46 protein-coding genes (1 of these 46 only partly in view) are annotated in these 57,671 nt (G+C 72.5%); 24 read left to right on the top strand and 22 right to left on the bottom strand.

Annotated features, from left to right (window positions below; all coding sequences use genetic code 11):
* From IEZ11_RS35235 to IEZ11_RS35220, 4 genes are all read left to right on the top strand, one after another.
* Positions 1 to 322, top strand: the 3' portion of a protein-coding gene (locus tag IEZ11_RS35235; protein ID WP_189267032.1) for a glycosyl hydrolase family 28 protein. 1,208 nt of this gene lie to the left of the window's left edge; the window shows 322 of its 1,530 coding nt (coding positions 1,209–1,530); the start codon falls outside the window, past its left edge; it ends in the stop codon at positions 320 to 322.
* Positions 319 to 3,711: an alginate lyase family protein gene (locus tag IEZ11_RS35230; RefSeq protein WP_189267031.1), complete on the top strand. Its 3,393-nt coding sequence runs from the start codon at positions 319 to 321 to the stop codon at positions 3,709 to 3,711. The genes IEZ11_RS35235 and IEZ11_RS35230 overlap by 4 nt, the downstream gene beginning before the upstream one ends.
* A 29-nt stretch (positions 3,712 to 3,740) precedes the next feature.
* Positions 3,741 to 4,979: an alginate lyase family protein gene (locus IEZ11_RS35225; protein ID WP_189267030.1), complete on the top strand. Its 1,239-nt coding sequence runs from the start codon at positions 3,741 to 3,743 to the stop codon at positions 4,977 to 4,979.
* Between the two features lie 108 nt (positions 4,980 to 5,087).
* A complete protein-coding gene (locus IEZ11_RS35220) occupies positions 5,088 to 6,644 on the top strand; it encodes a carboxylesterase/lipase family protein (RefSeq protein ID WP_189267029.1) in 1,557 nt (518 codons plus the stop codon).
* On the opposite strand, the gene IEZ11_RS35215 is transcribed toward IEZ11_RS35220, so the two are convergent.
* The 3 genes from IEZ11_RS35215 to IEZ11_RS35205 all read right to left on the bottom strand — a co-directional run bounded on the left by IEZ11_RS35215 (position 6,618) and on the right by IEZ11_RS35205 (position 10,992).
* Positions 6,618 to 7,676 (bottom strand): LacI family DNA-binding transcriptional regulator, encoded by a 1,059-nt coding sequence (locus IEZ11_RS35215; protein ID WP_189267028.1) that lies wholly within the window; start codon positions 7,674 to 7,676, stop codon positions 6,618 to 6,620. The genes IEZ11_RS35220 and IEZ11_RS35215 overlap by 27 nt on opposite strands.
* A gap of 155 nt (positions 7,677 to 7,831) precedes the next feature.
* Positions 7,832 to 8,749: a homocysteine S-methyltransferase gene (gene mmuM / locus IEZ11_RS35210; protein WP_189267027.1), complete on the bottom strand. Its 918-nt coding sequence runs from the start codon at positions 8,747 to 8,749 to the stop codon at positions 7,832 to 7,834.
* Positions 8,750 to 8,898: 149 nt separating this feature from the next.
* Positions 8,899 to 10,992 (bottom strand): autotransporter, encoded by a 2,094-nt coding sequence (locus IEZ11_RS35205; protein ID WP_189267026.1) that lies wholly within the window; start codon positions 10,990 to 10,992, stop codon positions 8,899 to 8,901.
* Positions 10,993 to 11,208: 216 nt separating this feature from the next.
* Between IEZ11_RS35205 and IEZ11_RS35200 the strand changes: the two genes are divergently transcribed.
* Positions 11,209 to 12,618 (top strand): RICIN domain-containing protein, encoded by a 1,410-nt coding sequence (locus tag IEZ11_RS35200; RefSeq protein ID WP_189267025.1) that lies wholly within the window; start codon positions 11,209 to 11,211, stop codon positions 12,616 to 12,618.
* A gap of 18 nt (positions 12,619 to 12,636) precedes the next feature.
* Here IEZ11_RS35200 and IEZ11_RS35195 read toward each other — a convergent pair whose 3' ends face one another.
* A complete protein-coding gene (locus IEZ11_RS35195; RefSeq protein WP_189267024.1) occupies positions 12,637 to 14,316 on the bottom strand; it encodes a rhamnogalacturonan lyase B N-terminal domain-containing protein in 1,680 nt (559 codons plus the stop codon).
* 188 nt (positions 14,317 to 14,504) lie between these two features.
* On the opposite strand from IEZ11_RS35195, the gene IEZ11_RS35190 reads away from it, so the two are divergent.
* Positions 14,505 to 15,563 carry a rhamnogalacturonan acetylesterase gene (locus tag IEZ11_RS35190; protein ID WP_189267023.1) on the top strand — a complete coding sequence of 353 codons (1,059 nt, stop codon included), beginning with the start codon at positions 14,505 to 14,507 and terminating at the stop codon, positions 15,561 to 15,563.
* Positions 15,564 to 15,632: 69 nt separating this feature from the next.
* Positions 15,633 to 17,330: a DUF2264 domain-containing protein gene (locus IEZ11_RS35185; RefSeq protein WP_189267022.1), complete on the top strand. Its 1,698-nt coding sequence runs from the start codon at positions 15,633 to 15,635 to the stop codon at positions 17,328 to 17,330.
* An 83-nt stretch (positions 17,331 to 17,413) separates the two neighbouring features.
* Here IEZ11_RS35185 and IEZ11_RS35180 read toward each other — a convergent pair whose 3' ends face one another.
* From IEZ11_RS35180 to IEZ11_RS35170, 3 genes are read right to left on the bottom strand one after another with little or no spacing between them, the layout of a single operon-like run.
* Positions 17,414 to 18,796, bottom strand: coding sequence for a hypothetical protein (locus tag IEZ11_RS35180; protein WP_189267021.1), 1,383 nt, complete (start codon positions 18,794 to 18,796; stop codon positions 17,414 to 17,416).
* 36 nt (positions 18,797 to 18,832) lie between these two features.
* Complete coding sequence (locus IEZ11_RS35175; RefSeq protein ID WP_189267020.1) at positions 18,833 to 19,519, bottom strand: alpha/beta fold hydrolase; 687 nt, start codon at positions 19,517 to 19,519, stop codon at positions 18,833 to 18,835.
* Positions 19,512 to 20,102, bottom strand: coding sequence for a TetR/AcrR family transcriptional regulator (locus IEZ11_RS35170; RefSeq protein WP_189267019.1), 591 nt, complete (start codon positions 20,100 to 20,102; stop codon positions 19,512 to 19,514). Before IEZ11_RS35170 ends, IEZ11_RS35175 begins: the two co-directional genes overlap by 8 nt.
* A gap of 127 nt (positions 20,103 to 20,229) precedes the next feature.
* Between IEZ11_RS35170 and IEZ11_RS35165 the strand changes: the two genes are divergently transcribed.
* Entirely contained in the window at positions 20,230 to 21,489 is a 1,260-nt protein-coding gene (locus IEZ11_RS35165; RefSeq protein WP_189267018.1) for an MFS transporter, read from the top strand.
* Positions 21,490 to 21,823: 334 nt separating this feature from the next.
* Here the strand turns inward: IEZ11_RS35165 and IEZ11_RS35160 are convergent, their stop codons facing one another.
* From IEZ11_RS35160 to IEZ11_RS35140, 5 genes are all read right to left on the bottom strand, one after another.
* Entirely contained in the window at positions 21,824 to 22,624 is an 801-nt protein-coding gene (locus tag IEZ11_RS35160) for an ABC transporter permease (RefSeq protein WP_189267017.1), read from the bottom strand.
* Between the two features lie 5 nt (positions 22,625 to 22,629).
* Positions 22,630 to 23,436, bottom strand: a complete 807-nt coding sequence (locus IEZ11_RS35155) for an ABC transporter permease (protein ID WP_189267016.1) — start codon at positions 23,434 to 23,436, stop codon at positions 22,630 to 22,632.
* Positions 23,436 to 24,443 carry an ABC transporter ATP-binding protein gene (locus IEZ11_RS35150; protein WP_189267015.1) on the bottom strand — a complete coding sequence of 336 codons (1,008 nt, stop codon included), beginning with the start codon at positions 24,441 to 24,443 and terminating at the stop codon, positions 23,436 to 23,438. Before IEZ11_RS35150 ends, IEZ11_RS35155 begins: the two co-directional genes overlap by 1 nt.
* Before the next feature lie 139 nt (positions 24,444 to 24,582).
* Positions 24,583 to 25,818 (bottom strand): ROK family transcriptional regulator, encoded by a 1,236-nt coding sequence (locus tag IEZ11_RS35145; protein WP_189267014.1) that lies wholly within the window; start codon positions 25,816 to 25,818, stop codon positions 24,583 to 24,585.
* Between the two features lie 59 nt (positions 25,819 to 25,877).
* Positions 25,878 to 27,140, bottom strand: a complete 1,263-nt coding sequence (locus tag IEZ11_RS35140) for an FAD-binding protein (protein WP_189267013.1) — start codon at positions 27,138 to 27,140, stop codon at positions 25,878 to 25,880.
* Between the two features lie 114 nt (positions 27,141 to 27,254).
* Here IEZ11_RS35140 and IEZ11_RS35135 point away from each other — a divergent pair, with 114 nt between their 5' ends.
* The 5 genes from IEZ11_RS35135 to IEZ11_RS35115 all read left to right on the top strand — a co-directional run bounded on the left by IEZ11_RS35135 (position 27,255) and on the right by IEZ11_RS35115 (position 33,544).
* On the top strand, positions 27,255 to 28,262 hold the full coding sequence (locus IEZ11_RS35135) for a hydroxyacid dehydrogenase (protein ID WP_189267012.1): 1,008 nt from the start codon (positions 27,255 to 27,257) through the stop codon (positions 28,260 to 28,262).
* Positions 28,263 to 28,333: 71 nt separating this feature from the next.
* The gene (locus IEZ11_RS35130) at positions 28,334 to 29,401 is read left to right on the top strand and encodes a LacI family DNA-binding transcriptional regulator (protein ID WP_229713545.1); all 1,068 of its coding nucleotides are present in this window, start codon (positions 28,334 to 28,336) and stop codon (positions 29,399 to 29,401) included.
* A gap of 256 nt (positions 29,402 to 29,657) precedes the next feature.
* Complete coding sequence (locus IEZ11_RS35125; protein WP_189267010.1) at positions 29,658 to 30,332, top strand: pyridoxamine 5'-phosphate oxidase family protein; 675 nt, start codon at positions 29,658 to 29,660, stop codon at positions 30,330 to 30,332.
* Positions 30,333 to 30,390: 58 nt separating this feature from the next.
* On the top strand, positions 30,391 to 31,719 hold the full coding sequence (locus IEZ11_RS35120; protein WP_189267009.1) for a radical SAM protein: 1,329 nt from the start codon (positions 30,391 to 30,393) through the stop codon (positions 31,717 to 31,719).
* A 319-nt stretch (positions 31,720 to 32,038) separates the two neighbouring features.
* Entirely contained in the window at positions 32,039 to 33,544 is a 1,506-nt protein-coding gene (locus tag IEZ11_RS35115) for a cellulose-binding domain-containing protein (RefSeq protein WP_189267008.1), read from the top strand.
* An 85-nt stretch (positions 33,545 to 33,629) separates the two neighbouring features.
* Here the strand turns inward: IEZ11_RS35115 and IEZ11_RS35110 are convergent, their stop codons facing one another.
* From IEZ11_RS35110 to IEZ11_RS35100, 3 genes are read right to left on the bottom strand one after another with little or no spacing between them, the layout of a single operon-like run.
* Positions 33,630 to 34,634: an ABC transporter substrate-binding protein gene (locus IEZ11_RS35110; protein ID WP_189267007.1), complete on the bottom strand. Its 1,005-nt coding sequence runs from the start codon at positions 34,632 to 34,634 to the stop codon at positions 33,630 to 33,632.
* 50 nt (positions 34,635 to 34,684) lie between these two features.
* On the bottom strand, positions 34,685 to 35,722 hold the full coding sequence (locus IEZ11_RS35105) for an ABC transporter permease (RefSeq protein ID WP_189267006.1): 1,038 nt from the start codon (positions 35,720 to 35,722) through the stop codon (positions 34,685 to 34,687).
* Entirely contained in the window at positions 35,719 to 36,543 is an 825-nt protein-coding gene (locus IEZ11_RS35100) for an ATP-binding cassette domain-containing protein (RefSeq protein WP_189267005.1), read from the bottom strand. Before IEZ11_RS35100 ends, IEZ11_RS35105 begins: the two co-directional genes overlap by 4 nt.
* Before the next feature lie 201 nt (positions 36,544 to 36,744).
* Here IEZ11_RS35100 and IEZ11_RS35095 point away from each other — a divergent pair, with 201 nt between their 5' ends.
* Positions 36,745 to 37,755, top strand: coding sequence for a LacI family DNA-binding transcriptional regulator (locus IEZ11_RS35095; protein WP_308426557.1), 1,011 nt, complete (start codon positions 36,745 to 36,747; stop codon positions 37,753 to 37,755).
* 171 nt (positions 37,756 to 37,926) lie between these two features.
* On the opposite strand, the gene IEZ11_RS35090 is transcribed toward IEZ11_RS35095, so the two are convergent.
* The 3 genes from IEZ11_RS35090 to IEZ11_RS35080 form a co-directional block, all read right to left on the bottom strand.
* Entirely contained in the window at positions 37,927 to 39,675 is a 1,749-nt protein-coding gene (locus IEZ11_RS35090; protein WP_189267004.1) for a DEAD/DEAH box helicase, read from the bottom strand.
* Between the two features lie 88 nt (positions 39,676 to 39,763).
* Positions 39,764 to 40,042 carry a cold-shock protein gene (locus IEZ11_RS35085; protein ID WP_505996771.1) on the bottom strand — a complete coding sequence of 93 codons (279 nt, stop codon included), beginning with the start codon at positions 40,040 to 40,042 and terminating at the stop codon, positions 39,764 to 39,766.
* 105 nt (positions 40,043 to 40,147) lie between these two features.
* Positions 40,148 to 41,470, bottom strand: coding sequence for an acyltransferase family protein (locus tag IEZ11_RS35080; RefSeq protein WP_189267003.1), 1,323 nt, complete (start codon positions 41,468 to 41,470; stop codon positions 40,148 to 40,150).
* A 363-nt stretch (positions 41,471 to 41,833) separates the two neighbouring features.
* Between IEZ11_RS35080 and rsgA the strand changes: the two genes are divergently transcribed.
* From rsgA to IEZ11_RS35060, 4 genes are all read left to right on the top strand, one after another.
* Complete coding sequence (gene rsgA, locus IEZ11_RS35075; RefSeq protein ID WP_189267002.1) at positions 41,834 to 42,928, top strand: ribosome small subunit-dependent GTPase A; 1,095 nt, start codon at positions 41,834 to 41,836, stop codon at positions 42,926 to 42,928.
* Between the two features lie 124 nt (positions 42,929 to 43,052).
* Positions 43,053 to 44,462: a DNA-3-methyladenine glycosylase 2 family protein gene (locus IEZ11_RS35070; protein ID WP_189267067.1), complete on the top strand. Its 1,410-nt coding sequence runs from the start codon at positions 43,053 to 43,055 to the stop codon at positions 44,460 to 44,462.
* Positions 44,459 to 44,947 carry a methylated-DNA--[protein]-cysteine S-methyltransferase gene (locus tag IEZ11_RS35065; RefSeq protein ID WP_189267001.1) on the top strand — a complete coding sequence of 163 codons (489 nt, stop codon included), beginning with the start codon at positions 44,459 to 44,461 and terminating at the stop codon, positions 44,945 to 44,947. Before IEZ11_RS35070 ends, IEZ11_RS35065 begins: the two co-directional genes overlap by 4 nt.
* Before the next feature lie 223 nt (positions 44,948 to 45,170).
* On the top strand, positions 45,171 to 46,352 hold the full coding sequence (locus tag IEZ11_RS35060) for an SGNH/GDSL hydrolase family protein (RefSeq protein ID WP_189267000.1): 1,182 nt from the start codon (positions 45,171 to 45,173) through the stop codon (positions 46,350 to 46,352).
* Positions 46,353 to 46,356: 4 nt separating this feature from the next.
* On the opposite strand, the gene IEZ11_RS35055 is transcribed toward IEZ11_RS35060, so the two are convergent.
* A complete protein-coding gene (locus IEZ11_RS35055) occupies positions 46,357 to 46,845 on the bottom strand; it encodes a DUF456 domain-containing protein (RefSeq protein ID WP_189266999.1) in 489 nt (162 codons plus the stop codon).
* Positions 46,846 to 47,262: 417 nt separating this feature from the next.
* Between IEZ11_RS35055 and IEZ11_RS35050 the strand changes: the two genes are divergently transcribed.
* The gene (locus tag IEZ11_RS35050; protein ID WP_189266998.1) at positions 47,263 to 49,005 is read left to right on the top strand and encodes a protein phosphatase 2C domain-containing protein; all 1,743 of its coding nucleotides are present in this window, start codon (positions 47,263 to 47,265) and stop codon (positions 49,003 to 49,005) included.
* A 78-nt stretch (positions 49,006 to 49,083) separates the two neighbouring features.
* Positions 49,084 to 50,826, top strand: a complete 1,743-nt coding sequence (locus tag IEZ11_RS35045) for a pyruvate dehydrogenase (protein ID WP_189266997.1) — start codon at positions 49,084 to 49,086, stop codon at positions 50,824 to 50,826.
* 1 nt (position 50,827) lies between these two features.
* On the opposite strand, the gene IEZ11_RS35040 is transcribed toward IEZ11_RS35045, so the two are convergent.
* On the bottom strand, positions 50,828 to 52,180 hold the full coding sequence (locus tag IEZ11_RS35040; RefSeq protein ID WP_229713544.1) for a helix-turn-helix domain-containing protein: 1,353 nt from the start codon (positions 52,178 to 52,180) through the stop codon (positions 50,828 to 50,830).
* A gap of 177 nt (positions 52,181 to 52,357) precedes the next feature.
* On the opposite strand from IEZ11_RS35040, the gene IEZ11_RS35035 reads away from it, so the two are divergent.
* The 3 genes from IEZ11_RS35035 (at position 52,358) to IEZ11_RS35025 (ending at position 54,273) form a co-directional block, all read left to right on the top strand.
* Positions 52,358 to 52,978: a hypothetical protein gene (locus IEZ11_RS35035; RefSeq protein WP_189266995.1), complete on the top strand. Its 621-nt coding sequence runs from the start codon at positions 52,358 to 52,360 to the stop codon at positions 52,976 to 52,978.
* 77 nt (positions 52,979 to 53,055) lie between these two features.
* Positions 53,056 to 53,517: a hypothetical protein gene (locus IEZ11_RS35030; RefSeq protein WP_189266994.1), complete on the top strand. Its 462-nt coding sequence runs from the start codon at positions 53,056 to 53,058 to the stop codon at positions 53,515 to 53,517.
* A 306-nt stretch (positions 53,518 to 53,823) separates the two neighbouring features.
* Positions 53,824 to 54,273 (top strand): ATP-binding protein, encoded by a 450-nt coding sequence (locus IEZ11_RS35025; RefSeq protein ID WP_229713543.1) that lies wholly within the window; start codon positions 53,824 to 53,826, stop codon positions 54,271 to 54,273.
* A gap of 80 nt (positions 54,274 to 54,353) precedes the next feature.
* Here the strand turns inward: IEZ11_RS35025 and IEZ11_RS35020 are convergent, their stop codons facing one another.
* Positions 54,354 to 55,388 carry a DUF2637 domain-containing protein gene (locus IEZ11_RS35020; protein ID WP_189266992.1) on the bottom strand — a complete coding sequence of 345 codons (1,035 nt, stop codon included), beginning with the start codon at positions 55,386 to 55,388 and terminating at the stop codon, positions 54,354 to 54,356.
* Positions 55,389 to 55,716: 328 nt separating this feature from the next.
* On the bottom strand, positions 55,717 to 56,541 hold the full coding sequence (locus tag IEZ11_RS35015) for a (2Fe-2S)-binding protein (RefSeq protein WP_189266991.1): 825 nt from the start codon (positions 56,539 to 56,541) through the stop codon (positions 55,717 to 55,719).
* 166 nt (positions 56,542 to 56,707) lie between these two features.
* On the opposite strand from IEZ11_RS35015, the gene IEZ11_RS35010 reads away from it, so the two are divergent.
* Positions 56,708 to 57,475: a GntR family transcriptional regulator gene (locus tag IEZ11_RS35010; RefSeq protein WP_189266990.1), complete on the top strand. Its 768-nt coding sequence runs from the start codon at positions 56,708 to 56,710 to the stop codon at positions 57,473 to 57,475.
* The last annotated feature ends 196 nt before the right edge of the window (positions 57,476 to 57,671 follow it).

The following is a 57,671-nucleotide window of genomic DNA, read 5'->3' as shown; positions in this document are numbered from 1 at the left end:
CCAGGTCATCTACATGAAGGTCATGTACAACACGAAGTACAACACCTCGGTCGGCCGCGGCATCGAGAACGTCTACGTCAAGAACCTCACCTACACGGGCACCCATGCGGGCCCGTCGCTCCTCCTCGGCTACGACGCCGAACACGCCATCACCGACGTCACCTTCGAGAACCTGGTGATCAACGGCGTCGTCATCGCCGACTCCATGAAGAAGCCGAGCTGGTACTACACCACGGACGAGATCCAGTGGTTCTCCAACGAGCACGTCACCAACCTGAAGTTCCTCACCACTGCCGAGGCCGAGGCGGCCGCGGCGTCATGACGATCCCCGCACAGAACTCCGCTGGAACCCTTCAGGGCGCGGTCGAACCGGAGTCGAGTACACCGGGTCCGCTGAGCCGCCGGGGATTCCTCGGCGGTACCGCGGCCCTGCTGCTGGCTACGGGGGCGAGCGGGCTGCTCGTGCCCGGCCGGGCGGCGGCCGAGGAACAGGACCAGGGCGCAGTGGCCTTCTCCCACCCCGGCCTGCTGCACTCCGCCGACGACCTCGACCGGATGAAGGCCGCGGTCGCCGCCCAGCAGTCCCCCGTCTACGACGGCTACTTGGCACTCGCGGCCCACGCCCGTTCCGCCAGCACCTACACCGTCCAGAACACGGGCCAGATCACCACCTGGGGCCGCGGCCCGGCCAACTACCAGAGCCAGGCGGTCGCCGACTCGGCCGCCGCCTACCAGAACGCCCTGATCTGGGCCGTCACCGGCGACACCGCACACGCCGACAAGGCCCGCGACATCCTCGACGCCTGGTCCGCCTCCCTCACCGCGGTCACCGGGGCCGACGGCCCGCTCGGCGCCGGTCTCCAGGCCTTCAAGTTCGTCAACGCGGCCGAACTCCTGCGCCACACCGGCTACGACGGCTGGAGCGAGGCCGGCATCGCGCGCTGCGAGGAGTCCTTCCTGCGCGTCTGGTATCCGGCCCTCTCCTGCTACACGCTCTACGCCAACGGCAACTGGGACCTGACGTCCCTCCAGTCCCTGCTGGCCATCGGCGTGTTCTGCGAGGAACCCACGCTCTTCCAGGACGCGTTGCGTTTCGCCGCGGCCGGTGCGGGCAACGGCAGCGTCCCGCACCGCATCGTCACCGACGCGGGCCAGGGCCAGGAGAGCGGCCGGGACCAGGGCCACGAACAGCTCGCGGTCGGCCTGCTCGCCGACGCCGCGCAGGTCGCCTGGAACCAGGGCGTCGACCTCTGGGGCTTCGACGGCAACCGCATCCTCGCCAACGTCGAGTACGCGGCCCGCTACAACCTCGGCGGCGACGTCCCCTTCGTCCCCCGCATCGACCGCACCGGCAAGTACATCAAGCTGACCGTCTCGGCCACCTCGCGGGGCACCCTGCCGCCGATCTACGAGATGGCGTACGCCCACTACGCGGGCGTGCGCGGCCTCGACGCCCCGTACACGAAGAACGCCGTCTTCCGTGGCAGCGGCGGCGCCCGGGTCGTCGAGGGCAGCAACGACGACCTGCCGAGCTGGGGCACCTTCGCCTACGCCGGTGCGACGGCGACCGCGCCGACCGTGCCGTCGCCTCCGGCCGGCGTCACGGCGGTGGGGGAGGACCGGTCCGTCAGCCTGACCTGGCTTCCGTCGACCTGGGCCGACTCGTACACGGTCCTGCGGTCGGGCACCCCGGACGGCCGGTACGAGGAGATCGCCTCCGGGGTCGGACAGCCGACGTACACCGACCGGGGCGTGCGGGCCGGACGGACGTACTACTACACCGTCACCGCCGCCAACCCGCTCGGCGAAAGCGGGAGTTCGACCTGGGCGGCGGCCTCCGCCGGACTCCCCGGGCCCTGGGCGACCCAGGACGTCGGGGACGTGAGGATCCCCGGCTCCGCGGCCTTCGACGGCGAGCGCTTCGTCCTGGAGGCGAGCGGCACCGACGACACCTGTCGCCTCGTCCACCTTCCGCTGCGCGGCGACGGCACGGTCACCGCACGGATCGTGTGGCCGCTCAGCTCGCAGTACTCCAAGATCGGCGTCACGGTCCGGGCCTCCCTCGACGCGGCCGCGGCACACGCCTCGATGCTGGTCCAGGGGCTGCCGCTGCACACCTGGAGCGGGGTGTGGACGGTACGGCCGACGGCCGGTGCGGAGGTCTCCGCGACCGGCAGCACGCCGGTGCCGCCCACCCAGCAGCAGGCGATCACCGTGAACGCGGCCTTCCCGCTCTCCGACCTCGGCGCGCTGCCCGAGTCGGCGACCCCGCTGCAGGCGCCCTGGGTCGAGGGCGCGGGCGACGGCTACCGGCTGCGGGCGCCCTACTGGGTACGTGTGACCCGCAAGGGCACGCGCTGCACGGGCGCCATCTCGCCCGACGGCGTCCACTGGACCGAAGTCGGCTCCACGGCGGTCGAGTTGGGACGCACCGGGTACGCAGGCCTGGTGCTCACCTCCGGTCTGGGCGTCGACGAGGACTACGCCGGGACCGGCACCGGTGCCTTCGACAACGTCACCGTGGTCTCCGCGTCCGGCGCGGTGTGGTGCGTGCCGCGTCCCGTCCGCACCGCCACCGACCTGCGGGCCGGCACCGGTGCCGACGCCGTCGAGCTGGCCTGGAGCGACCCGGACCTGTCCGCCCGCTACACGGTGCTGCGCGCGCCCCGGGCCGACGGACCGTACCGGACCCTCGCCACCGGCGTCGGCCCGGTCGGCTTCGGCACCCGCGTCCGGTACACCGACCCGACCGGGACGCCGGGAACGACGTACCACTACACGGTCGTGAAGACCAACGCCGGTGGCCACGGGCCGCATTCGGTGCCCGCGCAGGCTGCGATGCCCACCCCGGCGGCACCCCGACTGACCTCCGCCTCCGCCGCGTTCGCCAACCAGGGCGACGATTTCCGGCGACTGCTGCGGGCCTCGCACGAGCCCGTGCTGTTCACGGCGGACGGGCTGCCCGGCGGGCTGCGGATCGACCGGCGCACCGGTCTGATCTCCGGAACCCCCACCGGAACGGGCGAGTTCACCGTCACGACCACCGCGGCCAACGCCTCCGGGACCGCGACCGGCACCCTCGCGCTCACGGTCGGCACGGCGCCACCGGGTCCGTGGACCTACGGGGACCTCGGCGACACCGTGCTCGACGACCGCGCCTTCGGGACGCTCGGCGTGGTCGCCGTCACCACGCAGGGCAGCACGTCGTACCACGACGGCACCTTCACCGTGCGGGGCGCGGGCCTCGACCTGAACGCCAACAGCCAGGGGATGACCGGCCAGTTCGTACGACAGCAGGTCACCGGGGACTGCGAGCTCACCGCCCGCCTCGTCTCCCGCTCCGGAGCCACCGCCGACCGGGTCGGCCTGCTGATGACGAAGTCGCTGTCGCCGTTCGACCAGGCGGCCGGCTTGATCGTCACCGGCGGCGGCACCGCCCAGCTCATGCTGCGGCCGACCGTCGCCGGTGCCTCCGCCTTCACCGGCACCACCGCCGTCCAACTGCCCCTGCTGCTGCGGCTGAGGCGCACCGGGACCGCCTTCGCCGCCGCCGTCTCCGCCGATGCCGGTGTCACCTGGACCACGCTCGCCACGGGCGCGATCCCCGCCTTCGGCGACGCCCCCTACCACGTGGGCCTCGTGGTGTGCTCGCGCGCCCCGCAGGCCCTCGGCACCGCGCAGTTCGAAGAGGTGAGCGTCGCACTCACCTGAGCTCCCCCCACCGAAGGAGAACCATCGCGATGAGCCGCCGCGAACAACCCCGGCCGGACACCGGCGGACCGAGCCGCCGCACGGTCCTGAAGTCCGCCACCGCACTCGCCGTCGCCGCCTCGGTCACCGCCCCCCGGGTGGCCGACGCGGCACCTTCGGCCTTCACCCACCCCGGCATGCTGCACAACGCCGGAGACATCAACCGGGCCAGGGTGCGGGTCGCCGCCGGCACCGATCCCTGGCTGTCCGGCTGGAACAGGCTGACCGCCAACTCCCACTCCCAGTCGACCTGGACCGACCGGGCCACCGCCACGATCGTCCGCGGCGGCACCGGGCAGAACTACAGCCTGCTCTACGGCGACCTCGCCGCCGCCTACCAGAACGCCCTGCGCTGGCAGGTCGGCGGCACCGAGGCCAACGCCGAGTGCGCCGCGAACATCCTCAACGCCTGGTCCACGACACTGACCACGGTCACCGGCGACGCCGACCGGTTTCTCGCGGCCGGCCTCTACGGCTGGCAGTTCGCCAACGCCTGCGAGTTGCTGCGCGACTACGACGGCTTCGACCTCGCCGCCGCCCAGGAACTGCTGGCGAACGTCTTCTACCCGCTCAACAACAGCTTCCTGACCAACCACAACGACGCCTGCATCACCAACTACTGGGCCAACTGGGACCTGTGCAACATGGCCTCGGTCCTGGCCATCGGGATCCTCAACGAGGACGCCGCCAAGTACGACCAGGCCGTCACCTACTTCAAGTCGGGCGCCGGCAACGGCTCCATCGGCAACGCGGTGCCCTACCTGTACACCGACTCCGACGGCTACGCGCTGGGCCAGTGGCAGGAGTCCGGCCGCGACCAGGGCCACACCGTGATGGGCATGGGGCAGATGGGCGCGGTCTGCGAGATGGCCTGGAACCAGGGCGACGACCTGTACTCCTACGACAGCCGGCGGTTCATGAAGGCCGCCCAGTACGTCGCCAAGTACAACATCGGCGACGACGTCCCCTTCACCACCTACACCTGGGGCACCGGGCAGAGCTGCGCCCAGTCGTCCCAGACCGCGATCTCGGCCTCCTCCCGCGGCCAGATCCGCCCGGTCTGGGCGATGCTCCACTTCCACTACAACCGGCGCCTCGGCCTCGACGACAAGTACATCTCCGCCATGTACTACGACCTGGTCGCCCCCGAGGGCGGCGGAGGTGACTACGGCTCCGACAGCGGCGGCTACGACCAGCTCGGCTTCGGCACCCTGATGTACGCCAAGTAGCCGCGCGTAGCCACCCGACCGCCGTGTGTGCCGGAATACCCGGAGCGGATGTGATGCTCTTGTCGTACCGGCGTACTGGTACCCGCGGCGGGAGGAGCTGGTGGGCGGATGACGGCAGACCGGAGGGACCCGGCGGGGCCCGTGGCCGGCACCCCGTACGGGGCGGTGCGCGGCAGATGGGAGCACGGGGTCGCGGTGTTCCGGGGAATCCCCTACGCCGCCCCGCCCTTCGGGGAGCACCGGTTCCGTCCGCCCGTGCCGCCCGAGCCCTGGGACGGCGTCCGGGACGCGGGCGCCTTCGGGCCGACGGCGCCCAAACCGCCGTACTCGGAGGCGTTCGCGCAGTACCTGTCCGACCCGGTGGTCCCCGGCGACGACTGCCTCAACCTCAACGTGTGGACCCCGGAGCCGGGCCCCGGCGCCCGCCTCCCGGTCCTCGTCTGGCTGCACGGCGGCGCCCTGACCAGAGGATCCTCCGCCGTACCGGTGTACGACGGGCATGCGTTCGCCCGTGACGGGGTCGTCTTCGTGTCGGCGAACTACCGGCTGGGCGTGGAGGGCTACGGACTGTTTCCCGACACCCCTCCCAACCCCGGCCTGCGCGACCAACTCGCCGCCCTGCGCTGGGTCCACGACACCGTCGCGGCCTTCGGCGGCGACCCGGCCCGCGTCACCCTGTGCGGCCAGTCCGCGGGCGCCATCAGCGCCGGCGCCCTGCTCGCCGCACCCCAGGCCCAGGGCCTGATCCACCGGGCCGTGCTGCAGAGCGGTCCGCCCGAGGCCGCGGAACGGGACAAGGTACGGCGCATGGTCCGCCGGATGGCCAGCCGCCTCAGGATCCCCGCCACCGCCCAGGCCTTCGCCGAGGTGGACCGCGGGCTGCTGCTGCGCACCCAGGCCGAGGTGGGCCGGCTCAGCAGCCCCGTCCTCGGCGGCCCCGCCTTCGGGATCGTCGTCGACGGCGATCTCGTCCCCCGCGAGCCGCTCCAGGCCCTCCTCGACGGCGAGGCGGCCATCGGCGTCGACCTCCTGATGGGCTGGACCCGCGACGAGTACCGGCTCTGGCTGGTCCCCGGCGGCCTGGTCGACCACATCGACCGGCTCGGCCCGGTCGCCCTCGCCGGTGCCATGGCCCGCTGCCACGTCGGCCACGAGGTGCCGCGCGGCTACCGTGCCCTGCACCCCGAGGCCGGCCCCGCCGAGATCGTCGGCCAGATGGTCACCGACCACCTGCTCCGCCGCCCGCTGCGCCGGCTGGCCGAGGCCCGCCCCGGTTCCTCCTACCTCTACGAGTTCGCCTGGCCCTCCCGCCGCCCCGGCCTCGGTGCCTGCCACGCCCTGGAACTGGGCTTCGTCTTCGACACCGGGCAGACGCCCGACTCGGCCCGGCTGGCCGGCGAGGGCCCCCCGCAGGACCTCGCCGACACCCTGCACGGCGCCTGGGTCCGCTTCGTCACGACCGGCGACCCCGGCTGGCAGCCGTGGGACGACACCCGCCCGGTCCGGGTCCTCGGCGACGGCGAGCCGCGCACCGTGTCCGGCCTGCGGGACGAGGAGTTCGCCCTCTGGACCCCCGGCGGGCCGCCGCACCCCGAGCGAACGGCCGAACTGGCCCTGGCGGTACGCCGGCTGCGCCGCTCAGTGGCCGCCGTACGCCGCCACTGAGTCCCGTACGACCACATGCGTGCCGAGGAGCAGGTGCTCGTCGGCCGACTCCCCGCCGTGCCCGAGCGCGGTCCGTACGGCGAGCCGCCCCAGCTCCTCGTAGGGCACGTGCACGGTGGTCAGGGCCGGGCGCAGATCGCGGGCGAACGGTATGTCGTCGTACCCGGCCAGTGACACGTCGCCCGGCACCGCCAGGCCGGCCTCGTGCAGCGCGGTCAGCGCCCCCGCCGCCACCATGTCGGTGGCGGCGATCACCGCGCTGAACTCCAGCCCCCGGGCGAGCGCCTGCCGCATCAGCCGGTGCCCGGAGTCCCGGGTGAAGTCGCCGTGCAGCAGCAGCGCGGGGTCGGGCTCGACACCCCTGGCCCGGTGGGCGGCCAGATATCCCCGCTGCCGCCCCATCGCCGTCGTGTGGTCCGGCTTCCCGCCGAGGAACAGCACCCGCCGGTGCCCCTGTGCGAGGACGTGGGCGACCAGGGCGTAGGCGCCGCCCTCGTTGTCGTACTCGATGACGGTCACCGGCGCGCCGGGCCCGAGCGGCGGCCGCCCGCACAGCACGAGCCGCGACCCGGCAGCGGCGAGCGAGTCGGCGACCCGGCGGGTCCGCTCCCGGTACTCGGGCGTGTCCGCCGCGCCGCCGACCAGAATCACGGCGGCGGCCCGCTGGGCGCGCATCATCTCGATGAACTCCAGCTCCCGCCGCACATCGCCGTCGGTGCTGCACACCAGCGACAGATGCCCGAGCCGCGCCGCCTCCCGCTCCACGCCGTACGCCATGTGTGCGAAGGACGGCCCGGTGATGTCCTCCAGCACGAAGGCGAGCGTGGGCGTACCTGCCCCGGCGACGGCCCTGGCCCGGGCGTCGGCGACGTAGTCCAGCTCGCGGACGGCCCGCAGGACGCGGGTACGGGTGGCCGCGCTGACGGGGTACTCACCGCCGAGCACTCGGGACACGGTGGACGCGGACACTCCGGCGCGCGCGGCGACATCGCGAACGGTGCTCCGCCCGCCCGCCCCGCTCTTCCTGGTCAACCCCACCCCCACCAACCGGTTCCCACGGGGACCTTAGCGCCCCGTCACAGCGCCCCGAAAGGGGCGCGGGGAACTGCGCGACCAGCCCCCACCGGGCCCGCGGCCGCCCACCGTCCGAACCCCGACGGCGAACCTCCCCAGCGCCCCGGCGCTCCTCAGACCACCCGGGCGATCCCGGCGATCGCCTCCGGCCCCACCCGGCAGCACCCCCCGATCAACCGGGCCCCCGCCTCCCGCCACCCCTCCACCTGCTCGGCGGCGAACGTCGACCGACCCGTCCACGCCCGCGCCCCCGCGTCCCACACCTCTCCGCTGTTGGGATAGACGACCACCGGCTTCCCTGTCACCCGCGCCGCCACCTCCACCGCCCGGTCCACATCCTCCGGCGCACAGCAGTTCACCCCGACCGCGATCACCTCGTCCGCGTCGGCCGCCGACGCGAACGCCTCCTCCAGCGGCTGCCCCGCCCGCGTCCGCCCGCCCGCCACGCTGTACGACAGCCAGGCCGGCACGCCCAGCCCCCGCACCGCCCGCAGCAGCGCCGCCGCCTCGTCCGCGTCCGGCACGGTCTCCAGGGCCAGCACGTCCGGCCCCGCCCCGGCCAGCACCTCCAGCCGCGGCCGGTGGAACCGCTCCAGCTCGTCGACGCTCAGCCCGTACCGCCCCCGGTACTCGGAGCCGTCCGCGAGCATCGCCCCGTAGGGCCCGACCGAGGCGGCGACCCACAACGGCCGTACGATCCCCTCCGCCCGAGCCCGCCGTACCGCGTCGCGCCCCAGCTCCACGCTCAGCGCGAGCAGCCGCGCGGCCTCCTCGTGCGAGATCCCGCGCTTGCCGAAGCCCTCGAACGTGGCCTGGTAGCTGGCGGTGATCGCGACATCGGCGCCCGCCCGGAAGTACGCGAGGTGCGCGTCGCTGATCGCGTCGGGCCGGTCGGCCAGCAGCCGCGCCGACCACAGCTCGTCGCTCAGGTCGTGCCCGGCGGACGCCAGCTGGTTGGACATGCCGCCGTCGAGCACGACCGTCCCGGTGGCGAGGGCGTCGGCGAGGCTGGGGGAGTTGTCGCTGGTCATACCCCCGACGCTAGTCGACCGGGCACCGGAACCGCCATGACGGCCGTCGCACCGGCCGGGCCCGACGTCACTCGAAGGCCGGGCGGTCCGGCAGACCGAGAACGGCGGCCCGGCGGCCCGGTCCACCCGCGCGCACCCGTGGCGGCCGGTCAGGCGGAGTGCCGTCCGCTCCGCCGCCGCAGGCCGTTGCGCTGGGTACGCAGGCCCGCCGGGACCATCAGGCCGCCGAGGAGTCCGAGGGCGAGGGCGTAGGGCCACCAGCCGAAGGCCTGCCTGGAGTCGGCGGCGCTGTCGGTGGTCACCGTCGGGGCCGCGGTGGGTGCGCTGCCGGCCCTGCCGGTGGTGTCGGCGCTGGTCGAGGCGGGCTTCGCCGCGGCTTCGAGCACCACGTCGTTGCCGTCGCCTCCCCGGTAGGTGATCCGGTAGACCCTGTCGGCCAGTTCGACCGCGGTGCCTTCGGCGAGGCCGTCGAAGGCACCGGTGGTCGGGGTCCTGCCGGTGTGGTCGATCACCGTGATGCGGCGGGCCGGGGCGGTGCCCGCGGCGGACAGGTCGAGGGCACCGGCCAGGGCGACGCGGCCCGTCACCTTCAACGGCGCCTTCCGCAGAACGAGTTCGCCGCGCCTGTGCTGAACGTAGTCCCCCTTCACCGTCAGCCCGCTCGTCACCAGGCTGTCGTTGGTGACCGACCCCAGGACGGTGCCCGTCCCGGAGAGCGTGGTCAGCACCCGCAGGCCCGCGGCGCCCGGGTCCAGCCGGGCCCGTGCCGAGGTGAGCCGGACGGCCTCGCTGTGTGCCAGCGTCGCCCCGGAGCGCAGGGCGAGCGTGCCCTGGCCGACGGTGGTCGTCCCCGTGTAGGTCACCGCGCTGCCGGTGAGTGTGGTGGTGGCCGTCCCCGACTGCACGAGGGACCCGGAGCCGCTCATGTGGGCCAGGCTGACCGGGGTGGTGGTGTTCTGGACGACCAGGGTGCCGTCGTCGTCGACGCGCCGGCGTGCGGTGCCGGTCAGGAGCGAGCCGTCGCCGCCCTTCGATCCCGAACCCAGGCGCAGCACCGCGCCGTTGCGGATCGTCGTCGAGCCGTCGTAGTCCTGGGCGGCGGCGAAGGTCACGTCGTTCCCGCGGGTGCCCGCGATCACGATGTCCCCGGCGCCGGGGGCGGCCAGCGTGTCGTGGTAGCGGCCGCCGCCGATCGGGGCGCCCAGGGTCACCGGGCCGTCGTAGTCGAAGGTGAGCTTCGAGCGCCGGCCGCTCGCCTCGTGCAGGTTGACGTAGACGGTGTCCTTGGTCCCCGGCATGAAGATGCGGTGGGTCGTCCCGTCGCCCCAGTGCACGTCGGCGCCCTCGATGTTGGTGCCCCTCTTGTTCGACTGGTGGGCGATCGGCTTCCAGTTGAGCGACGGGTCGGTGTCGCCGCCCCGGTCGCTGTAGCTGTACTGGCCGGTGAGGACCACCTTGCTGCCCGGCCGCGAGTGGACGTTGACGTCACTGCCGTACGCGCGCTGGTAGAAGTCCTGGCGCAGGGTGATCGTCTGCTGGAGCGGGGTGTCGATGATCCAGGAGCCCTGGTTGAGGATCGCGCGGGCGCTGGGCAGCGCCACCGGGTACTCGGGGCGGCCGACCGCCATCCCGGTGCCGTTGTCGATGACCCCGGAGAAGGGGTGGGTGCCCGCCAGGTCCAGCGTGCCCCACATGTTGCGGGGCTGGGTCACCAGGCCCGAGCCGCTGATGGTGCCGATGTTGAAGGTGCGGGTCAGGGACAGCCGCAGGGTGCCGTCGACCCGGATGTTGAGCTGGTTCAGCTGGTAACCGGGCGTGTTGTACGGGAAGTGGCCGATCAGGCCGGTGCCGCCGCCCGTGCCGTACTGAAGGGTGGTACCGCGCTCGACCGTGATCGCGGGTGGGTCGGGGTGGGCGACCGTCGTGTACGGGTGGTTGCCGCCCTGGGTGCGCACCACCTGCCGCTGCCGGGACTTCGGCAGCGTGAAGTCGCTGTCCCTGGTGAGGACCAGGGTGCCGCCGCCGCGCACGGTGAGCGTGCCCTCGCCGTGCAGGACGCCGTCGTACGTCGTCGTCCCGGCCGGCACGGTGACGACCGTGTCGCCGGTGAGGGTCACGTCCCGGTCGGCCAGTACGTCGGCGGTGACGTCCCGGGCGCCGGCGGCGAGGACGGGAGGGGCTGAGGCCAGCAGGGCGGTCAGGGCGCCGACGGCCGCTGCGGTGGTGTGGAGAAGGGTGCGCACATGATCGGAGACGGTCCGGAGGGCCGCGGATAACAGAAATCGGGCCCCGGACACCCGGCAGTCGGAAATCGCTTTCTCCCTTGTCTCGTCAGACCCGTTGACCTCCCCGTAACACGCCCTTACCTTTTCGGCGATCACAACGTTCGTGATGTCACATGCCGTTCGGGATCCCGAACGGCCGGACCGGCCCTTCCCCCCTCGAGGAGCGTGTGTGAGATGAGACGTGCGTACGCGATCCTGCTGTCCCTCTGTCTGGCGGTGATCGGCGCCCTGGCCACCGCGGGACCGGCCGCGGCCGCCTCCCAGACCATCACCAACGGCACCCAGTTCACCGACACCTCGGGGAACATCGTCCACGCCCACGGCGGCGGGGTCATCAAGGTCGGCAGCTACTACTACTGGTTCGGCGAGGACCGCAACTCCGACAACACCTTCAAGTACGTGGACGCCTACCGCTCCACCGACCTGAAGACCTGGGAGTTCCGCAACCACGTCCTCACCCAGTCCTCCGCCTCCGAACTCGGCACCGCCTACATCGAGCGCCCGAAGGTCATCTACAACGCCTCCACCGGCAAGTTCGTGATGTGGATGCACAAGGAGAACGGCGTCGACTACAGCGAGGCCAAGGCCGCGGTCGCCGTCTCCGACACCGTCGACGGGAACTACACCTATCAGGGCAGCTTCCAGCCGCTCGGCCAGTACATGTCCCGGGACATCACCACGTTCGTCGACACCGACGGCACGGCCTACATGGTCTCGGCGGCCAACGAGAACTACGACCTGCAGATCTACAAGCTCACCGCCGACTACACCGCGATCGACAGCCTGGTCGCCAACCCGTGGGCGGGCGGCCACCGCGAGGCCCCGGCCCTGTTCAAGCGCAACGGCGTCTACTTCATGCTCACTTCGGGCGCCACCGGCTGGAGCGCCAACCAGCAGGAGTACGCCACCGCGACCTCCCTCTCCGGGCCCTGGACGTCCTGGTCGACCGTCGGCGACTCCACGGCGTACAACTCCCAGACCGCCTACGTCCTCCCGGTCACCGGCACCTCGGGCACCTCGTACCTCTACATGGGCGACCGCTGGGGCAACTCCTTCGGCGGCACGGTCAACGACTCCCGGTACGTCTGGCTGCCGTTGACCTTCCCGACCACCACCTCGATGTCGATGTCCTGGTACCCGGAGGTCTCCGTCGACACGGCCGCCGGCACGGTCAGCGGCACCAGCGCCACGTACAACACCCTGATCGCCCGGCACAGCAGCAAGTGCGCCGACGTCCCCAGCCAGTCGCTCTGGGAGGCCGTCGCGATCAGCCAGTACACCTGCAACAGCGGCACCAACCAGAAGTGGTGGTTCAAGGACCTGGGCACCGGCTACTACGAACTGATGGGCCGCGGCAGCTCGCTGTGCCTCCAGGAGAACTCCAGCAGTGTCACCCAGGAGGACTGCACCGGCGGCACCACCCAGCAGTGGTCGGTCGTCACGTCCGGCTCCTACGTCAACATCAAGGCCCGTACCTCGGGCGAGTGCCTGGACGTGTCCGGCGCGTCCACCGCCAACTCGGCCGCCATCATCACCTACACCTGCAACAGCGGCACCAACCAGCAGTGGACGCGCGGGACCTGACGCCCGACCGGACCGGGCTCAGGCCAGCAGGTCGATCGCGTCGACGGAGGTGCCGGCGCTGAGGAAGGACGTCGTCCCCGAGCCGCTCGCCACGTAGATCTTCAGCGTGTTGTAGGCGCTGGTGTCCGTCAGCCAGGCGGACGCCGGAACGCTGTAGGTGAACGTGTAGTTGTTGCCCCGGTACGAGCCCACGGTCAGCGACCGGGTGCTCGGCTGGGTGGGCGGCGAGGGGACGGCGGAGGTCCAGGTGTCGTTGACGACGACCTGCGGCCGGCCGTTCGCGTAGGCCGTCGTCACGCCGATCCTGAGGGTGTGCGCGGCGGCGGCCTGGGCCGCGGTCAGCTTGAAGTACACGATGATCCCGCTGTTGACGTCCTTCCAGAGGTAGCAGGGGAAGGCCGAGGTCTCGGTGCCGCTGCCGATCACCACGTTCCCGGTCCAGGACGCGGCCCGCACGTCCGACGGATGCGCGTACGTCATCAGGTCGGCGTTCTTGAACCCGCCGGGTGTGCCGTCCCAGTTGTTGATCCGCCAGATCGCGGACGCGTTGCTGGGATCGTTGGAGGACGGGACCGCGATGGTGTTGAGCGTGCTGGTCGCACCGGCGGAGACGCTCACCGAGGTGGTGTAGACGGCCAGTTCGCCCTTGAAGACGGTCAGGGTGTACGTCCCGGGCAGCACCCCCGCGATCGAGAAGTACCCGTCCGAGGAACGCGCCGAACCCCAGTACTGGGCGGCCGAGTTGGCGAGCCCCACGGTGTACGCGTACGCCGTGTCCCGCCCGGTGATGCCGACGCCGGCCACCCGCCCGCGCCCGCTCGCCGCCACGTACCCGGAGATGCCGAGCGAGTCGGCCCAGGACGTGGTGAGGGTGCCGGCGTACAGCGACGAGGAGGGCGCTCCGCCGTCCGTGAGGGCGATGACGTACGGGCCCTGGAGGCCGTAGCGCTCCGACTCGGTCTGGTTCTCGCCGTAGTACAGGATCTCGTACAGGCCGCCGCCGTCGGCGCTCTGGTGGCGCAGCAGCGAGCGGTAGAACGGGCCGCCGGAGGCCTTCTCGTGGTTGCTGCGGACGATCCACAGGCCGACGCTGCCGGTGGTCCAGCCGATGTAGTCGTAGTCCATCACCCGCAGCTTCGAGTAGTGCTTGGCGCGGGTCTGGCCGTCGGACTTCTCGAAGACGTCCGCGGACTCGATCACGGTGGGCGCGTAGGTGTAGGAGTCCGGCTCGTCGTTGAGGAAGAGACCGGCCTTGACGCGCACGATGTAGCGGGTGGCGGTGACGGACGAGTCGGCCTTGTTGGTCCACAGGTAGACGTTGTTCTCGCCGCTGCGGGCCGCGTAGTAGTGCCTCAGCGTGCCGTACGCGACCGAGACCAGGATCGTGGTGCCGGACTGGGCGATGGTCACCGTGGAGGTGCCGAGGCCGGACTCGACGTGCGAGTTCTTGCCGCCGTAGCCCTGGTACTCGGTGCCCTTGTAGACCAGTGAGGTGAGGTCGCCGTTGGTCTTGCTGACCTTGAAGACCAGGCTGGCGCCGGTGTCCACGACGTAGTTGGAGCCGTCGTCCGACCAGCCGAAGCTCGCCGCCGAGGCGGTGGTGGCCAGTGGGCCGGTGAGGGCGGCGGTACCGGCGGCGGCCGCGCCGGCGAGGACGAAGGTGCGGCGTCCGAGCGGTCTCCCGGTGGATCCGGACATGGGGGTGCCTCCTTCGGTGGGGCGGGGGTGCGGGTGTCTGTGAGAGTGACAGTTGAATCGATTTCGCGAAAGGGCTTTCACTCTCCTGGAGTTGGCAATCTCGTGAAAACGGTCCAAGGTCTAGAAAGCGCTTGTGGATGGCGATACGGTCCCCGCCAGACCCTGTCACCGCGACGGAGGAGTCCCGGGTGAGACGTTTCAACGGTGTGCGTGCCGCCGCGCTCGCGGCGGTCGTCCTCGGCACCTGCCTGACGGCCGTCCCCGCCGCCCAGGCGCACGACCGGCAGCCGCCCCCCGGCATCGGGAACTGCACCGCGACCGCCTGCCACTTCGACCTGCCACCGGGCGACTACGACGTGACGGTCCGGCTCGGCGGCGCCACCGCGTCCAGCACGAGCATCACCGGCGAGACCCGGCGCTCGCTCCTCCCCGAGACGGCCGTGGCCGAGGGCCGGCACGTCACCCGCGGCTTCACCGTGAACGTCCGCACCCCCGAGGGCGAGCCGACGGGTCCGGACGGAACCCCGGGGCTGGACCTCGTGGTCGGCGGCTCGGCCCCCGCACTCGCCGGCATCCGCGTCACCCCCGCCGCCCGGCACACCCGGCAGATCTTCCTGGTCGGCGACTCCACCGTCTGCGACCAGCCCGCCGACCCCTACTCCGGCTGGGGACAGCAGCTCCCGCAGTACCTGCGCAAGGGCGTCGCCGTCGCCAACTACGCCGACTCCGGCGAAAGTACGGTCACCTATCTCCAGAACCCCCAACTCTGGGGTACCGTCCAGCCGTTGATCCGTCCGGGGGACCTGGTCCTGATCCAGCTGGCGCACAACGACAAGACGACCGACGAGGCGACCTACCGCGCGAACCTGGAGACACTGGTGGCGGGCGTACGGGAGAAGGGCGGCAGGCCGGTCCTGGTCACACCGATCGTCCGGCGCTGGTTCAATGCCGACGGCACGCTGAACAACGACATCGCGCTTCTGGTCAACGGGCTCGGCGTCAATCATCCTGAGGTGATCCGCTCGGTCGCCGCCGCCGAGGACGTTCCGCTGATCGACCTCACGGCGAAGACCAAGGCGCTGGTGGAGTCCCTCGGTGTGGAGGGCTCCAAGGCGCTGTACCTGTACAACGAGAAGAAGGACAACACGCACACCTCCGTGCACGGCGCCACCGTCTACGCGGGCCTGGTGCGCGACGAACTGCTCGCCCAGCACCTGGTGCCCCGGGGCACCGTGCGGGCGGGTTGAGCCCCTGGGGCGTCCCGACCGGAACCGGGGCGCCCCAGGTTCGAACGGCACGAGCGAGAAAGAGCGTCGATGCAGCTGCCTCCCGAGGACCGCCGTCCCAGCCCGCGCACCGGATACACCCGCGCCCACTGGGAGGCCGCGGCCGACGCGCTGCTCGCCGCCGTGGAGCCGTACGCCACCCCGGACCGCGCCCTCTACCACCTCCCCGGCGACCACCAGAGCTGGTCGGGACACCTCTCCGACGGCCTGGAGGGCTACGCCCGCACCCTGCTGCTCGCCGCCTTCCGCCGTGACGAGACCGCGCTCCAGCGGTACGCGGACGGACTCGCGGCCGGTGTGTCGGGAGTCTGGCCGCGCATCGAGGACCGCGGCCAGCCACTGGTCGAGGCCGCCTCGATCGCCCTCGCCCTGCGCCTGACCCGCCCGCTGCTGTGGGACCGGCTCGACGACGCCGTACGACAGCGCGCCGCGGCCTGGCTCACCGACGCGCTCACCGCCGAACCCTGGCCCTGCAACTGGGAGTTGTTCCCGGTGACGGTCGGCGGCTTCCTGGCCGAGATCGGCCACCGGCCCGAGGCCGCGCACCAGGCGATCGACCACGGCCTCGCGCGTGTCGAGGAGTGGTACGTCGGCGACGGCTGGTACACCGACGGCGACGGCCGCAAGTTCGACTACTACAACGGCTGGGCGATGCACCTCTACCCGGTGCTGCACGCCTGGCTGGCCGGCGACGAGAAGCTGCTGGACCTGTACGGCGGCCGTCTGGAACGCCATCTCGCCGACTACGCCCGCCTGTTCGGCGGCGACGGCGCGCCCATGCACCAGGGCCGCTCTCTGACGTACCGCTTCGCGACCACGGCCCCGCTGTGGCTCGGCGCCCTCACCGGCCGCACCCCCCTGGCCCCCGGGGAGACCCGGCGGCTGGCCTCCGGCGCGCTGAAGTACTTCCTGGACCGGGGTGCGGTGGACGAACGGGGCCTGCTCACCCTCGGCTGGCACGGCCCCGACCCGGCCGTCCTCCAGGGCTACTCGGGCCCCGCCTCCCCGTACTGGGCGAGCAAGGGCTTCCTCGGCCTGCTGCTCCCGCCGGACCACGAGGTGTGGACGGCGCCGGAGGAACCGGGCCCGGCGGAACGCGCGGACGCGGTCACGCCGATCGCTGCCCCCAACTGGCTCCTCCAGTCCACGAGTTCCGACGGCGTCGTGCGCCTGCACAACCACGGCAGCGAGGACGTCCGCTACGACCCCTACTACACCCGGCTCGGCTACTCGACCGTGACCGAGCCGTCGGCGGCGTCCGACAACAGCGTGATCGTCGGCGGCGATCCGGGCCGGACGCACATCGAGCCGCTGGGGGTCGGCGAGGGGTGGGCCGCCTCGCGGCACACGGCCGGCCGCGAGGCCCGGGTGACGAGTGCCGTGCTGGTGCGCGGAGCCGTGGAGGTGCGCGCCTTCCTGGTGGCGGGGGCGGCGCCCGGGACACCGGTACGGGTGACCGGCTGGGCCGCCGGGGACGGGCTCCGGGCCGAACTGCTGCCCGCCGTGAACCTCGACGCCGAGCTGACCGGGGTCACCGGTGAGGGCGAGACCCTGTTCGTCGCGCTGGTCCGGCTCACCGGTGCCACGGACGCCGAGCCGCTGGCGGACACGGTGGCCGTACACGTCGAGGGGGAACGGGAGCTGACGGTCCGGTGGCACGACGGGCCCGGTCTGCGGGTCCGTTGGCACCTCTGCGGAGTGGACGTGGAGCCTCTCGCACAGGACTGAGCCGGCGGCCCGGGCCCGGGCATGCGCCGACGCGTCCCGGACCGCCGAGCCGACCACCGCCGCGGGCGCTGCGGCGCCACCCGTCACGGCGTGAGGCGTGCGATCCGCAGCGTCGTCGTGGTCGGCGACGCCCCGTTGAGCGGGCCGGCGTAGGTCGGGGTCACGGGCGGGTAGGCCCAGGTGAGGGAGCCGTCCTTGAGGACCGCGATGTCACCGGTGAACCGTGCGCTCACCACCTTGTCGGCGCCGACGGAGGTGCCGTTCCAGTCGACCACTCGCAGGTGCGTGCCGGTGAAGGTGCCGGTGCAGGTGCCCGCCGAGCACTTGGCGTTCTTCAGGGACTCCCAGGTCAGCAGGAGCTTGTCCTTGCCGTAGGGCGCGAGGTGCACGTCGACGTTCTCCACGGTCTTGGCGCTGGTGAGGTAGATCGCCTTGCCGGGACCGGAGTTGCGGTTCTTCAGGAACGCGATGGCGACCTGGTGGGTGGCGGTCTTCGGGGTGACCGTCCAGCCGCGGCCGCTGCTGTCGTCCGGGTTCTTCTTGGCGGAGGCCGCGCCCCGGGAGGCGAACGCGGTCGCGTACCTGCCGGTGGACGACTTCACCAGGTCGCCGGTGCGGCCGGGGAAGGTACCACCGCAGTACCCTGCCCAGCACTGCTCCCGCTGGACCACCGGAGCCACGTCCGGGGCGCCGATGCCGGTGGACACGAACAGGCCCGAGCGCCAGTCGTCGAAGCAGAGGGAGGTGAAGGCGCCGGAGGTCTCGGCGTGCAGGGCGATCCCCTCGTTGTGGCTGCATCCCCAGCTCCAGCCGCCGCTCAGCTTCTTGCCCTTGGCACTGAGGTAGGACAGCTTGTCGCCGAAGTGCCCGTCGGCGAAGCCGCCGGCCCCGTGCACCACGAAGTAGGCACCGTACTTGGAGCCGTTCCAGGTGAGCTGTCCGTCGAGGGTGGGGGAGGTGTCGTGCGAGGCGGTGCCGGTGAGCTTGGTGGTCCAGGTCCGCTTGCCGCCCGTGTAGCGGACGATCGCGGCCGCGGTCTCCTTCCACTTGTTGGTGTCGGCGACCCGGGTGAGCAGCGCGAACCCGTTGTCGTGGGCGACCAGACCGCCCACTTCCTTGGCGCCCTTGACTACCGTGTCGGCGCCGGACCGCTTGCCGGCCGAGGTCAGCGGGGTGACGTGCACCCCGTCGGCGGCGGGCCAGGCGACGCGGATGGTGCCGTCGGGGGCCACGGCGGTGGCGGTGCGGTTCCACTCCCGGGTGTTGTTGTAACCGGCCGAGAGATAGGGGAACTTGGCGCTGAGGCTCACCGCCGTGGACGTGACCGTGAGGCCCGCGGTCGTGGCCGCGCCGGCGGTCGCGTACCAGGCGCCGGCCAGCAGACCGGCGGCCGCGAGGGCACCGATGGCGGGCTTGCGGAAGGCGTGGACCCGGCGGTGCCGTGTGGAGTGTGGTGCAGAAGTCATACCCTGTGGTCGCCGCCGGGTCCCGGAAGGTTGCCGTCAACCGGCCCCGAGCAGCGTTTCCACGATCCGGTCCGCGAACGCCACGGGGTGCTCGCCGGTCCCCAGGTGGCCGCCCGGGAACTCGGCGAACCCGCCGCCGGTGTGCCGGGCCACGAACTCCGCGGTGCGGTGCAGGAGTTGGCCGCACGAGTCGGCTCCGGCGGCCACCGTGAGGCGGGGCAGGCCGGCCGGTGGGCGGTAGGCGGTGAACGGGCGCAGGACGTGGGCGAGGAAGACCGAGAAGGGGGTCACCTCGGCAGAGTCCCGCTGTGCGCCGTCGAGTTGGCCGATCAGCTCGGTGCGCAGCCGCTCCCCGTCCGGCAGCAGCGTGACACACGGGGGTTCGTGGGCGATGACGTGCCGGAGGCGACCGGGGTGACGGGCCAGCAGGTCGAGGGCGGCGATGCCGCCGGCGCTGGTGCCGAACACGTACGCCGACTCGCCCTCCGCCAGTACTGCCTCCAGTACCCGGTGCGCGCCCTCGCTCCAGTCCGGCACGCGCTGGTCGGCGAACGTGTCCTCCAGGTGGCCGTGCGCGAGGCCCAGCGGGTCGTACATGACGACCGTGAAGTGCGCCGTGAGGCGTTCGGTGAGCGGGCCCAGGCCCATCGGGTGCCCGGCTCCGCCCGGCAGCACGAGCAGCACGGGGCCGCTGCCGGTGACGTCGTAGTACAGGTCAGACATGGTGATCGGTCTCCTCGCGGGGCCAGTTCTCGAGTGCGATGTGCAGGGCGTCGATCGCCCGGTCCCAGGAGGCGCGGACGTCCCGCGGCGCGTTGAAGCCCCCCGAGGCCTCCAGGGCGCAGTAGCCGTGGAAGGTGGCGCGCAACAGGCGTACGGCGTCGGTGAGATCGGGTTCGGCCAGGCCGTAGCCGCGCAGCATGCCGTAGGTGATCTCGACGGTGCGGCGCATGGCGGGGGCGTCGGCGTCGACGAGGGCGGGGTCGACACGGATCTGGGTGGCCGCGTAACGGCCGGGGTGGGCGAGGGCGTACGCCCGGTAGGCGTCGGCGTAGGCGGCCAGCGCGTCCCGTCCGGACCGTCCGGCCACGGCGACGCCGATCCGGTCGATCATCTCGCCGCCCGCCAGGAGCGCGAGCCGGTGCCGCAGGTCCCAGAGGCCGCGGACATGCGAGTGGAGACTCGCGTCCTTCACGCCGAACCGGCGCGCCAGCGCGGACAGCGAGACCTGCTCGAAGCCGACCTCGTCGGCCAGTTCGGCCGCCGCGGCGACCAGTCGGTCGGCGGTGATTCCGGCACGGGCCATGTGACGCCCTCCCCTTGGGTTCGTAGCCAGAATCCTAGGGGCTCTAGGTTTCGGTCGTCACGCGGTTTATCGCCGTGTGATCGGCCCGGTACCGGCATAGGGTCGCCGGGAGACGGAAGGGGGAGCCGTGACGAACGAGGCGCGGCGGGTGGCGCGGGCGGCGCGGGAGCGGTCGGCGGAGGGCCGACCGCTGTGGAGGCAGCGGGACTTCGGGTTCTTCTGGCTCGCCCAGACGCTGTCCTTCCTCGGTGACTCCTTCAGCCTGATCGCGCTGCCCCTGCTGGTCCTCCAGGCGACCGGCTCGGTGGCCCGGATGGGTCTGCTCACCGGCGTCGGCGGCGCCGCGATGGTGGTGGCGGCGGTCTTCGCCGGCGTGGTCGTGGACCGGGTGGACCGGCGAAGCCTCCTCATCGCCTGCGACCTGGTCCGCATGGTCCTCTACGGGCTGGTCCCGCTCGTCTGGCTCGCCGGACCGCAGCTCTGGCTGCTGTACGTGGTGCTGCCCCTGTGCGAGGCCGTCGGCATACTCTTCGGCGTCGGATACGTCACCGTCGTCCGCGGGCTCGTCGGTACCGGTCGACTCACCGAGGCCAACGGCCGGTTGAACGCCACCATGGCCATGGCCGGCGTGCTGGGACCGCTCGGCGCGGGTCTGGTGGCCGCCTGGGCCGGGCCCGCCGACGCGGTGGCCGTGGACGCGGTCAGCTACGCGGTCTCGGCGGGCTGTCTCCTCTTCGTACGGGTCCGGGAACGCGCCGCGGACGACGTGCCGGTCAAGGACAGGGGACTGTGGCGGGATCTGCGCACCGGCCTCTCGTACCTGGTCCGCCACCCCGTCCTGCGCTCGCTCGCCGGCCTCCTCGCCGTCTTCAGCTTCCTCAGCCTCGGCATCACCGACCTGGTCATCTACCACCTCAAGCACGACCTCGGCCACGACGACGGCACGGTGGGGACGGTGATGGCCGTCGGCGCGGTCGGCACGGTCGCCGGGGCGCTGCTGGTCGCCCGGCTGCGGCGGTGGCTGGGTTTCGGACCCACCTGGATCGGCGCCACCGCGGTGTGCGGACTGGCCTTCGCCGGGCTCGGCCGGGTCGGCACGGTCCCCGCCGTGGCCGTCCTGAGCGCGGTCTACCTGGCCTGCGTGGGCATCGCCGGCACCTGCTCCATGTCCCTGCGCCAGGAGATCACCCCCGAACCCCTGCTGGGCCGGGTCACCTCCGCCTACTGGACCCTCCAGTACGCGGCGGCCCCGGTCGGCGCGGCCCTGCTCACCTGGGCCGCCGAACAGTACGGCACCGCCCGGGTGGCCGCCGTGGCCGGAGCCTGCTGCACCCTCGTGGCCGTCGCCGGCCTGTGCACCCCGGTCCGCGGCGCGCGCCACACCTGACACCGGCCGTCCGCGGCCGCGCAGCGCGGCCGGTGCCCCACCGCTCAGCCGACACCGCCGGTTCGGCCCGGCCGCATCGGTGAGCGGCGGGCCGAGCGGCGGACCCGGCCCACCGGCCCGGCGCGGCCGGCCTCCCGCTCGCCGCTGCCCCGGCTGGCCCGCGCCTCGTCCGCGTCCTCGGCCGAAGGCGGTCGCGCGGCCAGGCGGCTCCAGCGGGCGGGTTGCTGCTGCGGGGTGGTGGTGCGGTGTCACGGTCGGGCCGGGACCCTGCCGGGGCCGTTGCCGGGGCCCTGCCGGGCCCGTTGCCGGGACCGCCGTCCTGTCAGTCGTCGTGTCAGCCGTTCACCCCCGTGTAGTGGCCCAGCGCCCACCGCCACAGCCATCGGGAGGCCAGGTAGGCCAGCAGACCCAGGAAGGGGGAGGCGGCGGCCAGCCAGTAGGGGGCGCCGGTGGAGTGGCCGTGGCCGGTGAGGACGGCGGCCGGGAAGTAGGCGACGAACGCGAGCGGGAGGCCGTAGGTGAGGAAGCCGCCGACCGCCCTCGGCAGCACGTTGAGGGGGTAGCTGCCGAAGGTGCCGAGGAGTTCCTCCAGCCAGCGGCCCCAGTAGTCGGCGGCCGGGAAGCGCAGGGAGGCCGAGGCCACGACGGTGAACAGGGCGGCTTCCAGGAGCATCCCGCCCAGCACCGCCGCGACCAGGTAGGCGATCCGGCCCGGCGTCCAGTCCAGGTGGCTGCGGCCGAGCGCGCCGACCATCAGGCCCACCGCCACCGTCAGGTCACCGATGGCGTTGGTCGGGAAGTGCTCCAGCTGGACCTGGCGGTAGACCGGCATCGGGCGGAGCAGATAGGCGTCGATCTTGCCCTCCTGGATGTGCCGGCCCAGGCCGTGCACCCGGCCCAGGAAGAGCACGAACAGGCCGTGGGCGAGCATCCGGGTCGCCGGGATGAGCAGCACGTCCGAGCTGTCCCAGCCGCCCATCCCGGCGAACCGGGTCAGCAGCACGGTGGCGAACACGATCACCGACACCTGCCAGATCGCGCCGATCGCGATCATCATCAGGAACTCGGTGCGGTACTCCAGCTGGGCACGGAAGTTGAGCTGTGTGACCCGCCAGACGATCCGTACGGCGTTCATGGGACTCAGCCTCCCTGGGAGACGACTCGACGGGCGGCACGCCGCCACAGGAAACGGGTGAGGAAGCGCAGCGCCACCAGCCAGCCGGCCTGGACGCCGAGTTGGAAGCCCGCCTCGGAGAGCGGGATACGGCCCACGTACAGCGACAGCGGCACGTTGAGCGTGGCCTGGAACGGCAGGAAGGAGCTGAGGGTCAGGAACCAGTGCGGGAAGTACCACAGCGGGGCGTACACCCCGGACATCAGGTTCTGCGCGAAGATCAGGATCAGCAGCGCGGCCGTGTTGCGCAGCGTCCAGAAGCACAACTGGTCGATGAGCAGCATGACGTAGTGCAGGACCCACTGGCCGAGGAAGAGGCTGAGCGCGAACACCCCCGCCACGGACGCCGACTCGGGCGGCACCACGACCCCCGCCGCCAGGCAGACCGTGTAGCCCCCCAACGCCCAGGCGAGACCGTAGAGCTGCTCGCCCAGGGCGCGCAGCGCGTAGTAGCGGTGCGGGGACAGCGGGCGCAGGTACCAGTAGACGATCGTGCCGTAGTACATGTGCTGCGCGACCGAGTCCCGGCCCGCGTACTGGTCCAGCTCCCGCAGCCGGGACGCCAGGACCGCCAGTACGGCGAAGGTGACCGCCTGGTCGCGGGAGAGCCCGGCGGTCGTACCGGTCTGGGCGTACAGGCCGTGCCACAGGGACGCGACCAGCACCACCTGCACGGTCAGCCGCAGCAGCGCGGCGGTGATCCGGGGCGGGGTGTACAGCTCGCCGAGCGGGGTGACCCGGGCGGCGCGCCAGGCGTAGGTCAGGGTCGTCATCACGCCGCCTCGGCCTTCGCCCGGACCTCGGCGTAGGCCGCGCGCATCACGTCCTCCAGATCAGCCTCGTCCACCGCCACACCGGTCACCTCGTACCGCTCGATGACCAGCTTCAGCGCCTGGTGGACGGTGGGCGCGGCCGGTCCGTCCGGGCCGAACACCACCTGGGGCCCGTCATGGCTCACCAGCGCGATGCCCGGCAGCGGGCCGACCGGGGTGTGCGGGTCGGCGAGCGTCGCCCGCACCTGCCAGGTCGAGCCGAAGCCCCGGCGGACCTCGTCGAGGGTGCCGTCGAGCACCAGCCGCCCGTGGTTGACCAGCACCACCCGCTCGGCGAGCCGCTCGACCTCGGTCATGTCGTGCGTGGTCAGCAGGACCGTACGGCCGCGCTCGGCCACCTGGTACCGCAGGAACTCGCGGACCTGTTCCTTCACCACCACGTCCATGCCGATGGTCGGCTCGTCGAGGAAGACGACCGGCGGATCGTGCAGCAGGGCGGCCGCCAGGTCGCAGCGGACCCGCTGGCCCAGCGAGAGGTGCCGCACCCGGGTGTCCCAGAAGCTGGAGAGTTCGAGCAACTCGTCGAACTCCCGCAGCCGTGCCGCGTGTTCGGCCTTCGGCACCTCGTAGATGTCCCGCAGGATGGAGAACGACTCCCGCACCGGCAGGTCCCACCACAGCTGGGTCCGCTGCCCGAACACCGCGCCGATGTTGCGGGCGTTGCGTTCCCGTTCCCGGTACGGCACCACGCCCGCGACCCGGGCCTCGCCGGAGGTCGGGGTGAGGATGCCGGTGAGCATCTTGATGGTGGTCGACTTGCCCGCGCCGTTCGGGCCGAGCAGGGCGAGCAGCTCACCCGGGGCGACATCGAAGGAGATGTCGGAGACCGCGTGCTTCTCCACGCGCTCGGGGTTGACCAGGGATCGCAGGACGCCCGTGAAACCCGGGCGTCGGACAGTGGTGTGGAAGGTGCGGGACAGACCGCGGACCTCGATGCTTGCGGTCACGCTGGTGACCCCCTCGTTCCATGGACGACATACGGCCGGTCGGCTTGAGAGGCCGACCGGCCGCGGATACGCCATGACGTTCGCAGAGCGCCGAGGAGCCCGGCAATGGATTAATCGAGCCGCGATTTGGACTATTCGATCACCGGGAGGCGGGCGCGGTGCGGCCGGCGCGGCCCGTGTTGCGCAGGCCCACCGACCGCAGGGCGCCCTCCAGGGCGAACGTGGCCGCGCCCAGGCAGACCGGGTCGGTGGGGATGGGGGAGAGGACGATCTCGGTGGCGGCGAACGGCCGCCCGAGCGCGTGCCGCCGTACGGCCTCCCGCACCTCCGTCAGCAGCGGCTCGCCGAGCCGGCGGGCCACCCAGCTGCTGAGCACGACCAGTTCCGGGTTGAGCAGGTTGACCAGGTTGGCGATGCCGGCGCCGATGTAACGGGCCGTGTCCCGGACGACCTTGACCGCGACGGGGTCACCGTCCGCCAGGCCGCGGGCCAGCGCGTCCACGGTGGCCGTCTGGTCCTCGGGGTGCAGCAGCGGGCTCTGCGGGCTCAGCTCCCGCAGGTTCAGCATGATGCCGGGGGCGCCGACGTACGTCTCGACGCAGCCGTGGTTGCCGCAGTGGCACAGCCGCCCGTCCAGGACGAGCGTCGTGTGGCCCCACTCCCCGGCGCTGTTGCTGACCCCCCGGTGCAGTCCGCCGCCGAGCGCGAGCCCGGCGCCGACGCCCGTGCCGAGGTTCACCACCACGGTGTCCCCGCGCCCGCGCGCCGCCCCGAACCACTGTTCGGCCACCGCGCAGGCCCGCAGCGGGTTGTCCAGGTACAGGGGGTAGGCGATGTGTTCGGAGAGCAGGCGCAGCAACGGCACGTCGTGCCAGTCCCAGTTGGGCGCGTACTCGGCGATGCCGGTGGCCCGGTCCACCTGCCCCGGCACGCTCACCCCGACGCCCAGCACCCGCGCGCCCTCGATCCCGGCCTGCGCCACCACCGCGCCGACCGCCGCGGCCACCTGGCCCACCACCTGCTCCGGCCGGTTCTCGCCGGGGCGCATGTCCTCCTCGGCGCGGGCCAGCACGTTCAGGGCGAGGTCGAACAGCTCGACATGGACGTACGTCTCGGCGATGTCGACGCCGATCAGCGCGCCCCCGGAGGCGTGGACCGCGACGAGGCCCCGGGGGCGGCCGCCCGCGGAGTCCTCGAAGCCGACCTCCGTGATCATCCGCAGCTCCAGCAGCTCCCCGACGAGGGTGGCGACCGTGGCCAGGCTCAGTCCGGTGACGGCCGCCAGCTCCTGCCGGGAGGTGGGAGACTCGGCGATGATGTGCCGCAGCACCTCGTAGCGGTTCGCGGTGCGGATGTCCCGTGATGTGTGCTTCACGCGGCGCAACGCTATGGCCTGGGAAGCGCTTTCGACAAGCCATTACATTAAGGGTTGGATTAAGCCTGCCGGCCGTTCAGGACATCCGCGACGAAGGGGTTCGTGAACTTGCCGTCGGGGTCCAGGCCGCGGGCCAGGGCGCGGAAGTCGGCGAGCCGCGGGTAGCGGCCGCGCAGTACCTCCCCCGGCACCGCGTGCACCTTGCCCCAGTGCGGCCTGGGGTCGAACGGCGCCAGCGCCTCCTCCAGCCGGCGCACCACCGGAAGCACGGTGGCCAGGTCGTCCACCCAGGTGAAGTGCAGGGCCACGGAGTCGCGGCCGTGGGCGGGGCTGAGCCACTGCGGGTCGGTGGCGATCGTCCGCACCTCGCAGGTCTGCAGTACGGGGGCGACGGCCTGCCGGATCCCGTCGACGGCGTGCAGCGCCGCCACGGCCGCCGTCCTCGGCAGCAGGTACTCCGACTGGAGCTCGTCCCCGCTGCTCGGCGTGAACTCCGCCCGGAAGTGCGGCAGTCGCTCGTGCCAGGGCCCCGGCACCCCGAACTGCCGAGTGCAGTTGCCCGCCGGCATCCCCGGCACCGGGTGCATCGCCTCGGTGGCGGGCGCGGCCCACCCGAAGTCCACGGCCGGCCGGTCGGTGCGCCGCTTCACCCACACCTGCCTGAAGCCCGGCTCCCGCCAGTCGGTGAACAGGCTCACGCTGTACGCGGCCCCGGACACCGCCGCGAAGTCCAGCTCCGCCAGGGGAAGTTCGACGTACACCGTCTGCGCGACCTCGAACGTCGGCTCCAGGTCGAGGGTGAGCGCGGTGACGACGCCGAGCGCGCCCAGCGAGGTCACCGCGCCGCCGAAGCGGGCGTCGCCGCGCGCGATCGTGACCGCGGAGCCGTCGGCGAGGACCAGCTCCACCTCCCGTACGGGCGCCGCGAGCGACCCGTTGGCCACGCCCGAGCCATGGGTGCCGGTGGCGACCGAGCCGGCCACCGAGATGTGCGGCAGCGAGGCCATGTTGGGCAGCGCGAGGCCCTTCGCGTGGACCGCGCGGGCCAGTTCGGCGTAGCGCACCCCGCCCGCGACCCGGACCGTACGGGCCGCCGTGTCCACCTCGACGGCCGGCGGCAGCCCGGCGATCGAGACCAGCACGCCCTCCGGGCCGGGGTCGGCGATGCGGTTGAAGGAGTGCCCGCTGCCCAGCGCCCGTACCCGCGCACTGCCCGCCACCAACGACCGGAGCGCGTCGAGCGAGTCCGGGCGGTGGAACTCCTTGGCGGTGTACGTGATGTTGCGCGCCCAGTTGGTGACCGTCTGCGCCGGATCCGTCATCTCTGCCGTCCCATTCCTGTCGGGGAGTGCCTGTCCATTGACCCTCTCATTCGCCGAGACCTACGGTAGAGACCGGTTGCTATCCGCGCGTCACCGAGCCGGAAGGTCACTTCCTTGCCCGAGCGTCCCCAGGCACTGTTCGCCATGACGGCCCAGAACGTGCCGCACGTCTTTCCGCCGGAGGTGCTCGCGCGACTGTGCGAGCACGTAGAAATCGATCCCACTCTGGTGGCGCACGACTTCACCGATCCCTCGGTACGGGAGGCGCTCGCCCGCACCGAGGTCCTGGTCACCGGCTGGGGCTGCCCGGTGCTGGACGCGGCCGCCCTGGACCTGGCGCCGAAACTGCGGGCGGTGCTGCACGCGGCCGGTTCGGTCAAGGGCTTCACCACCCCCGAGGTGTGGCGGCGCGGCATCGCGGTCTCCTCGGCCGCCGCCGCCAACGCGCTGCCGGTCGCCGAGTACACCCTCGCGATGATCCTGCTCGCCGGAAAGGACGTCTTCGCCCACCGCGACCTGCTGCGCACCCGCCGCACCTTCCCGTACGGCGACATCGTCCCCGGCATCGGCAACTTCCACCGCCGGGTCGGCATCGTCGGCGCCTCCCGCATCGGCCGCCGGCTCCTCGAACTCCTGCGCCCGTACGACCTGACGGTCGCCCTCGCCGACCCCTACGTGGACGAGGCGGAGGCCGCCCGGCTCGGCGTCCCCCTGCTGCCGCTGGACGAACTGCTGCGCACCTCGGACATCGTGACCGTGCACGCCCCCCAGACCCCGGAGACCAGGCACCTCCTCGGCGCCCGCGAGCTCGCCCTGATGCCCACCGGATCGGTACTGATCAACACCGCGCGCGGCTCCCTCCTCGACCACGACGCCCTGATCGAGGAGCTGCGCACCGGCCGTCTGACCGCGATCCTCGACGTGACCGACCCCGAGCCGCTGCCCGCCGGCTCCCCGCTCTTCGACCTCCCGGGCGCCTTCCTCACCCCGCACCTGGCCGGCTCGCAGGGCAACGAGCTGGCCAGGCTCGGGCTCACCGTCGTGGAGGAGGCCGGGCGGCTGCTGACCGGCGACGGTCTGCGGTACGCCGTCGACCACTCGGTCCTGGAGCGGGCCGCGTGACGGGCCGTCCGCCGGGCGGCTCCGGCCGTCTCGTAGGGTGACCTGAACACATGACGAAGGGGAGCCGAGCGGTGGCGAAGAGGACGCAGCCGGCGCTGAACGGGGACGCCTCGACGGTACGGGACGTGGCCGCGCGGGCCGGGGTCTCCGCGTCGACCGTCTCCCGGGTCCTGGGCGGCACCTACCCGGTGGCCGCCGCCACCCGGGCCAAGGTCCTCAAGGCGATGCACGAGCTGGACTACGTGGTCAACGCGCACGCCCGCGCGCTCGGCGGCGCCACCAACAAGACGGTCGCCTTCGTCGTGGACGACGTCACCGGCCCCTTCTACGCGCACATCGCCCGCGGGGTCGAGGAACAGGCCTCGGCGGAGGGCCGGCTGTGCATGCTCTGCACCACGCACGGCGACCCGCGACGCATCCTCGCCGTCGTGGAGACCATGCGGGAGCAGCGGGCCGACGCGGTGATCGTGGTGGGCGGGGCCCTTCAGGACAAGGCCTACCACGACCGGATGACCCACTTCGCGCACGCCCTGGACCGGTCCGGCTCCCGGCTGGTCCTGGTCGGCCGCCCGCCGCTCGGCCCCGGCGTCCCGGCCACGGTCGTCGACTACGACAACGAGGGCGGCGCCTTCGCCCTCACCAGCCACCTGCTCTCCGGCGGCCACCGGCGCGTCGCCTACCTGGGCCGGGTTCCCGGCCTGTCCACCAGCGCCCAGCGCATCGCAGGCTTCACCCGCGCCCATGAGCTCCTCGGCCTCGCGCCGGATCCGGACCTCGTCCTCGACGGCGTCTTCTCCCGCGCCTACGGCTACCAGGCCGCCCGCGAACTGCTCACCTCCGGGCGGGAGTTCACGGCGGTCTTCGCGGCCACCGACATGATCGCCACGGGCGTGATCCAGGCAGTCCGGGAGTCCGGGCGCCGTATCCCCGACGACATCGCCGTGGCGGGCTACGACGACATCCCGGTCGCCCGGGACGTCTACCCGACGCTCACCACGGTGCACGTGCCCCAGGAGGAACTGGGCCGCGCCGCCGTCCGTCTCGCCCTGCACCGCGACGAGCTGCCGGACGGGCAGCATCTGGTGCTGGGGACGCACGTGGTGCTGCGGGAGTCGACACGGCGGGCCGCGGGCGGTTGAGGGCGGGCCCGCGGGCCGTTGAAGGCGAAGGGCCGCGGGTGGCTGAGGGCGACGGGGGTGTGGGTGGCTGAGGGCGACGGGGTGCGGTCGGCTGACGGCGAAGGGCCGCGGTCGGCTGACACCGACGGGGTGCGGTCGGCTGACGCTGTGGTCGGGTGGTCGGTGTGATCTGCGGATTTCGTTGTCCTGGGGGTGGGCGATTGCCGGGGTCAGCAATGGTGTGGCCATTCCGCTGCGGTATCGCTAGCGTGCCGGTATGGCTCCCGACCCGCTCCCGCCGCGCCTTCCCGTGACCGACCGCACCCGTCATCGCCGGCTGCGCGAGCAGGGCAGTCTGGACCGGGCCGAGCTGGAGGCGATTCTCGACGCCGGGTTCGTGTGCCATCTGGGGGTGGTGATCGACGGGCGCCCGCTGGTCGTGCCGACGGTGTACGGACGCGACGAGCGGCACCTCTTTCTGCACGGTTCGGTCGCCGGCCGCAGCCTCGCGGGCGGGACCCCGGTGTGCGTCACCGTGACCCATGTCGACGGCCTGGTGCTGGCGCGGTCGGTCTTCGAGCACGGCGTCAACTACCGCAGCGCGATGATCCACGGCACCGCCCGCAAGGTGACCGACCCCGAGGAGAAGCTCACGGGCCTGCGCCTGCTCACCGAACACTCGGCGCCGGGGCAGTGGTCGTACGCCCGCCGTCCGAACCGCAGGGAGCTGGCCGCCACCACCCTGCTCGCCCTCTCACTGGAAGAGGCCTCCGTCAAGATCCGCACCGGAGCGCCGGACGACGGCGACGGACCGGACGCGGAGCTGGGGCTGTGGGCGGGTGTCCTGCCGCTGACCGCGGCCTGGGGCGCGCCGATGGCGGATCCCGCATTGCCTCCGAACACTCCCGTACCGGGACACATCGCTCGCCGTGCGGGGACCCGGCACGGCTGACGGCCGGGCATGGGCATACCGTGAGGAGTCGAACGCCGAAGCCGGGAGGAGAAACGGGATGGGCAGCCGTACCGCGCTGGTCGAAGATCTGATGGAGAGGTTCCCGCAGGTACCGCGGGAAGCCGTCTTCAAGGAGGACCTGCTCCGGGGCGGTGTCGCCTTCGACCCCTCCGCGCTGAGCGATACCACCAACGAGGCAGCCGGCGAGGTCAAGCCGAAGTCGTACTTCATCTTCTCCTTCGACCACGGCACCCTGCCCGAGCTGGGCGAGGCCGCGCTGCGCCGGCCCCCGGAGGAGATCATCCTCACCGGCGGGCCGTACGACCTGCGCCGGACCGTGGTGTCGGTGCGGGTGAACCCCGCCTCGCCGTACCGCGTCGCCGCCGACGACGAGGGCATGCTCGGGCTCTACCTCGACGGGAAGCGGATCGCCGACGTCGGGGTGCCCCCGATGCCGGAGTACTACCGGCACAAGCTCTCCAACGGGAAGTCCGTGATGGAGGTGGCCCCGACCATCCAGTGGGGCTACCTGATCTACCTCACCGTCTTCCGGGTCTGCCAGTACTTCGGCGCCAAGGAGGAGTGCCAGTACTGCGACATCAACCACAACTGGCGCCAGCACAAGGCGGCCGGGCGGCCGTACACCGGGGTGAAGGACGTCGAGGAGGTCCTCGAAGCCCTGGAGATCATCGACCGGTACGACACCGCGAAGACGTCCACCGCCTACACGCTGACCGGTGGCGCGATCACCAAGACCGTCTCCGGGCGCGACGAGGCCGACTTCTACGGCCACTACGCCAAGGCCATCGAGGAGCGGTTCCCCGGGCGGTGGATCGGCAAGGTCGTCGCCCAGGCGCTGCCGCGCGACGACGTGCAGCGGTTCAAGGACTACGGCGTGCAGATCTACCACCCCAACTACGAGGTGTGGGACGAGTACCTGTTCAAGATGTACTGCCCGGGCAAGGAGCGGTACGTCGGCCGGGACGAGTGGCACAAGCGGATCCTGGACTCCGCCGAGATCTTCGGCGCCCGCAATGTGATCCCCAACTTCGTGGCCGGTGTGGAGATGGCCGAGCCCTTCGGCTTCAAGACCGTCGACGAGGCGATCGAGTCGACCACCGAGGGGCTGCGCTTCTTCATGTCGCACGGCATCACGCCCCGCTTCACCACCTGGTGCCCGGAGCCGACCACCCCGCTCGGCAAGGCCAACCCGCAGGGCGCCCCGCTGGAGTACCACATCCGGCTGCTCCAGGCCTACCGTCAGACGATGGAGGACTTCGGCCTCTCCTCCCCGCCCGGTTACGGTGAGCCCGGACCCGGCCGCGCGGTCTTCTCGGTCAGTTCCTTCATGGACAGCCTGCCCGCGGTGGAGCCGACGCGGGCGTGACACCCGGCGGGCGCAAGTGACTTTCGAGAACGGTGAGTCGAAACGCGGTCGCTGTCCGTACTAGGGGGCGGAGTTGTGGGACACGGTGGACACGAGGGCGTTCTCCGGACGGGCAACTGGACGCGGCGGGTTGACGTGACGCCGGTGACAGGTGGTATGGGTGACGGGGAGAATCCGTGGCGCGACCACCGGTAACCGGTATTGAATATGCCGCTTGTCAGTTGTGCGGGAGACGTGAAAAGCTCGGGCCTGCCGCGAGGTTCCCCCCAACTCCGTTGCCGATACGGTGAGTTGACCTCGCTTTGGATGCAGGAGACCCATGCCCGACCTGCCGACCCCTCAGGACGCCGCTGAGGCAGCGCTGTTCTCCGAATGCTGGGACGCAGTGCTCTCCTACGCCGACCTGTGCACGTCCGGCTCTCTGACGGCCAACCAACTGGCCACCGAAGCCTTCGCGCTCGGTATGCACGAGGCCCGTGACGCGGACTTCACGCCGGTCCGAAGTTCCGGACGGCGCGCCGCCCGGCTGCCGATGATCCCGCTGCTGCTCACCGCCGTCCGCACCACGGCGGCCGCCTGGGAGGCCGAAGGGCTCGGGCACAAGCTCGACCCGGACCTACGGCTCTGGCTCAACTCCGAGAAGGCCGCGCGCTACACGGGTACGCCGTTGCAGCGGCCCGTCGCGCTGCGCGGCCTGCGGGACATGCAGGAGGCGGACGCCGAACTGCTGTGGCTCGCCGAGGTGGAGGCGCTGCCACTGCCCTCCGTGGCGCGCCGGCTCGGCCTCGATCCGGCCGTCGCCGCCCAGGAACTGGAGCAGGTGCGCGGGCTCTTCCGCGACCGCTGCCACCGCGCCCACCTCGACACGCCGATGGACGCGGAGTGCCGCAGCTACGCCCGGCTCCTCGACGCGGTCACCCGGTCCTCGGCCGCCGACACGCCCGACGACCTCTCCCGGCACCTCGCCACCTGTGTGCAGTGCGCCGAGGCCGCCGCCTGTCTGCGGCTGCACGGCGGCGGACTGCCCGCGGCGCTCGCCGGCGGGGTCATCGGCTGGGGCGGTCTCGCCTACCTGGAGCGCCGCCGCCGCGCCGCCGAGGTACGGCTCGGCCCGGTCCGCCCGGTCATCGCCGACCACGACGGTGGCGACCCCAAGGAGAGCAGCGGCCGGGGCAAGGTGCTGCGGCACGGTCTGCTCGGCGCCGCGGTGCTGATCTCACTGGTGGCGCTCGGCGTGTCGATGATGCCGATGGGCGGCGGCTCCGGCGACGACACGGCCAGCGCCTCCCAGGACGACCGCCAGCCGGTCGCCGACCCCACCGTCGCCGTCCCGTCGGCCGACCCGACCCGCACGCACGCCGCCTCCGCGGCGCCGTCCTCCTCGGCGACCACCGGGAAGCCGGCCCACGACAATCCCGACCCGGAGCCCCAGGGCACCTCGACGGCCACGGCGAGCACCGGCCACCACGCCACCGACACCGACACCGCCACCCCGACCGCCTCGACGGCGGCCACCTGCCGGGTCTCCTACGACCTGGTCAACCAGTGGACCGACGGTTTCCAGTCCACCGTCACCGTCAGCACCACCCAGGCGCTGTCCGGCTGGCGGGTCCAGTGGTCCTTCCGGAACGGCCAGAAGGTCACCCAGATGTGGGACGCGACCGTCAGCCAGAACGGTGGTGTGGTCACCGCCGACGCCGCCGACTACAACCAGTCGGTAGCCGCGGGCGGCACCCTGTCCTTCGGTTTCCTCGGCACCTGGAGCGGCTCCAACTCGGCGCCGTACGCCTTCACGCTGAACGGCGACTCCTGCTCGCTGAGCTGAGCAGCCGGGTCGTCCGCACGACCGGCGGCCGGGCAGGCCCAAGAGGGTGGGTCCGCCCGGCCGTTGACCGTTCAGTACCGCCCGGTCAGCACTGCGACTTGTAGAAGTACTTGCTGACCGACGGTTCGTTCATGTTGTCCTTGGTGATCGCCACCATGTCGGTGCCGATCGACTTGCTGACCGACTTGCCCTCGAAGGCGTCGGCCAGCTGGTCCACCGCCTGCCGGCCGATCGCCGCCGGGTCCTGGGCGACCAGCACCTGGAGGGTGCCCGACTTCAGCGAGGCGATCTCGTCCGGCTCGGCGTCGAACGCCGCCACCTTCACCGTGCCCTCCTTGCCGGCCTGCTTCAGCCCGGTGGCGATGCCCTGACCGGTGTTGGTGTTGCCCGCGAACACCCCGCCGAGGTCCGGGTGGGCGGCGAGCGTCGACTGGATCTGGGAGGCCGCGGTGGCCGGCAGGTCGTTGTCGTACAGCGTGGGCAGCACCTTGATGTCCGGGTACTTGGCCATCTCCTCGGTGAAGCCCTTGATCCGCGCGTCGGTCGTCGACACGCCGGGCTTGACGCTGATGACGATGACCGAGCCCTTCTTGTTCATCAGCTTGGCCAGCGCGTCGGCGGCGACCCGGCCGCCCTTCTCGTTGTCCGAGGAGATCCGGGTGATACCGATCGACGGGTCGGTCACCGTCGTGTCCACCAGCGCCACCTTGGTGCCCGCCGACTGGATCTGTTTGAGCGACGGCGTCAGCGCGCTGGTGTCGACCGGCGAGATCAGCAGTCCGTCGGGCCGCGCGGCCGCCACCGAGTCGAGCAGCGGCCGCTGCACGGACACGTCCCACTGCGCGGAACCGTCAGCCGTGAAGTCCATCCCCTTGGCCTTGGCCTCCTGCTGCGCGGCACAGGTCATGGTGATGTAGAAGGGGTCGCTCTTCACCCCGGTGATCAGCCTGACCTTCTTGCCCTTGGCGCTGCCCGAACTCCCCGAGCCGCCACCGTCGTTCGACGATCCGCACGCCGAGGCCCCCGCACCGAGGGCCAGCACCGTGCCCACCGCGACCAGCAACCGGCGCCTGCTGCGAATGCTCCTCATCACAGAGTCCTCCTTAGCCACGAGTGATTCAGTCATGTGCTGCGATTCAGTCATGCGCGTTCCCGGGTCCTGCGGCGCAGCTGGTCGATGTAGACGGCCACCACCAGCACCACGCCCACCGCCACGTCCTGCCAGTACTGCTGGACGCCGATCACGATCAGCCCGGTGGTCAGCACCGCCGGGATGAACACGCCGATCACCGTGCCCAGGACCGAACCCCGCCCGCCGAACAGGCTGGTGCCGCCGAGCACCACCGCGGTGATCACCTTGAGGTTGTCGGTGGAGTGCCCGGCGATCGACGTCGTGCCGTACGAGGCCAGCCACATCACCGCGCCGAGCCCGGCCAGCAGCCCCATCAGGCCGTAGACCTTGACCAGTTGGCGGCCGACCGGAATACCGGCCCGCCGTACGGCGGTCGGGTTCGACCCGATGGCGAGGGTGTGCTCGCCGAACCGGGTGCCGGCCAGCACCGCGCCGAAGACCGCGGTCACCACGGCCGCCAGCACCACCATCCAGGGGATGCCGAGCACCTTGCCGAAACCGAGGCTGTTCTGCAGATGCGTGGAGGCCGCCCCGGCCGGGTCCTGGCCGCCGGTGGCGAGTTCGGCGATGCCCAGCGCCGCACCGAGCCCGCCCAGCGTCACGATCAGCGGTGGCACCTTGCCGGTCGCCACCACCGCACCCTGCAACGCGCCCCAGGCGGTGCCCACCGCGAGCGCGATGACGGCGGAGAGCGCGACCGTGCCCCAGCCCGAAGTCGCCCCGCCGTGATGGATGTTGTACTCGCCCGCCGCCACCGCGGCCAGCACCAGCACCGAGCCGATCGACAGGTCGATGCCCGCCGTGATGATCACGAAGGTCATGCCGACGCCGAGCACCAGGTAGATGGCCGCGTTCACGGCGATCTGGGTGATGTCGTACGTGGTGAAGAACTTGCCCGGCGCCGCGATGGTGAAGAACAGGACCAGCGCCACCAGGATGACAAAGGTCCACAGTTCGTTGAGGGCTGCCGCGCGGCGCACCCAGTCCGGCACCGCGGCCCGGCCGCCGCCCACGGCCGCCGCGGCCTTCTCGCTCTGCGCCGTCATCGCCCGCCCTCCGCTTCCCCGGTCCCGTTCTCCCCAGTCCCGTTCTCCCCGGTCCCGTTCGGCCCGTCCAGCGAGCCGGTCATCGCCCCGACCAGCTCCTCGATCGTCGTGTCGGCGGCGGTGTACGACGCGACGCGCCGGCCCAGCCGCAGCACCTCCACCCGGTCCGCGACCGACAGCACCTCGGGCATGTTGTGGCTGATCAGCACAACGCAGATGCCCCGGTCGGCGACCCTGCGGACGGTCTCCAGGACCCGGGCGCGCTGTACGACACCCAGTGCGGCGGTCGGCTCGTCCATGAAGATGACCTTGTGGGCGAAGGCGACGGCCCGAGCCACCGCGACGGACTGCCGCTGGCCGCCGGACAACGTTGTCACAGCGGCCGTCACGTCCTTCAGCCGCACACCGAGTTCGGCGAAGGCCCGGACCGCCTCCCGGCGCATCGTGGGCCGGTCGAGGACGCCGAGGCGCCCGAGCAGGCCCCCGCGCACGATCTCCCGGCCGAGGTAGAGGTTGGCCGCCGCGTCGAGGTCGGGCGCGAGTGACAGGTCCTGGTAGACCGTCTCCACGCCGTGCCGCTGCGCGTCCATCGGGCCGGAGAACCGCACCGGCTCGCCGTCCAGACGGACCTCACCGGCGTCGGGGGCGAGCACGCCCGAAAGGACGTTCACCAGAGTGGACTTGCCGGCACCGTTGTCGCCGATGAGGGCGACGACCTCGCCGGGGTATGCCGTGAAATCGGCGCCGGAGAGCGCCTGGACGTGGCCGAAACGTTTGACCACTCCATGTGCGGTGAGCAGTGGTTCCCTTGCAGAGGCCATGTTGTGCCTTCTGGTTGGTATCGTTAACAGCTTGGCTGATTCTTGGGGCGCCCACAGCGGGGTGTCAAGGGTGGTGCAGCCGGTCGCCGAGGGTGCTGGTCGCACCGTCATCTCCCGTTGTTCGCAAGGCCGTTGATGCGCGTGCGAGTTGGTAACGTTAACGAGTCGACGCTCAAACGTGACGCAGCTGGAGGACGTGGCGTGGCAGCCACCCGGCCGACCATGAAGGACGTTGCCGCGGAAGCGGGCGTGAGCACGATGACGGTGTCCCGGGTGGTCAACGGCGATTCGGCCGTGGCCCCGCGGACCGCCGCGCGGGTGGAGGCCGCGGTCCGCAAGCTCGGCTACCAACGCGACGACGTGGCACGGCAGTTGCGTCGCACCCATCAACTGAGCCAGATCATCGGGTTGTTGGTCGACGATGTGACCGACCCCTTCATGGCCGCGGTCGCCTCCGCCGCCGAGGACGTCGCCCGGCAGCGCGGCAGCATCATGCTCATCGGCTCCAGCCGCGCCGACCCGCGCCGCGAGCGCGAGGTGATCGCGGCGTTCACCGCCCGCCGCGTCGACGGCCTGATCCTCACCCCGGCCGCCGGCAGTCACCGGTTCCTGCGCCCGGCCCAGGCGCAGGGCACAAAGATCGTCTGCGTGGACCGGGCGGCACCCGGTCTGGATGTGGACGCCGTGGTGGTGGACAACTTCGGGGCGGTGCGGGCGGCCGTGGCGCAGTTGGTGACACACGGCCACCGCAGGATCGGCTATCTCGGCGACACGCCGAAGATCTGGACGTTCGGCGAACGGCGCCGGGGCTATCTGGCGGCGCTCCGGGCCGCGGGTATCGCCGCAGACCCGGCGCTGGTCAGGGACGGTGTGCGGACCGGCCCGGAGGCGGCCGCGGCCGTCACCGGGATGCTGGCGCTGCCCGACCCGCCGACGGCGCTGCTGGCCGGCAACGAACTGCTCGCCTTCGGCGCCCTGACCACGGCCCCGGGCGATCTCGCCTTCGTCGCCTTCGACGACTTCGCCCTCGCCGCCAGGCTGACCCCGCCCGTCACGGTGATCGCCCAGGACCCGGTGGCCCTCGCCACCAGCGCGGCACACCTGCTCTTCGCCCGGATCCACGGGGACGTCTCACCGCCGCGCACCGTGGTCATGCCGACCCGCCTGATCCGCCGCGGTTCGGGCGAACTCCCGGGTCCGTTCGCCGCGTAGCGGCGCGTGGCGCCGGGTGAGCGGAAGGAGTGGGGGCCGGATTTCGGGTGCGGGTGGTCGGGGGCTGGTCGCGCAGTTCCCCGCGCCCCTGACGGGGCGTTCGTCGCGCCCTGAAGGGGCGCGGGGAACTGCGCGACCAGCCACGACGGCGCTGCAGTCGACCCGCAGGGCTCAGGTGGCCGTGGAGCGGCGGCCTCCCCGGCGGCTGCCGGTACCGGCGGCGGCCCCGCCGGACGGCGTGCGCCGTCGGGACCCGCCGCGGTCGTCCTTGCCGGACGCGGCGCCGGAAGCCGTACCGGACGCGGTTCGCCGCTCGGCCCCGCGGCCGGCTCCACCGCCGGCGGCCGCACCGGACGCGCTCCGGCCGCCGGTACTGCGGCTGCCCGCGCCGCCGGTACCGCGGCCGCCCGTGCCGGTGGTGCCCACCGGTGACCCGGCTGTTCCCTTGCGGTGGGCGGAGCCCGATGTGCCGACGGCGGCCGCCGCCCCGGCCCGGCCGCCGGTGCCGGTGGCGGCGCCCGCCGTGCCGCCGCCTCGGCGTCGGCGGCCGGAGCGCCTGCCGCTCTTGGAGCCGGTCTCCTGGTCCGGGCGGAGCGTGGTCGTCGTCGGCTGCGGGACCTCGATGACAACCGGCACGCCGGACGGCTCGCGGGCGCCGGTGATCGTGGTCAGTTCCGTGTCGCCGGAGGTGATGCGGGCCGACCGGGGGCGGATGCCCGCGTCCGACATGAGCCGGGTGACGTCCCGCTTCTGGTCGGGCAGGACCAGCGTGACCACACTGCCGGAGCCGCCGGCACGGGCCGTGCGGCCGCCCCGGTGGACGTAGTCCTTGTGGTCGGTGGGGGGATCGACGTTCACGACGAGGTCGAGGTCGTCGATGTGTATGCCCCGGGCCGCGACGTTCGTCGCCACCAGGGCGGTGACCTGCCCGTTCTTGAACTGCTCCAGGGTGCGGTTGCGCTGCGGCTGGGAGCGGCCGCCGTGCAGTGCCGCCGCGCGGACACCGACCGCCAGCAGCCGCTTGGCAAGCCGGTCGGCGGACCGCTTGGTGTCGAGGAAGAGGATGACCCGGCCGTCACGGGCCGCGATGCGCGTGGTGACGGCCTTCTTGTCGGTCTCGTCCTGGACGTGCAGCACGTGGTGCTCCATGGTGGTGACCGCCCCGGCCAACGGGTCCACGGAGTGCACCACGGGGTCGGTCAGGAACCGCTGCACCAGGCGGTCGATGTTGCGGTCGAGGGTCGCCGAGAACAGCAGCCGCTGTCCGTCCGGCCGCACCTTCTCGATCAGCTTGGTGATCTGTGGCAGGAAACCCATGTCGGTCATCTGGTCGGCTTCGTCCAGCACCGTGATGCGTACGTCGCCGAGCACGCAGTCCCCGCGCTCCACGAGGTCGTTGAGCCGGCCGGGGCTGGCCACGACCACCTCGGCGCCGCGCCGCAGGGTGGCGGCCTGCTTGGTGATCGACAGCCCGCCGACCACGGTGGCCAGCCGGAGGTTCACCGCCGTCGCGTAGGGGGTCAGCGCGTCCGTCACCTGCTGGGCGAGCTCACGGGTGGGCACCAGCACGAGGGCGAGCGGCGCCTTGGGCGCCGCGCGCAGTCCGGCCGTACGGGCCAGCAGCGCCAGCCCGAAGGCGAGGGTCTTGCCGGAGCCGGTGCGTCCCCGGCCCAGCAGGTCACGGCCGGCGAGCGAGTTCGGCAGCGTGGCGGCCTGGATGGGGAACGGGGTGGTGACACCCTGCGCGGTCAGGGTCTTCAGCAGCGCCGCGGGCATGTCCAGACCGGCGAAGTCCTCGACGGCGGGAAGCGCGGGTGTCGTGTTTTCCGGCAGCCGGAACTCACGCGGTGCCGACTGGGACGGCGGGGACGACGGGGCCGACGAGGTGCGCCGGTTCGGCTTCTGGGGCCTGCGGGACATGCGGTGATCTGCCTTCCTGGAAACAGCACAAACCGGGGTCCGCACCATGACGGTACGGACCCCGGTGAGTGGAATACGCGTCCGGCGATCAGGCGGGGACGATGTTCTCCGCCTGGGGGCCCTTCTGGCCCTGCGTGACGTCGAAGGAGACCCGCTGGCCCTCCTGGAGCTCACGGAAGCCCTGGGACTGGATGTTCGAGTAGTGAGCGAAGACGTCGGGGCCGCCGCCGTCCTGCTGGATGAAGCCGAAACCCTTTTCGGCGTTGAACCACTTCACGGTTCCCTGTGCCATGACCTTCTCCTTCTGTAGGCAGAGGCCCCATCCGGAGATGCCGGAAAAAACTAATGCACCTGCAGGAGAAAACATTCCCGTCAGGTGCACATAGGTTCATGGGTACCACAACTGCAACTCCTCAACGGTAGCACAGCTCGGCGGTCCGGAGCTGGATCACCGTGGCGCGCCGGGCACTCCTCACACCCGGTCCGGGGCCCGCGTGACCTGCGGCCGCTCCTGACGGTCCGCCGCCGGCCACCATCGGGGCAGCACGACCAACGCCGTGCCCGCCACCAGGCCCAGTGCGGGCAGCACGGGGAACCGGCCGCCCGGCGCGAAGCCCTGTACGGCGAAGCGGCCGAGCGCGACGACGTCCAGGGCCAGGCCGAGCCACAGCGGCCAGGCGCGGCGCAGGCCGGCGTCCGGGACGGTCCGCCCGTACAGCGCGCCCAGCCCCCGTTCCAGCGGCTTCAGCGCGGTCACGACACCGGCCAGGACGGCGCCGAGCACCAGCAGCCACGGCACCCGCAGCCCCCACCAGGCCGCCGACCCGAGCGTCGGCTCGGGCGCGAGGCCGGTCAGGTAGAACGCGGCGGCGACGGCCAGCACCGGCAGCATGTGCCAGAGATACAGCGTCATGCTGGCCGCGCCCACGGGGCGGACCACGCGCCACACCCGCTCGCGGTCCAGCAGCCGCCGCAACGGCGGCGCGGCGAGGAGGGCCAGGCCGGTCTGGGCGACCACCCAGGCCAGCATCGCGGCCGACGGCGGATCGGTGTTGCTCGGGTGCTGCCCGGTCACCAGGATCAGGCTGACCGGGAACGGCCCGAGGGCCACCAGCCCGGCGAAGGCCAGCCCGCCGCCCGCCGCCATCGTGAGCGGCAGGGCCCGCCGACCGCTCAGCAGACCGTCCCGCCAGCAGAACCCCAGCTGGTAGGCGACACACCACACGAGCACGTAGTCGAGCAGTCCGACAAAGGGCGCGTGCGCCGTCACCACGAGCGTGTCGGCCGCCAGGGCGGCCGTCCCCAGCGCGAGCGGGACCCGCGGCCCCCAGCGCAGGTGCGCCGCGTACAGCGCCGGCGTCAGGGCGCTGAGCAGCAGATACACCGGAAGGAACCAGAACTGCATGGCCATCGCCCAGCCCACCAGCGCCAGCGTGTCCCGGTCCACACCGACCGCCGCGCAGACACCGACGGCGAGCAGCACCGCACCGCTGTAGACGCCCACCGGAAGGAGCAGCCGCAGCGCCCGCCGTCCCAGCCACCCCGCGGGCGTGCCCCCGGCCGCCCGGGCCCGCGACCAGGAGCCGCCCGCGGCATGGCCCCCGGCCAGGAAGAAGAGCGGCATGATCTGGAACGCGAGGGTCAGCCACTGGGTCCAGGGAACGGTCGCCAGCAGCTCCGGGGCGGTGATCCGTCCGTCGGGCTCCCGGACCAGGGCGGTGATCAGCCAGTGGCCGAGCACCACCAGCACGATCGCCCACGCGCGCAGGAAGTCGACGTAGCGGTCTCGGCTCATGCCCGTCATGTTCCCGCCGCGCCGCCGCCGCCGGGGCGGGATACCCGTGCCGCAACCATTCCGTGCCCGGTACGACACCCCCCGGGGCCGCCACCGCCGACCGCGGGAGCACGGACCGGTGGCCGTCTCCGTGCCGGGCGGCCCGTAATTCGGTGGCGCGGTGGACCGCGCGCCTTCTACGGTGGGTGATGTCCGAGCGGCCGCCCCCGAGGCGCCGTGGCCGACGTGGTTCGTTCAGGGAGGTGTTGACCGATGGCTGTCGTTGCGATGTGCGCTGCCCGCGACCAGAAGCTCATCCACTCCACCTCCGCGGCCACCGGCTGACCTCTCAGCGTTCCGGGGCCGCCCTGTGAAGGGTCACCCTTGACTTCCAGCTCTGCTGTTTTCTCCGCACTCGCGCCCTACGGCTGGGACGAGTCCTGGGCGAAGGAATTCGCCCCCCACGACGCCGAAGGACTGCTGGCCGGACGTGTCGTCCGGGTCGACCGCGGGCAGTGCGACGTCGTGACCGCCGGCGGGCTGCTGCGCGCCGACACCGCGTTCGTCACCCCGCACGACCCGCTGCGCGTCGTGTGCACCGGCGACTGGGTCGCCGTGGAACCCGGCGGCCACCCCCGCTACGTACGCGCGTATCTGCCGCGCCGTACCGCCTTCGTGCGCTCCACCTCGTCCAAGCGGTCCGAGGGGCAGATCCTCGCCGCCAACGTCGACCACGCGATCGTCGCCGTCTCCCTCGCCGTCGAACTGGACCTCGGCCGCATCGAACGGTTCCTGGCCCTCGCCTGGGAGTCCGGCGCCCAGCCGGTCGTGGTGCTCAGCAAGGCCGACCTGGTCCCGGACCCGGTGACCCTCGCGCACCTCGTCGAGGACGTCGGGACGACCGCCCCGGGCGTGCCGGTCCTCACGGTCAGCGCACACGCGGGCGACGGCCTGGACACACTGGTCGCCCTCGTCGGCTCCGGTACGTCGGTGCTGCTCGGCCAGTCCGGCGCCGGCAAGTCCACCCTCGCCAACGCGCTCCTCGGCGAGGACGTGATGGACGTCCGGGCCGCCCGGGACGTCGACGGCAAGGGCCGGCACACCACCACCACCCGCAACCTCCTCGCGCTCCCCGGCGGCGGCGTACTGATCGACACGCCGGGACTGCGGGGCGTGGGACTGTTCGACGCCGAGAGCGGGGTCGGGCAGGTGTTCGCCGAGATCGCGGAACTGGCGGAGGGCTGCCGGTTCTCCGACTGCGGGCACGAGAGCGAACCGGGCTGCGCGGTGCGCTCCGCGGTGGAGGCCGGGGAACTGCCCGTGCGCAGGCTGGAGAGCTACCGCAAGCTGACGCGGGAGAACCAGTGGATCATCGCGAAGACCGACGCGCGGCTCCGGTCCGAGATCAAGAAGGACTGGAAGAAGCGGGGCGCGGAGGGGAAGGCGGCGATGGAGGCGAAGAGGGGGCGGTGGAGGTAGTCGCCTGACCGCGGGTGCGTGGGGGCTGAGCGCACAGTTCCCCGCGCCCCTGCGGGGCCGGGAACCGCACCATGTCCGATTCCCGCCAGCCCCGCCCTTCGCCGTCGCCCACACTTGACCCGTGATGGACGAAGACACCAGGTACGAGGCGGTCCGCAGTCGTGACGCCCGTTTCGACGGCGCGTTCTTCTTCGCGGTCCGCACCACCGGCATCTACTGCCGCCCCAGCTGCCCCGCCGTCACCCCGAAGCGGCGCAACGTCCGCTTCTTCCGCACCGCGGCCGCCGCGCAGGGCTCCGGGTTCCGGGCCTGCCGGCGCTGCCGCCCGGACGCGGTGCCCGGCTCCGCCGAGTGGAACGTCCGCGCCGATGTCGTCGGCCGGGCCATGCGGCTGATCGGTGACGGCGTGGTGGACCGGGAGGGTGTCGGCGGGCTCGCCGACCGGCTCGGCTACAGCGCCCGCCAGGTGCAGCGGCAGCTCACCGCAGAGCTCGGCGCGGGCCCCGTCGCCCTCGCCCGGGCCCAGCGGGCGCATGCCGCCCGCACGCTGCTCCAGACCACCGAACTGCCCATCACGGAGATCGCGTTCGCGAGCGGATTCGCGAGCGTACGGCAGTTCAACGACACCGTTCGCGCGGTGTACGCCACCACCCCGAGCGGGCTGCGCGAGACCGCGCCCGGCGGCCGGGGCGCACGGCGCGGTTCCCCGGCCGCCGGGATCCCGCTGCGGCTCGCCCACCGCGGCCCGTACCGGGCCGGTCCCGTCTTCGACCTGCTGGAACGCGAATCCGTGCCCGGCGTGGAGGAGGTCACCGGCACCCCCGGCGCGCGCACCTACCGCCGTACCCTGCGCCTGCCCTACGGCCACGCCGTGGTCGCCGTCGACGAGCCCACGGACACCAGGACGGGTACCGGCTCCGGCGCGCACCCCGGCGGCTGGCTCGACGCCCGGCTGCGGCTGACCGATCCGCGCGACCTGACCACCGCCGTGCAGCGGCTGCGCCGGCTGTTCGACCTCGACGCCGATCCGTACGCCGTGGACGAGCGGCTCGCCGCCGACCCGCGGCTCGCTCCGCTGGTCGCCGCCCGGCCGGGGCTGCGGTCGCCCGGCGCCGCGGACCCGGCCGAGGCCGCCCTGCGGGCCCTCGTCGGCACCGACGGCGCAAAGCGGCTGGTACGGCGGTACGGCAAGGCGCTGGACGAGCCGTCCGGCGGTCTCACCCATCTCTTCCCCGAACCCGCGGTGCTCGCGGCGGCGGAGCCGGGCGGCGCCCTCGGCGCGCTGGCCGCGGCGCTCGCCGACGGTACGGTACGGCTGGATCCGGGCGCCGACCGGGACGAGGCCGAGGCGGCGCTGCGGGCGCTGCCCGGAACGGAGCCGGCGGTGATCGCCACCATCCGCGTCCGCGCCCTCGCCGACCCCGACGTCGCCCTGCCCGGACCGCCCGGTCCGGACGTACCGGACGAGTGGCGGCCCTGGCGGTCGTACGCCTTCCGGCATCTGCTGGTGGAAGGAGAGTCGAGGAACTCATGAGTGTCACGTACTGGACGCGGATCGCTTCGCCCGTGGGGGAGTTGCTCCTCACCGCCGACGGCGAAGGGGCGCTGACCTCGCTGTCCGTGCCCGGGCAGAAGGGCGGCCGGAGCGTCGAGGCGGGGTGGCGGTCCGATCCCGGTCCGTTCCGGGCCGCCGAGGACCAGCTCGCCGCCTACTTCACCGGTGAACTCAAGGAGTTCCGGCTGGAGTCGAGCACCCCCGGCACCGCCTTCCGGGAGCGGGTGTGGAGTGCGCTCGACGATGTCCCGTACGGGGCGACGACCACGTACGGGGAGATCGCCGCACGCATCGGGGCGTCCCGGGCGGCGGTCCGGGCGGTCGGCGGGGCGATCGGCGCCAACCCGCTGCTCATCGTGCGGCCCTGCCATCGGGTGATCGGGGCGGACGGGTCGATGACCGGGTACGCGGGGGGACTTGACCGCAAGGTGTGGCTGCTGACGGCGGAGGGAGCGCTGGGCTAGGGCCTGTCGTCACCTTCCCGTCTGCCTGGCGACGCCATGCACGCCGAGAGCACGCACCTGACGCCGCCAGGCCGCCTTTCGGGCGACGACGGGAATGTCACGACAGGCCCTGGTGTGCGGCGCCGCTCGGCCGGCCGGGTGGCCTCCTGGTCGGGTTGCCGGGCAGGGCATCCCCCCGTGTGTCACCTTCCCCTCCAGTGGGCCTTCGGAAGGGCGGGTGTGGATGGGCAGCGTCGGGCGGGTGCTCGCGGTGGCGTTGTTGCTGGTGGTGGGGGTGAGCGGACGGGCCGGTGCCGGCCCCGGGCCCTCGCTGTGGGCCGGGAGCTGGGAGGCCGCACCCTCCGGTACCGAGCCGGCGGTCCCCGGCGCCGCGTTCCGCAACGTCGTTCACCTGAGCGTCGGCGGCAGCGCGGTGCGCGTGCGGGTCAGCAACCGGCTCGGCAGCGCCCCGCTCCGGCTCGGCGCCGTCACCGTCGCCCTGCGGCGGGGCGACGGCCCGGCCGCCGTACCCGGCTCGATGCGTGCCGCCACCTTCGCCGGTGCCGACACCGCCGTCGTACCCGCCGGGCAGGACCTGGTCAGCGACCCGGTTCCGCTCTCTGTCCCGGCCGCCGCCGACCTGCTGGTCAGCGTCGAGACCCCGGGCGACTCAGGGCCCGCCACCTTCCACCGGGTCGCGCTCCAGACCAGCTATCTCGCCCGGCACGGCGCCGGACGGGCCGACGACGAGGACGGGAGCGCCTACACCCGCACCACCGGCCACTGGTACTACGTCACGGGCGTCGACGTGCGGGCCGTGACCCTCGGCAGCGTCGTCGCCTTCGGCGACTCCCTCACCGACGGCAACGGCACCAGCATGGACGCCAACCACCGCTGGCCCGACCGCCTCGCCGACCGGCTGCGCCGCTTCCGCATCGGCGTCCTCAACGCCGGGATCTCCGGCAACCGGCTGCTGCTCGACAGCACCGGAGGACCGGGAGCCCTGGCGCGCCTGGACGCCGACGGGCTCGACCGGAGCGGGGTGCGGACCCTCGTCCTCCTCGAAGGCATCAACGACATCAAGGGCACCCCGGAGGCCACCGACCCCGCCGACTTCGTACGGGCCTACCGCGCCGTGGTGGCCCGCGCCCACCTGAGAGGGATCCGGGTGGTCGGCGCGACCCTCACGCCGTACGCCGGGTACAGCGGGTACACCGAGGCCCGGGAGGCCGTACGGCAGCGGGTGAACAGGCTGATCCGCACCGGGCACCTCTTCGACGCGTACGTCGACTTCGACGCCGTCGTACGGGATCCGCGGCAGCCCGGCCGCATTCGACCCGCCTACGACCCCGGCGACCACCTGCACTTCAACGACGCCGGCACGCGCGCCCTGGCCGCCGCCGTCCCGCTCGCCGACCTGCTCTGAGCCCTCAGCCGGCGGCCCAGACCACCGCGGTCAGCCAGCCGGCCGTGACCAGCAGGCACGCGAACAGCTCGGCCAGCACGCTGGAGCCGCCCGCGTTCATCGTGGTGCGCAGGGCGGCCCGCGCCTCGGCGGACCGGCCGAGGCGCAGGCGTTCGTGCAGGTAGATCCCGGCCATGAAACCGGGGATCGCGCCGAGGACGGGGAGCAGGACGAAGCCGAGGACGGCGCCGGAGCCGGCGTACACGCGCATGCGGGGGGTGGCGCCGCTCGCCCGGAGCCGGCGCGGGGGCAGCAGCCAGCGCACCACCAGCGCCGCCAGCAGCACCACGGTCGCCCCGACCAGGACCGTCCACGCCGCCGGGCGCGGGTCGTACAGTGCCCACCACAGCACCGCGGCCCACACCAGCCCGGTACCCGGCACCCCGGGCACCAGCACCCCGCACAGGCCGAGCACCAGCACCAGGCCGACCAGCAGGAGTTCCCCTGCTCCCATCTGCCCAGAGTGCCGGACGACCGCGGGATGCGCAGGCCGACGGGAACCGGCCACGTCAGCGCGGCGCCCTCGCACGGGAAACCGATGCGTCATTCACAGCTGACCGCCAGGAAGACCCGTCACAATCTGGCCTTCCGGCGGGCGTGAGAGCGTTCGGCCGTCCGAACGGTGAGCGGTCCCACGACGCGCGTACGCGTAGGTGTCCGGGCCGTGTCACTCCGGTGTCGCCGGGTGGTTCTCCCGTGGGGGGTGGGACCACCCGGCGACTCACACGTGTCAGCCCCGGCGCCGCGTCCATTCCCTTTGCTCGTACGAGTGTTCAGGATGTCCCTCGACACGCCGTTCGAGACGGGGTCGTGTGCGGGATTTTCCGGATGCCCCGTTTTCATCCGGCCCGTGCGGTGGACAATTAGGGGCATGAGCCAGCCAGGGGGTAGGCCCACCCGTCATGACGACGACTGGTGGGGGCAGTTGTACGACGACTCGACGGAGGACACCGGACCCACGGCCGCACCCGACTCGCTGGACGACCGCTTCGCCTCGGCGAAGAGGACGGTGGGGGGCCGGCGGGGCGTCACCGTGGAACCGGGCGACGAGCAGGCGCCGCCGACCGTGCCGGCGCAGCGGGTGGCCGGCGTCCCCGCCGAGGGCACCAGGGCCGCCGCTTCGAAGCGCTGGCCGTGGGACGAGGAGGACGAGGAGCCGCTGGAGGCCGACGACGACGCCTCGCCCACCCGCCACCCCACGACCCGCCCCGACCTGACCACGCCACCATCGCTTGCGGCTCCGGAGACCCCGGACGCGCCCTATGCCCTGGATGCCCTGGAAACCCCGCAGGCCCCGCCCGCCTCGCAGGTCTCCGAGGTCCCGCCGGTCCCACAGAGCCCGCCGGTCCCGCAGGCTCCGCCCATGTCGCCGGGCGCGCCCGTCTCGCAGGTCTCCGAGGCCCCGCACGTTCCGCAGGGTCCACCGGTCTCTCAGATCCCCGCGGTCCCGCCTGTCCCGCAGAACTCGCCGGTCCCGCCTGTTCCGCAGAGCCCGCCGGTCCCGCCTGTCCCGCAGAGTCCGCCGGTCCCGCCTGTTCCGCGGATCTCCGAGGTCCCGTCGGGACCGTCCGTCGCGCAGTTCTCCGTGGGATCGGGCGGCTGGGACGATCCGGATGTCGGGGTTGTGCCGGTGGCTGCCTCGGCCTCCTCCGTGGACTACGTCAGCTCCGGGCCGCCCACCTACGACGCCGAGCCCACCGCCCTGCCCGCCGCCGACCCCGACGAACTCGACGACCTGGTCGCCGACACCGTCCTGGACGGCGCCCGGTACGGCGCCTGCACCCTGCGGGCCGTCTCCCAGCGCGGCGACTCCGCCCGGTTCCGCGGCGAGCCGCGCCGTGACGCCCTGCTCACCGCCCGGTTCGGGACCGGCGAGCAGGCCCTGGTCCTGGTCGCGATGGCCACCGGCGCCCGGGCCACCCCCGGTGCGCACCGGGCCGCCGCCGAGGTCTGCGAGTGGATCGCGCGGGCCGTCGGCCGCAGCCACCAGCGGCTCACCGAGGACATCCAGGCCGCCCGGCGCGGTGATCTCAAGTCCGGGCTGCACCGGCTCACCGACCGCAGCCTCGGCAAGCTCCGCGCCGGCGCGGCCGAACGGGGCGTCGCCGCCGACGAGTACGCGGCCAGCCTGCGCTGCCTCCTCATCCCCGCCCACCCCCAGTGCCGTACCCGGGTCTTCTTCGGGGTCGGCGAGGGCGGACTGTTCCGGCTCCGGGACGGCCAGTGGCAGGACATCGAGCCGCGCGTGGACGCCGACACCCCCGGTGAACCCGTGCTCGGCTTCGGCTCGCTGCCCTCCGAGACCCCGCAGGGCGACCGGCTCACCATGGACCTCGGCATCCCGACCCCGCCGAGCCCCTACGAACCGGCCCCCGAGCCACCCCGCGACCCGTTCCTGTTCCGGGCCTCGGTAGCCCGCCCGGGTGACGCGCTCGTGATGTGCACGGGCGGCCTCGCCGACCCGCTGCGCGGCGAACCCGCGCTCTGCGCCTACCTGGCCCGGCGCTGGTCCGGCGGCACCCCGCCCGGCCTCGCCGCGTTCCTCGCGGACGCCCAGGTACGGGTCAAGGGGTACGCCGACGACCGTACGGCGGCGGCCGTCTGGGAGGCGTGAGCGCGGTCCCTGTGGATACATGGAAGGGCATCGCGCAGGGAGCCGGAGATCCGCGGAGCCGAAGGGTGCCCGACCGCCATGGCCAAGCAGAACGTCGCCGAACAGTTCGTCGACATCCTCGTCCGCGCCGGGGTGCGCCGCCTCTACGGCGTCGTCGGCGACAGCCTCAACCCGGTCGTGGACGCCGTTCGCCGCAACTCCGCCATCGACTGGATCCACGTCCGCCACGAGGAGACCGCCGCCTTCGCGGCCGGCGCCGAGGCCCAGATCACCGGCACCCTGGCGGCCTGCGCCGGCTCCTGCGGCCCGGGCAACCTGCACCTGATCAACGGCCTGTACGACGCCCACCGCTCGATGGCCCCGGTCCTCGCCCTCGCCTCGCACATCCCCTCCAGCGAGATCGGCCTCGGCTACTTCCAGGAGACCCACCCCGACCGGCTCTTCCAGGAGTGCAGCCACTACAGCGAGCTCATCTCCAGCCCGAAGCAGATGCCGCGGCTGCTGCAGACCGCCATCCAGCACGCGGTCGGCCGCAACGGGGTGAGCGTGGTCAGCCTGCCCGGCGACATCGCCGACCAGCCCGCACCCGAGCAGTCCGCCTCGGCGGCCATCGTCACCTCCCGGCCGACCGTCCGCCCCGGCGACGCCGAGCTGGACAAGCTGGTCGCGATGATCGACGCGGCGGACAAGGTGACCCTGTTCTGCGGGAGCGGTACGGCGGGCGCCCACGCCGAGGTCATGGAGCTGGCGGAGCGGATCAAGTCCCCGGTCGGCCACGCCCTGCGCGGCAAGGAGTGGATCCAGTACGACAACCCGTACGACGTCGGCATGAGCGGACTGCTCGGCTACGGCGCCGCCTACGAGGCCACCCACGAGTGCGACCTGCTGATCCTGCTCGGCACCGACTTCCCGTACAACGCCTTCCTCCCCGACGACGTGCAGATCGTGCAGGTCGACGTCCGCCCCGAGGTGCTGGGCCGCCGTTCCCGCCTGGACCTGGCGGTCTGGGGCGACGTGCGCGAGACGCTGCGCTGTCTGGTGCCGCGGGTGCGGGCCAGGGAGAACCGGCGGTTCCTCGACCGGATGCTCAAGAAGCACGCGGACGCGCTGGAGGGGGTGGTGAAGGCGTACACGAGGAAGGTCGAGAAGCACGTCCCGATCCATCCGGAGTACGTGGCCTCGGTCCTCGACGAACTCGCCGCCGACGACGCGGTGTTCACCGTGGACACCGGTATGTGCAATGTGTGGGCGGCCCGTTACATCTCGCCCAACGGCCGCCGCCGGGTGATCGGTTCCTTCTCGCACGGCTCGATGGCCAACGCGCTCCCGATGGCGATCGGCGCCCAGTTCACCGACCGGCGACGGCAGGTCGTGTCGATGTCCGGGGACGGCGGATTCACCATGCTGATGGGCGACTTCCTGACCCTGGTGCAGTACGACCTCCCGGTCAAGGTCGTCCTCTTCAACAACTCCGCCCTCAGCATGGTCGAGTTGGAGATGCTGGTCGCGGGTCTGCCCGCGTACGGCACCACCAACACCAACCCCGACTTCGCCGGCGTCGCCCGCGCCTGCGGCGCCTACGGGGTGCGGGTCGAGAAGCCCAAGCAGCTCGCCGGTGCGCTCAGGAACGCCTTCAAGTACCCGGGCCCGGCCCTGGTCGACGTGGTCACCGACCCCAACGCGCTGTCCATCCCGCCGAAGATCAAGGCCGAGATGGTCACCGGCTTCGCGCTCTCCGCGTCCAAGATGGTGCTGGACGGGGGCGTGGGCCGGATGGTCCAGATGGCCCGCTCCAACCTGCGCAACGTGCCGCGCCCGTAGCTCAGCCCTCGGCCGGCACCCACTGGCGGACGCCGTCGACGTTGCCGTACCAGTAGTGCGGCAGGCCCTTGACGGAGCTGGTGCGGAACGGCCGGCCGTGGTCGTCGACGCGGACCGTGCCGGAGCGGCCCTGTGAGGACCAGTCGAGTTCGAGGTACCAGCGGCAGTCGCAGCCGACGGTGCTCGCCTTGACGCGCAGCACCTCCGGGTCGGTGGCGGAGACCCGGTAGGGCAGGTGCATGGTCGAGACGGTCTTCCCGTCGGGGCCCTCACCGGCCACCGGGCGGGCGATGGGACGGTCCTTGTCCAGGTTCACGTCGAAGTAGCGCGGGGTGAGCCCGCCGCCGCAGCCGTCGGCCATGGAGTAGGCGATGCCGGGCGCGGGAGCCGTACGGCCGACGACCCGCACCCGCAGATCCTCCAGGACGACGGCGGTGGACGACCGGCCCTGCACGGAGACGTCCACGATCGTGTTGCCCCCGTGCACCGCGCTCTGGGTGGCCGCCCAGGTGCCGGCGTCCTGCGGGGCGGGCGGCGGCGGGACCTGGGACGGCTGCTTGTCGATGACGTAGTCGTGGTCGCAGCCCAGCTCCCAGAGCTGCGAGTTCGCCGTCCAGGTGAGGGGGACGGCGGTGGCGGCCGGGGTGGCGGGGGAGGAGGTCCTGGCACCGCCCGACGGGTACGAGGCCGACGGGGTGGCCGAGGCGGGGTCCGGTGCCGGGCCGGTGGCGCGGGTGCCGTGGTGCTCGGCGTCGCCGGCGTCGGTCGTGGCGGTCGTGGCGGTTGCGGCGGAGGAGCCGGTGCCCCGGGCCGTGGCGCCTGTGCTCGGCCGGTCGTCCGGGAGGGCGGCCAGGCTGCCCAGCGTCGCCAGCAGGGCGGTGACCACGGCCGAGGCGACCAGCGGGCGCCGCCGCCGGTACCAGGGACGGCCGACGGGGGCCGCCTCCGCGGGGCCGGAGGCCGTTGTGGTCTCAGGGGTCTCCGCGGGCTCAGGGGTCTCCCCGTGGTCGGAGGCTTCCCCGTGGTCGGAGGTGTCCTCGGGTTCCGCGTCCTCCCCGGTGCGCGGTCGTCGGCGGGCCGCCACCGCTCGTAGCCAGTGTTCGTGGAGAGCGAGCCGTTCCTGGGGTGTCGCGCCGCAGAACGCGGCCAGGCGTTCCACCGGAGCGAAGTCCAGCGGCACCGCCTCGCCCGCGCAGTAGCGGTGCAGGGTGGAGGTGTTCATGTTGAGACGGCGGGCCAGCGAGCCGTAGCTCCGGTCCGTCCGGTCCTTCAACTGCCGCAGCAGCGCCGCGAACTCCTCGACATCGTCGCGCACGGGCACCTTCCCCCGGTCGTCGCCATCCCAGGCACTCATATACCTGCACGTCAACAGGGCTGGGATGGTTCCAGGGCGGGGAAACGGGCGGTCGCCGTTGCGGTCCGCGCCGGTGTCGGCCGATGCTCTTGGTGCCGCACCGAGCAGGGCCGGACCGACCAGCCGGCCGCGTCGGCGGCAGCCCACACCCATGCACCGATCCACGGGGGAACATCCATGCCCAAGCGCACCAGAGCCGGCGCGCTCACCGCACTCGCCGGCGCCGCACTCGTCCTAGGCACCGCCCTCGCCGCTCCCGCGGAGGCCGCGCCCAAGGCGCCCGGCTTCCTCGCCGCGGCTGACCTGCCACCGCGGGCCGGCACGTCCTGGACGGCCGGCAAGGTCACCGCCGGCATACCGGAGGAGGTCAAGCAGGACATCTGCATCGGCGTCGGGCTCGGTGGCGGCCAGGACTCCTGGTACCGGAAGTTCCGGACCGACCTAGACACGAGTGCCCGTCAGGTCAGTGCCGAGCTGCCCAGCGTCCGCCTGGCGAAGGGCCGGTTCGCGAAGCTCGACGAGGACATCGTGTCCTGCGCGGACCGGATCGAGATGGCGGACCCGCAGATCCAGGCCACGTTCCAGGACCACGGCACCCTCCCGGTCGGGGACGGCGCCCACGTCTACGCCCTGCGCACGGTGACCGCCTGGGGCGCCAGTGACATCCGGCTGATCTCCATCGGCCGGGAGGGGCGCACCGTCACCGTCGTGGACTGGGGGCAGCTCGGCGGCTTCGTGGACGCGCCCGTGAAGGCCTTCAAGAAGACCACCACCACGGCCGTGAACAAGCTCCACTGACCCACACGAGGCCCCTGACACAAGACAACAAGACAACAACACAGCAAGACACGAGACTCGGAAAACGGGGAACAGACATGAGCAGCAAGACCCGCGCCGTCCTCACCGCCGGCGTCCTCGCCGTGGCCCTCGGGCTCGGCGTCACCGCCCAGGCCTCGGCCCGCGCACCGCGCACCGTCAGCGGCAACCCCGCCGACAACATCACCCGCATCTCGGACTTCTACGGCGCCTACATCGACGCCGAGAGCGACCTGGACGGCAGCGGCAACCTGCCCACCGCGCTGCGCGCCTACTACATCGCCCCGACCTACCTGAAGAAGCTGGCGGCCTGGGAGAACCGCGAGCACGCGGACGGGGTGCTGCGTGCCCAGAACACCCCGCTCAAGTGGAAGGTCACGGAGACCGGCACCGGCACGTACACGGAGGCCGTCATCACGCTCACCTGGAGCCGCAACACGAGCACGAAGCTGGTCGTCGACATGACCCGTGACACCCACAAGATCGTCAACATCGGCACCAAGGGCCTCGGGGGCAAGTAGCCGGAAGGTCGGCTTTCGGCCAGGTTCGCCGGTGCCGCGGACCGCGTGAAACAGCTCAGAGGGTTGCGTGCGGGGCTGAATCGCGCCGGGTCCGCGGCACCCTTGGCGCGTACGGGGCGGTGCGGGCGGCGACGTACGGGACGGAGCGGACCCAGGACATGGCCGAACACCCGGCCGTCATCGACGTGACATGACTGGCCCGTGCCCGAGCGGGCATGGATCCCGTGAACGTGTTCGATCAGGAGGGGATCCGGCAACAGCGTGCGGGCGGGGGTCATGAACAGTCAGGCACGAGGGGGCGGTCCCGTGGCAATCGGGGCCTCCTCGGCGCAGACGGCGGGGGAAGAGACCGACACGACGGAACGGGGACACCCGCCGCAGTTCAGGCGCCGACTGGGACGGTCGGACCTGCGGGCGGTGCCCGAGGCGCGCAGGGAACTACGGGAACTGCTGCGGCACTGGGGGCGTCCCGGCCGCTCCGAGATAGCGGAACTGCTCACCAGCGAACTCGTCACCAACGCGCTCGTCCACACGGACCGCGAGGCGGTGCTGACGGCCGTTGTGGAGCCCAGTCAACTGCGGGTGGAAGTACGGGACTTCGTGTCCCGCAGGCCACGGATGCGCGCCCCGGACACCGACGACGGCACCCATGGCCGGGGCCTGGTGCTGGTCGACGCCTTCGCGGACGCGTGGGGCGTCCTGCCCCACGAGGTCGGGAAGTCGGTGTGGTTCGAACTGGACGCGGAGGCCGCCTAGCGGGGGCCGCGCACAACGGGACGGGGGCGTGACCCTGAAGGTCACGCCCCCGTCCCGAAGTGCCGTGCGGCAGCCGGTGATCAGCCGAACTGCTGCTCAAGGTCCTTGAGCTTGCGCTCCAGGGAGTCGAGGCGCGGCAGCGCCATGGTGTCGTCCTCCGCGGTCAGGTCCACGGTGATCGGGTCAGACCCTTTGCGGACGGGCTGAAGGGAGGGCCGCTGGCGTACGGGCAGCTGCTCCGGCGCCGATATGGCAGGCTCCGCAGTGGGCTGGGAGGCGCGCTCCACCTGGTGCTGCACCTCGTCCTGCCGGCCGCGTCCGACGAAGCCGCGGTGGCCCCGGCTTATCGCCTTGAGCTGGGCCCGCTCCAGGCGGTCCTGCTCGCGGCGGCGCAGCCGGTTGGTCTCCTTCTGCCGCTTGTCCTCGCGCACCTCGTCGACCGCCTCGTCCAGGCTGCGCACACCCTCCAGGAGCATCAGCGACCAGGCCTTGTAGGTCTCGCGGGGGGCACGCAGCCAGCGGACGATACGGATCTGCGGCAGCGGGCGCGGCACCAGACCCTGCTCACGCAGGGCGGCCTTGCGGGTCTGCTTCAGCGCGCGGTCGAAGAGCACGGCCGCGGACAGCGACATGCCGGCGAAGAACTGGGGAGCGCCCGCGTGGTCGACACCCCTGGGCGCGTGCACCCAGTTGAACCAGGCCGCGGCGCCCGCGAACGTCCACACGAGTATCCGGGAGCCGAGGGCCGCGTCACCGTGGCTCGCCTCACGCACCGCGAGGACGGAGGAGAACATCGCCGCGCCGTCCAGACCGAACGGCACGAGGTACTCCCAGCCGTCGGAGAGGCCGAGGTTCTGCTGGCCGAAGCCGACCAGCCCGCGGAACGAGAGGGCCGCCGCAACCGACGCGGAGGCGAACAGGAGAGCGTAGGAGACGGTGCCGTATATGGCCTCCTTGCGCCGTCGGCGCTCCTCGCTGCGCTCCCACGAGTCGTCCTTCGCGTGCTCCCCGCCGGACCGCTTGGAGCGCGCAAGCACCGCCACCGCGACCAGCATGCCCAGGAGCAGTACGGCGCCGGGAAGCAGCCAGTTCAGCGATATGTCGGTCAGTCTCATCTAGGGGTCCCTTGCATTGGGATAGGGCGTATCGCCCGCCATAGTGGCCCAACCCCACTGGCCCTCAGGGGGTTTCGGGGCAAGAGGCCGCCAAGGAAGTGCAAGGGGATGCCCCAGGGCGGCATTCTGCTCGAACTGCCGCGTGAGGGGCGGGAGCTGAGTTCGAGTAAGACTACCCATACGGGTGGTTCCTCGGAAAGTTCCTGCGGCAAGTGAGGAAGTTGTGAATTGCCTGTCCCCCGCAGCGGCGCCCTGCCATCGGTGATCTTAGTGGATTCCGAGGGGTGCTGTGTGACCGGGCGGGTGCCTCGGACGGGCTGAGGGCGGCTCAGGCCGCCGCGGCCGCCACGAGTTTGGCGATCCGGTCGTCGTCGCAGGTCCGCGGGCAGGTGGCGCAGGTGTCCTCGGGGCGCAGGGTGTAGTACATGCAGCAGCTCGCCCGGTCCCGGGTGGGCAGCGGCTCCCCGGCCGGGCCGGTCAGCACCCGGAAGGCGGCCGAACCGACGTACGGCTTGGTGGCGCCCGGCAGCAGCTGTTCGAGTTCGCGTACGGCCCGCGCCTCCTCGCCGAGCACTCCGGCGATGTACCAGAGCCCCTCCACGACCTCGTCGGTCGCCATCCCCCACAGGGCCCGCCCGCGCCGCCGCATCCGCGGTCCGAAGCCGCCGAGGACCGGTTCCAGGTGCTCGGCGACGGCCGCCCGCACCTTCGCCCGCAGCGCCTCCTCGCCGCTCACGACGACCGCGCCGGGCAGCGCCGCCGCGGGATCGCCCGGGAGGCAGGCGAAGGAGGTGACGCGCACGGCCATCCGGCCCGCCGTCCGGTCGTAGGACACCTCGGTCGCGGGAAGGCGGGGGACCCGGCGGTCCAGGAACCAGGGGAGGGTGATCAGGAGGCAGGCGGCCCAGCCGTAGCGGTGCAGGCCGAAGCTGGCGATCACGTCGGGGCGGCCCGGCTTCCCCTCGTCCCGCAGGACCTGGTCCTCGTCCCAGGCCAGGAAGGCGTCCAGGCCGGCACCGCCCGCCGCCAGCTCGGCGGCGCCGACCCAGCCGCCGCCCCGGGGTGCCGGGTCGTCCGCGCCCAGCTCCGTGATCACCAGGTCCGGGCAGGCCTCGGTGAGGCGCGCGTAGGCGGCGGAGACGGGGGAGGACATGGGCTACCACCGATCGGGTGCGGGCCGACTGTCAGATAAGTAAGCCTTACCTTACCCAGTCGTACGGAAGTTTGAACCAGCGCCTTGTGCGCCTAAGGTGCTTGACGGACAAGTAACAACCCGCCGTTAATGACCCAAGTGCCGACGAGCTCCCGGAGGAGGACCCGTGAACCAGCGCGCGCACGCGGCTCCCGCCGGGACGGCCAGGGTTCCGGCGCAGTCGCGGTCCGAGCAGGCGGCGCGCGAGGTGCCCGGTTTCCCGGCCGGTCAGCCGGCCGCACGGGGCGAGCACACGCACAGTGAGCGGCCGATGCCGCAGCCGCGGCCCGTCGTGCAGCGGGCGTCGGTGCGCGGGCAGATCCTCGACGCGTTGCGCACCGCGCTGGTCGGCGGCGAGCTGGCGCCCGGCGAGGTGTACTCGGCGCCGGCGCTGGGAGAGCGGTTCGGGGTCTCGGCGACGCCGGTGCGCGAGGCGATGCAGCAGCTGGCGCTGGAGGGCGCGGTCGAGGTCGTGCCCAACCGGGGGTTCCGGGTGGTGCGGCGCGGCGCGCGCGAGCTCGCGGAACTGGCCGAGGTGCGGGCGCTGATCGAGGTGCCGGTGATGATGCGGCTGGCGCGCAGCGTGCCGGGTGAGCGGTGGGCCGCGTTGCGGCCGCTCGCCGAGGAGTCGGTGCGGGCGGCGGCGACCGGGTGCCGGGTGACGTACGCGGAGGCCGACCAGGCGTTCCACCGGGCGGTGCTGGCCCTGGCGGGCAACGAGCAGCTGGTGCAGATCGCGGAGGACCTGCACCGCCGTGCGGTTCCGCTGCGCGGGGCGCGCGCCGACCTGATGTCGGACGCGGCGGAGCATGCGGAGCTGCTGGAGGCGTTGGTGGCGGGGGAGCTGGACGCCGTGCGGCGGTTGGTGTCCGGGCATTTCGCCGCCGCGGGCTGACAGGGAAGGGTGTTCGCGGCGGCGGTTCGCCGTCGCGGGTGCGGCCGTCCCCCGGGTGCGAGTCCGCCGTGGCTGATCGCGCAGTTCCCCGCGCCCCTGACGGGGCGCTACGCTCGCCGCTTCTGTCGAATGCGGCCCCGTGCCCCTGACGGGGCGCTGCTCAGCTGCCTCTTTCCAGCCGCGGGCAGGCGTGCCG

The sequence above is a fragment of the Streptomyces fuscichromogenes genome, from assembly GCF_014645815.1.
Classification (GTDB): domain Bacteria; phylum Actinomycetota; class Actinomycetes; order Streptomycetales; family Streptomycetaceae; genus Streptomyces; species Streptomyces fuscichromogenes.
Note: the sequence above shows the minus strand (reverse complement) of the source record. Positions and strands in the feature narration are given on the sequence as shown.

Coding starts and splice junctions, on each gene's coding strand:
- IEZ11_RS35085 (WP_505996771.1), bottom strand. CDS start 40,042: ATGTTTTCTCCTGCAGGTGCATTAGTTTTTTCCGGCATCTCCGGATGG.
- IEZ11_RS35220 (WP_189267029.1), top strand. CDS start 5,088: ATGACGGCAGACCGGAGGGACCCGGCGGGGCCCGTGGCCGGCACCCCG.
- IEZ11_RS35035 (WP_189266995.1), top strand. CDS start 52,358: ATGCCCAAGCGCACCAGAGCCGGCGCGCTCACCGCACTCGCCGGCGCC.
- IEZ11_RS35175 (WP_189267020.1), bottom strand. CDS start 19,519: ATGTCTGACCTGTACTACGACGTCACCGGCAGCGGCCCCGTGCTGCTC.
- IEZ11_RS35195 (WP_189267024.1), bottom strand. CDS start 14,316: ATGTCCGGATCCACCGGGAGACCGCTCGGACGCCGCACCTTCGTCCTC.
- IEZ11_RS35115 (WP_189267008.1), top strand. CDS start 32,039: ATGCCCGACCTGCCGACCCCTCAGGACGCCGCTGAGGCAGCGCTGTTC.
- IEZ11_RS35140 (WP_189267013.1), bottom strand. CDS start 27,140: ATGACGGATCCGGCGCAGACGGTCACCAACTGGGCGCGCAACATCACG.
- IEZ11_RS35230 (WP_189267031.1), top strand. CDS start 319: ATGACGATCCCCGCACAGAACTCCGCTGGAACCCTTCAGGGCGCGGTC.
- IEZ11_RS35045 (WP_189266997.1), top strand. CDS start 49,084: ATGGCCAAGCAGAACGTCGCCGAACAGTTCGTCGACATCCTCGTCCGC.
- IEZ11_RS35160 (WP_189267017.1), bottom strand. CDS start 22,624: ATGAACGCCGTACGGATCGTCTGGCGGGTCACACAGCTCAACTTCCGT.
- IEZ11_RS35040 (WP_229713544.1), bottom strand. CDS start 52,180: ATGAGTGCCTGGGATGGCGACGACCGGGGGAAGGTGCCCGTGCGCGAC.
- IEZ11_RS35120 (WP_189267009.1), top strand. CDS start 30,391: ATGGGCAGCCGTACCGCGCTGGTCGAAGATCTGATGGAGAGGTTCCCG.
- IEZ11_RS35015 (WP_189266991.1), bottom strand. CDS start 56,541: ATGTCCTCCCCCGTCTCCGCCGCCTACGCGCGCCTCACCGAGGCCTGC.
- IEZ11_RS35060 (WP_189267000.1), top strand. CDS start 45,171: ATGGGCAGCGTCGGGCGGGTGCTCGCGGTGGCGTTGTTGCTGGTGGTG.
- IEZ11_RS35100 (WP_189267005.1), bottom strand. CDS start 36,543: ATGGCCTCTGCAAGGGAACCACTGCTCACCGCACATGGAGTGGTCAAA.
- mmuM (WP_189267027.1), bottom strand. CDS start 8,749: ATGACCAGCGACAACTCCCCCAGCCTCGCCGACGCCCTCGCCACCGGG.
- IEZ11_RS35110 (WP_189267007.1), bottom strand. CDS start 34,634: ATGAGGAGCATTCGCAGCAGGCGCCGGTTGCTGGTCGCGGTGGGCACG.
- IEZ11_RS35070 (WP_189267067.1), top strand. CDS start 43,053: ATGGACGAAGACACCAGGTACGAGGCGGTCCGCAGTCGTGACGCCCGT.
- IEZ11_RS35200 (WP_189267025.1), top strand. CDS start 11,209: ATGAGACGTGCGTACGCGATCCTGCTGTCCCTCTGTCTGGCGGTGATC.
- IEZ11_RS35055 (WP_189266999.1), bottom strand. CDS start 46,845: ATGGGAGCAGGGGAACTCCTGCTGGTCGGCCTGGTGCTGGTGCTCGGC.
- IEZ11_RS35065 (WP_189267001.1), top strand. CDS start 44,459: ATGAGTGTCACGTACTGGACGCGGATCGCTTCGCCCGTGGGGGAGTTG.
- IEZ11_RS35125 (WP_189267010.1), top strand. CDS start 29,658: ATGGCTCCCGACCCGCTCCCGCCGCGCCTTCCCGTGACCGACCGCACC.
- IEZ11_RS35225 (WP_189267030.1), top strand. CDS start 3,741: ATGAGCCGCCGCGAACAACCCCGGCCGGACACCGGCGGACCGAGCCGC.
- IEZ11_RS35170 (WP_189267019.1), bottom strand. CDS start 20,102: ATGGCCCGTGCCGGAATCACCGCCGACCGACTGGTCGCCGCGGCGGCC.
- IEZ11_RS35185 (WP_189267022.1), top strand. CDS start 15,633: ATGCAGCTGCCTCCCGAGGACCGCCGTCCCAGCCCGCGCACCGGATAC.
- IEZ11_RS35030 (WP_189266994.1), top strand. CDS start 53,056: ATGAGCAGCAAGACCCGCGCCGTCCTCACCGCCGGCGTCCTCGCCGTG.
- IEZ11_RS35090 (WP_189267004.1), bottom strand. CDS start 39,675: ATGTCCCGCAGGCCCCAGAAGCCGAACCGGCGCACCTCGTCGGCCCCG.
- IEZ11_RS35080 (WP_189267003.1), bottom strand. CDS start 41,470: ATGAGCCGAGACCGCTACGTCGACTTCCTGCGCGCGTGGGCGATCGTG.
- IEZ11_RS35155 (WP_189267016.1), bottom strand. CDS start 23,436: ATGACGACCCTGACCTACGCCTGGCGCGCCGCCCGGGTCACCCCGCTC.
- IEZ11_RS35050 (WP_189266998.1), top strand. CDS start 47,263: ATGAGCCAGCCAGGGGGTAGGCCCACCCGTCATGACGACGACTGGTGG.
- IEZ11_RS35105 (WP_189267006.1), bottom strand. CDS start 35,722: ATGACGGCGCAGAGCGAGAAGGCCGCGGCGGCCGTGGGCGGCGGCCGG.
- IEZ11_RS35180 (WP_189267021.1), bottom strand. CDS start 18,796: ATGACTTCTGCACCACACTCCACACGGCACCGCCGGGTCCACGCCTTC.
- IEZ11_RS35020 (WP_189266992.1), bottom strand. CDS start 55,388: ATGAGACTGACCGACATATCGCTGAACTGGCTGCTTCCCGGCGCCGTA.